The following is a 56,704-nucleotide window of genomic DNA, read 5'->3' on the forward strand; positions in this document are numbered from 1 at the left end:
CAGCGCTCACAAACGCCAGCCTCAGGACTTGGGGTTTTTTGGCTTCCAGCCCAGCTTCCCGCGAAGCGGACTAGAATTTATACCGCAGGGAGAACTGGACGTTCCGGGGTTCTCCAAAGTACACACCGTCGTAGAAGCCGACGTTGCGGTAGTAAGTCTTGTCGAAGAGGTTCTTCACGGTGACTGCGGCGGAGAGATTCTCCGTGAGGCGGTACTGCGCATTCACGTCGAACAGGAAATAACCGTTCTGCCGGATCTCCCCTGCGGTGCTGCCCCAGTACTCGTTGTTGGTGTCGCTCTGCCAGCTCATGCCCGCACCGACCGAAAGCTTGCTGAGCTTTCCGGGAAGACGGTAGTTCGTGGAGAGACGCACGAGGTCCTCAGGCAGGTTGGACTGCGCATTGAGACCGTCGTCGGTTTCCGTGTTCACGTGGGTGTAGCCTGCGTGGACCGACCAGTCCTGTGTGATGTAGCCATTCAGCTCCAGCTCAAACCCGCGGCTCGTGATGGGGCCGGTGGGGATGGAGGGGAAGGTTCCGTCCGGAAAGGGCGGCGAGCTCCAGTCTGTGAGATAGGAGTTGTCCTGCTCAGCCTGAAAGACGCTGAATGTGGCCAGGAGACGGTGGTTGAAGAACTCCCCTTTGATGCCCGCCTCAATGTTGGAGCCGCGGATGGGTTCGAGGATATTCCCCTCGACATCCCGGCCCATCTGGGGATCGAAGATGTCCGTATAGCTCGTGTAGAGGGAGAGGTTCTCCGTCACGTCAAACACCAGGCCGGCGTAGGGCGTGAACTCGCTGGTAACGCGGAAGCTGTTGTCGGAGCCCGTGTACCTGCCACTGGTGTCGTAGTTGTCGCGGTAGGTTTCCCAGTTGCTCAACCTGGCACCGACGATCAATGAGAGCGGATCGGCAAGCTTCAACCGCAGAGCGAGGTAGCCACCGTATTGCTCAGTGGTGGTGACGTCATAGGCACCGGTGACGCGAGACTGCGGGTAAGGCAGCGCAGGATTCCACGTGAAGATGTTCGGGATGACCGTGTCGAACGCGTAAGTGGTATCCAGGTAAGTGGTCTCCGACTCATAGATCGAGTAGTTGAAACCCATGACAATGTCGTGCTTCTGTCCAAAAAGCTCGAACTTGCCATTGCTATAGAGGTCGAAGCTGTCGCGGGTCTCGTCCACCAGACTGGTGGAGCGCCAGAGGTTCATGCCCGCGCCCGTCTTGGGATCAGGGAAGCCACTGCCAGCGTAGGCCACCGCCCAGTCCAGGTCGCTCTCTGTATGGGCATAGGTGCCCTTGATGGTCCAGTCGTCCCCGATCTTCTGCTCCAACGTGATGAAGGCGGTTCCCGCGGTGCGATCCCACTTGCTCCAGAGAGCTGACCAGTTGGTGGAGCGTGGCAGGTCAATGTGAGTGCCGTCTGCGGCGAAGTAGGGCACCGCACCCCAGGTGGCGGCGCGCGGCTTGCTCTCCTGCCACTGGTAACCCAGGCTCAGAAGCGTGCTGTCCGTGAGATCGGCTTCGATGATGCCGTAGAGCACGTTCTTGTCCTCGCTGTAGTTGTCCATGTAGGACTCGCGCTCCTGATACACCCCCACAAAGCGGGAGCGGACACGGCCATCCTTGGTAATCGGCACCGTCACATCGCCCTCGAAACGATAGTAGTCCCAGCGCCCGATTGAGCTCGAGATATAGCCACCGAACTCCTTGCCCGGGCGCTTGCGCTGCAGGTTCACCGTGGCCGAGGGATAGCCCGGACCACTTAGCAAACCATTGGCCCCGCGCAGGATCTCCACCTGCTCATAGAGGGCGGTGTCATAGATCGGAGTGGCACCGTAGGCGTCATTTGCACCGGTGGCATAGGGCACTCCATCAATCTGAAATTCGGAGACCTCAAAACCGCGGGCGTAGTAGAGCGTCCGCTCGCTGTCCAGCTCATACACGCTCACGCCGGGAGTATCTGCCAGCACCTCGGCCACGGTATTAAGGGAGCGCTCTTCCATCCGTTCCCGGTTCACAATGGTGACGGATTGGGGAGTCTCGCGCATCGTCAGCGGCAGTCGCGTGGGCGTGCTGGTCGGCACCTCCACCACATTGTTTTCCGCGGCCGCTTCCACGACCACAGTGTCCAGTTCCGTGGTGCCGCCTTCTGCTGGGGCGGGCTTGGCTGTCTGCGTCGGGGCAGGGCTTGGGATGGGAGCTGCCTCCTGGGCGTGCAGCCCGTTGGAGGTGGGGGCCAGCGCCAGGGAGAGGGCGCTGACGAGGGGTGCCGCCCAGGGGCAGCGTTGGGTTGATTGGCCTTTCTTCATTGGGATATCTTGTCCAGATGCACGGCGTGGGAGTTGGGCCGTTCTGGCGGCCTTCACCGGTGCCTCATCCCTGCCACAATCCACCCCTGCAAATCCACCTGCTGGCGGCCCATTATCACCTGCCTGCGGCCAGCTGAAAGGTCTTGGGGTTTACCCCAAACTGCCGACGGAAGGCCGTGGCAAAGTTGCTCGGGTTACAATAACCCACATAGGACGCCGCCTCCAGCACCGTGGTGCGGCCGGATTCGAGGAGACTACGCGCATGCTCCATGCGACAGCTCCGCAGGTAGCCAAAAGGGGTGTTCTGATACACCTGCTGAAAGCCCCGCTTCAGTGTGGTCTCGCTCAGGCCTACTTTCCGCGCCAGTTCCAGCAGTGAGGGCGGCATTTCCAGATGCTCGCGGAGAATGGTCGCAGCCTGCTCAATCTGCTCCGTCACCCCGGCGGCGAGCCCTCGCACTGGAGCAGACACTCCCGCGTACTGGGTCAATGCCACCATCATCTCCGCCATCAATTCACTGCAGCGGGCCTCCAGAATCATGGTGCGGGCCGCCCCCTGATAAGGGCAACATTGCAACGTCTGCGCCGCCATCCGCACGCTGGAAGTCATCGGCAAGGTGATGTCAGAGGCACCACTACCAGCAGCGACCTGGCGCAAACGCCGCGCTCCCGCAGAACCGTCTCCCTCCAGCAATGAGCCAAGCGCCTCTTCCGACACACAGATGGTGACGTGAAAGGACTTCTGACTGGGAAGGATGCTGCATGACTTGATGGAGGGACCATGAATCACCGCCATCTTTCCTGACTCGCGACGGAATGTCCCCTTCCCAGCTTGGTGCTCCTCCTCCCACCCGCCGTCCACAGCGAAAGTGAAGAGCAATGGAGAGCGAATCTCAGAGTGCCGGATGGTGGTGTGCCCGGTCACATACTCACTGCCCCAGTGCATCCAGACGCCTGGACGAATGCAGCGTTCCCGGACCTCCCCCGTGCACCAGGGAACCTCGGGACGGATCTCAAATTCAGGAATCCCATTTGGCGGTAGAGGTCCCACCGGGATGGGATGGGCCTGAAACACCTCGTCAGCATCCCCCGCCGCCAAGGTCACCTTGGAAAGGCGACTGAGACGGTCGAATCGAGTGACGGCGGCGGCCAGAGAGGGCATCGTTTACGGGGATGTTTCGCGGCGCAGCTCCTAATTCGCTGACAGTGAACAAAATATTGTATCAATTCCGGACATTTGCGACAAAGTCTCAGCAAATGGACAGGCGTCAAGGTCTTTGAGACGCAATTGCATCTAATGAAAATTGGTAGCGACCGCGTTGTGATCACCTCTTGTCCACCTTTGCAATGAGCGTGTACAATTCTGGCTCTTCTGCTCATTGATTTGCGGCCTCAAAAGCCGAGATGGAGGCTTGGGAATCCTACCACAAGGGGCAAGAATGCAGGCGTTTCAGCCAACGCCCGCCAAGGAACATTGGGGCCGCTAGCCAGACCGCCAAAGCTCCTTCGGAATAACTCTATACCCTCAACCACCCAGCGTAGACCCGCTGGAAGCGCGTCAACGTGGGGTACGGTCAAAGAGGCTCTCAACGCTGAAAGTGTGGTGTAGATGCTCCGTCTCTGAAGGTGGCTCCTTGGCAGGGCGCTGATTTCCCCGGAGGCGAAGTCATTGACGAGCTTCCTGCGAATCGACATCGGGTAATCGCGAGACGAAGCTTTACTCCGAAGCAGTTGCGGTCTGGTCCAGTCCTCCTTGAAATCCTCTGGCAGGTTTTGTCTTCCAATTCTCAAGACCACCCCTCGCTCCCTACCCGATCCCCGGGCATGGACAAAGACGGCCTCGCCCTCTACTTGAGGGATCATTGCTCAGCTTCGGTGGGAGCTTTGGAACTCATCGCCCACCTGCAAAAATCTGACCCTCCGCCTCCGGAAGCCCAGCTCCTGGACCGCCTTGAACACGAAATCACCAGTGAGCAATCCGTCCTCGCGGATCTCATCACCGCGCTCGACTCAAGTCGCAACCAGTGGACGGATGCCGGGGCCTGGCTGGCAGAGAAAGCTGGCTTCCTGAAACTGTGGATGGCCAAGTGCGAAACGCCGCCGGTCTTCTGGCTCCAGGCCTTTGAAACGCTGGCTCTGGGGATCCGCGGCAAGTCTGCCCTATGGACGCTGCTAAAAGAGGCTGGCAACCTTCCCACGGGATCAGAGAGCGGCCAGTATCAAGCCCTGCTCGAGCAGTCCCAGGTTCAGGAAAGTCTGGTGGAAGAAGCGAGGCTTCGCGCGGGCTTGCGATTACTGCATACCACAGCGTAGGGTGAGCAGGCGGTTGACTTGAGGAAACTTGCGAGCCAAAGATTTTTCTCCATGTTTGGCGCAGCATGGAAAGCTCCTCACCGCCCCAGCCTCCTGTCATTCAACCCTTTGGCAGTGGCGTTTTCTTTGCCGTCCCTGGCGCAGTCTTTCTACTCTACATCCTGATCGATGCCGGGTGGGCGGGGGCACGCATTCTACGGCAACTGGCTCAGCAAGGCACTGCGAATGCCCAGCTTATGGGACAGACCGTTGGCGAGCTCATTGTCACGCTGGCCGCGCGTGGTTTTGTCGCTCTGCCAGTGGTGGCGGTGCTGGTTCTGGCCTTGTTAGCCTGCCGCTACCGGGCAGTGTGGTTCTACCGCTATCTCCTGGTCGCCAGTCCACTGCTCATGCTGCTGGCCCCCTTTGGCACACTCTTCGGTGCCTGGTTTCTGATGTATCTCTGGAAACACCACCGCGAGTTTGTCGCCTGATTTGCGAGAAACCCTCTGCCCCGGCGCGTTTAGGAAGCGGTCCTTCCACCTCTGTTTCCCTGCTCCATGCACCGCACCGCGCACCAGGTTCTCACCCTCTTCACCGCCATCGCCAGCATGGTTCCCTCCCTGCTGATCCAGGCCGCGGAGACCAAGGACTTCCTCAAGAAACCTCCCGCATGGTTTGCCACGGATGAAGCCAAAACCGTAGCGGCCAACATCCTTTCGTATCAGTCCGACTTCGGCGGCTGGCCCAAGAACCTGGACCTCACTGCCAAGCCTTTCGCAGGGCGTCGCGATGAGCTGGTGGGTGAGTTGAAGCCCATCTTCGACAATAGCGCCACGACCGACGAGATCCGCTATCTGGCCCGCATGCACAAGGCCACAGGTGACATCCGCTACCTGCGTGCCGTGCAGGACGGGCTCGACTACATTCTCATCGCCCAGTATCCCACCGGCGGCTGGCCGCAGTCCTACCCATTGGACGCGGAGTATCACCGTCACATCACGTTCAACGACAATTCCATGGTGCGCATCCTGCAGCTCCTCCAGGAGATGGGCAGGCCGGGCGTGTTCGATGCACTGGACGCCGACCGACGTAGCGCCGCGCAGATTGCCTTTCACCGCGGGATCGAGTGCATCCTGAAATGCCAGATCAAGGTGGATGGCCGCCTCACTGCATGGTGCGCCCAGCACGACGAGCTCGACTACAGCCCGCGCCCCGCGCGGAAGTTTGAGCTGGTATCCCTCAGCGGTGCGGAATCCGTGGCCCTCGTCAAGCTCCTCATGAGCCTCCCCCGCCCCGCTCCGGAGATCGTCGCGTCCATCGAGGCCGCCGTGGCCTGGCTGCAGACTGCCCGCATTGATGGCTGGAGGATCGAGGAACTCACCACGGATGACATTCAGGGGCACAACTTCTCCGCCACCCCCGATCCTGCCGCGAAGCCCTTCTGGGCCAGGTTCTATGACATCACCACCAGCCAGCCCCTCTGGTCCAACCGGGATGGGGTGCGCAAGCTGGGCATGGCGGAGATCGGCTGGGCCCGTCACGGTTACGCCTGGACCGGCAACTGGGCACAATCTCTCTTGAACAAGGATTACCCAGCCTGGAAAAAGCGACTGGCCAAGGAAGGCCCAGGACCTGCCCTCACGCCCTGGCAACCAGCCGTGCGCATCGCCTTGGCGGGAGATTCCACCGTGACAGACACAGCGGGCTGGGGCTTTGGATTCAAGAAAGCGATCACCGGCAAGGTGCTTTGCCAGAACTTCGCCGGTGGCGGGCAGAGCTCGAAGAGTTTCAGCGACACCGGCGTCTGGCAGAAGGTGCTGGCCAGCAAGCCGGACTACGTGCTCATCCAGTTTGGCCACAATGACATGCCAGGCAAAGGCCCCAAACGCGAAACGGATCCCGAAACCACCTACGCCGAGAATCTGCGCCGCTATGTGCAGGAGGCCCGCGCCGCAGGGGCCAAACCGGTGCTGGTGACCTCCTTGGTACGCCGCATCTTCAATCGCGATGGCAGCGGGCAGTTGCGGGGTGAACTGGCACCGTATGCCACTGCCATGCGCCGGGTTGCGACTGAGGAGAAAGTCCCGCTGGTGGATCTTTACACCCGCAGCGTGGAACACGTGGTGAAACTCGGCCCCAAAGGCGTGGAGCCTTTCGAGCCGATCCTGCCGGTCAAACCTGCCACCATCCCAGCGCCTGCCCCCGCGGCGGCCGCTGATGCGACGACGACTCCATCCACCAGCACGACACCACCCCAGACCACCGCCGATGTCACGGCCCCTGCACCGTCTGACATTGACTTCCCCACTTCCACACCCGCCATCCGGCGCGATGGCACGCATCTCAACGTGCCGGGCAGCATTGAATTCGCGAACCTTGTGGTGGAAGAATTCAAGCAACAGGTGCCGGACTCCGCGACAGGTCAATGGTTCCGCCACTAGCGTCCATTCCTTGAACCCGCCCCTCCACCATCCCGACGTTGACCAGCTTCCACTGCTCTCCCGTTGGATGCGTTCGTTGGCTTGGGGAGTGCAGTCCCGACCTGTCGGGACTGCCGTTCCCCGCCGGCCCGCTGGGAACTCAGCATCGGAGCGATAGAGCGCCTCCTACAAAGCAAGCGCCCTTCACCAGAGCAGCAGGCGGGCCACCTGCGCTCCCCCAGCTGCCTTTCACAGCAGCCCTCCAGTCACCACTTGTACCCCAGCGACAGCCGCACCGTGCGACCAGCGCTCTGGTAGTAGCCGAAGCCATCGCTGCTGTACGTCGTTTCGTCAGCCACGTTGTCCACGTTCAGCGCCACCATCCACGGACCGCGCACATATCTGGCCACGAGATCCACGCAAACAAGGCTGTCGTTCTTGGCGGTGTTGCTGGTGTCCTGGTAGCTGGAGCCGGTGTAGCGAACACCGCTGCCGAGCGTGAGCCCCTCAAGGACACCGTCGGCAAAGGAGTAAGTCACCCAGCCGGAGGCGGTCTTCTCCGGGGTCTGGCCGGGGGTTTTGCCTTCGTCGCCATCAGCGCTCTTGGTGATCTCAATATCCATGAGCGTGACGCTGCCCAGCAAGGTGAGCTGATCGGTGAGGCCGATATTTCCCTCGAACTCGACGCCCTTGGAGGTCCACTCGCCATTGGCCTTCATGTAGGCCTGGTTCCGGAGATCCGTAGTGAGCACGTTGTCCTGGGTGAGATGGAATGCGGAGAGAGTGAGACCACCGCGGAAGTCCTTGGGTGAGTACTTGAGGCCCACTTCGTACTGATTGCCCTCTGTGGGGTCAAAGGTGCTGCCCTGCGCATCTACCCCTGAGTTGGGGAAGAAGGAGGTGGAGTAGCTGGCATATGGGGCCAGACCGTTGTCCGCCAGGTACATGAGACCCAGGCGGTAGCTGAACGACTTGTCATCCTGGTCGTCCGAATAGCCTCCGCTGGTACGCTCGGCGCTCTCGGTGGCGACCCAGTCATGACGCAGACTGGCCACGCCCACCCAGTGGTCGCCCACCTTCACCTGATCCTGCGCATACACGCCAAACTGGCGGACCTTCTGCTCGAACTGGGAGACGAGCTCCGATGGCCGGGAGAACGGGGCGTCATACTGGGGGTCCAGCAAGTCCAGCGTGGGAGCCGGGCCATCATGCTGCACGGACTTGGAGGTGGCGTAACCGTAGTCAAACCCGGCCAGCAGCGTTTGTTTGATCGAACCCTGCTCAATGCGCCACTCCAGCTGGTTGTCCAACGTCCAGGCGCGGTTCTGCACGCTGTAGCCAGAGGCCAGCAGGCTCAGTTCCGAGGGGGAAACGAGTTCATTGATCGAGAAGTACTTCGATGCCGAGTTGTAGTGGGAGTAGCGGGCGTTCTGGCGGAAGGTCAGGTTGTCTCCCAGCTTCTGCTCAAACTCGTAGCCGAGACGCCAGATTTCACTGAACTCCCGGTCCCAGCGGAGGTCATTGGTTCTCACCAGGCCCTGGGGTCCCATGAAATACTCCGGCACCTGGGCACTCTCCCAGCGCAGGTAGCTGCTGAGCAGAGTGAGGGTGGTGTCCTCAGTGGGTTTCCAGGTGAGGGAGGGCGCGATGAAGATGCGCTCGCTGTCAATCGTGTTGCCATTCGGGTCCTCTTCAGTGTTCCGGTAGAGGCTGAGTACGCGGTAAGAAAGCTCGTCATTCCCCAAGAGCACGTCTCCGAAATCGAGATTGCCCTCATAGGACTCGCCCGTACCGTACTCGAAGCCGACTTCGCCAGAGCGGGCGGCCTTGGGCTTCTTGCTCACGTTGTTGATGAGGCCGCCGGGGGTGGACTGGCCAAAGAGGACGGAGCTCGGCCCCTTGAGCAGCTCGATGCGCTCCAGACCAAAGGTCTCCACCATCTCGTAGTTGTAGAGGCGCATCCCATCCAGATACTGGCTGTTGAAGCTGTCGAAGCCCCGGATGTTGATCCACTCGTAGCCGCGCGGGTCGTAGCCGTAGGTATCGGTGGTGACGCCCGCGCTGTAGCGCAGCGCCTCGGAAGTCTGGCGGCTGCCGCGGAGCTGGATCATCTCCAGCGGCACCACAGAGATGGATTGCGGGGTCTCCAGCAGAGAGGTCCCCGTCTTTAGGGCGGCCGTGGGAAGCTCCGTCTTCAGGTCCACCACGGTGGATTCAGCCGCCGCGACTACCGTGACCTCATCCAGAACGGTGGTAGAGCCCGGGGCTGGACTAGTGCCGGCATCCTGCGCCTGCACACCTGAAGAAGCGAAAACTGAACCCACAATGACGGGGACGACGATGATCTGGCGGAGAGAAGTCATAGAGAATCTGGAGTGTCCGCCAACATTTGCTATTAAGACTGAGTTGCAAGAGCAATAATCAAGCCTCCACTGGGAAGCGCCCCGACGGCGCTGGCCAAACCCACCCACCTCTGAAAGCACCTGCTTGGGAACCCGGGAGAGGACAGACCAATTGGACGCGCAACAAAATCCCGTAAACCTTGGTGGAGATAAGGAGATTCGAACCCCTCACCTACTCATTGCGAATGAGATGCTCTACCAATTGAGTCGCATCACCACTTCATCAGATGTGGTCCCTGCCCAAAAGAGACAGTGCCCAATTTTCATCCACCGCCTCAACCGGCAAACAACTCCTACTTCCAATTCACATTCTCAAGCCACCCGTCAACCAAGGCAGAGCGCCTCTTTTGTGGCAGCTTACTTTTGAAGAGTTATTTCCCACACTCTCATCCTGCCACCACCCTCTCAATGAGCTCCCTCAGGATGGATCGGTGACAGAGCTCTTCATTGGCACAATAGCACCCAATCGCAACTGCAGTCTGCTCGGCAAGCTTTCCGAGCAAAAGCAACGTCTGCCGCTTCTCCGTGTCCCCCAACATCTCCCGTTCATAGTGCGCCTTGAACTCGGGCCAGAGATCTGCCCACTCCTCCCCTTCCTTCTGGCGCTTCTTCATATCACCCAGTAACTTCCGGCTGGGGGCAAGGAGAGGCATCCAGACGTCGAAGTAGTCCAGCTTTGCGTAGTCCGCCTTCACCACGCCCCGCGGCAGATACCTCACCACACCGATGCGGAGCCCCTCTCCCCGCTTACGTTCACTGCCTGCCTGGTAGGTCTTGAGGTGAGGAGACATGGCCGAGAGGGATGCTGGAAGATGTGTTCCACTGACGGATGCTCTTCTATCAAGTTGGGTGATCACACGCAAGCCAGCACTCCTCCCTGCAGGTGGATTTGACAAGGTCCGCGAGGCCCGCCTGCCCTTTTGACCCACCACCTGATCATACTAACGTATAATTGAGTCGCCGAACGAACGCGGGCAGGCTACGCTTCCCCGCAGTCAGCCGCCTCCAAGATCAATAGGCCGCCCGACGGTTGATCAAGGGAGCATCGTCAGGCATCCGTTTTCGACGCCAATGAACTCAACCTGCCCCCTTTGCCAATCCTCTTATTTCTCCGGCACGCGCCTGAAATCGGGGCACCTGATTTGGTCCAAATGTAGCGACACCTCGTCAAGAGAAGGCGAAAACTCGAACACCGTCGAAGGTTAAGATGAGCGCCTCTATCCAGCCCCCCGGCCTGCCTCCGCGCATCACGGACGCCCCTCCCTCTGAGCGCGAGTGCGCTGACCCACGTGCATTCCGCAACAGCGAGGCCTACCTCGCGGCTGCCCAAAAGCTCAGCCACACTGGCAGCTTCGGCTGGAAGATCCCCTCGGGTGACGTTTACTGGTCGGAGGAGACCTTTCGCATCTACGAATACGCCCCGACGACGCGCCCTTCTCTCGAACTGATTTTGCAGCGTGTTCACCCTGATGACTTCGAGGGGGTGAGAAAAACGATCGAGCGCATCGTGCAGGATCGAAAGGATTTTGATTTCGAGTTCCGGTTGCTCATGCCGAGTGGAGCGGTCAAGCATCTTCGCGCCGTAGCGCATCCCGAGCCAGATGCAGATGGCGGGGTCGAGTTTGTCGGCGCGGTCATGGACGTCACGAAAGGAAAGGAGGCGGAAGAAGGCATCCGCCTCATCATCAATACCGTCCCGGCACAGATCTGGACGGCGGACGCTGACGGTCAGATCGACTTCATCAGCCAGCGCCTTTTGGACTACTTTGGAACGAGCTTTGAACAGGCTGGCCAGCAGGAGCCAGGACTTTATGCCCACCCCGATGAAGCACCAGTTTTCCTAAACCTCTGGAGAACCAAGATTGCCGAAAAAAAACCGTTCGAATGGGAAATGCGGCTAAGAAGTTCCACCGGTGAGTACCGCTGGTTTTTGAGCCGGGCGTCGCCGCTCTTCGATCGGGGTGGAAACATCACCGGATGGTACGGGAACAATGTGGACATCCACGAACGGAAACTGGCGGATGAGAAGCTGCGCGAGAGCGAGGCCTATCTGACGGAAGCGCAGCGGCTGAGCGGGACTGGCAGCTTCGCCTGGAACCCTCACACTGCAGAGGTCCTCTACTGGTCACACGAATGCTACTTCATGCTGGGTTTCGATGAACGCGAAGGGATTCCGCCCTTTGAATCTTTCTTGGATCGCATTCATCCAGAGGATCGCCCTGGCATGGTGGGTCCTCTTGAAAAGGCTGTAGAGAACAGGACGGATTTCAACCACTCCTATCGCGTCATCCTCCCCAATGGCGAGATCAGGAATATCCAGGGCATAGGTCACCCGGTTCTCAACTCGTCGGGCGAACTCGTGAAGTTCGTGGGCAGCGTGATCGACAACACTGAGCGCAATCGATCCCAGGCCGCGCTCCGGTTGAGCGAGGAGAGATTTCGACTCATTGTCGAAAACATTCCGGGGCTGCTCTGCACCCATACTGCGGAGGGCGCACTCGAGTTCGCCAACCAACGACTCCTTGACTATACCGGAAGAACTCAGGCGGCCATCCAGCACTGGGACTGGGTTTCACTCATTCATCCCGACGATCTTCCGGAGACACTCCGGCTTTGGGCCCACTCGTGTGCAACGGGAGATCCTTACTCTGTTGAGCATCGCACCCGTGGTGCCGACGGCGTCTATCGTTGGTTTCACGTCTGCGGACTGCCGCTTCGTGCCGAGAGCGGTCGCATCGTTCGCTGGTACATCCTCCTGACTGCAATCGATGACCGGAAGAAATCGGAGGAGGCTCTCAACAAGGCACAGACGGAACTCGCGCACATCACCCGTCTCACCACCATGGGTGAATTGACAGCCTCAATCGCTCATGAGGTCAATCAACCTCTCGCCGCCGTGGTGAACAACGCCAACGCCTGCTTGAACCTCCTGCAGGGCAGCACTCCCGACCTCAGCGAGGCACGGGACGCGCTGACTGAAATCGTCGAGGATGCGGACCGTGCGGGCGCAGTCATCACACGGATCCGGCAGATGGCAAAAAGATCGCCGCTTGAGAAGAGCCCCCTGGACGTGAGGTCAGTCATTGCCGACGTCCTGCTGCTGGCCCGCGGCGAGTCCGTTGCCCGCTCAGTCGCGATCCGCACGGAATTACCCGACGAACCCCTCCCCGTACTGGGAGATCGGGTGCAACTCCAGCAGGTGATGCTCAATCTCGTGATCAACGCCATGGATGCGATGAAAGTCGTGGAGATTTCCAAACGATGCCTGCTGATTCGCGCTCAGCGTGAAAGTGGGCGGGGATACTACGAAGCGTGGATCAGCGTTCATGATTTTGGAACAGGTTTCGCGCCGGACGACATGGACAGTCTTTTCAGAGCTTTCTACACCACCAAGCCACAAGGAATGGGAATGGGCTTGTCAATCAGCCGCTCGATCGTGGAGGCTCACGGCGGGCGATTGTGGGCAGAACGCAATGAGGATGACGGTGCCACCTTCACCTTCAACCTGCCGGGTACGGTCCAATCTCAGCCATGACTCAAACCAGCGACTCAGAGCCAATCGTATTTGTGGTTGACGACGATGCTTCGGTTCGCCGTTCCACCGAGCGCCTCATTCGGTCCGCCGGATTGGAAGTCCAGACATTTGCCTCCGGCCGCGACTTCCTCAAGCATCCACGGCCGGAACGCCCCGCCTGCCTGGTTCTCGATGTCCGCATGCCGGGATTGAGCGGGATGGACCTTCAGCAGGAACTCGGGAATCTAGGGCTGGATATCCCCATCATCTTCGTCTCCGCGCATGGTGACATTCCGATGACTGTGCGCGCGATCAAGGCGGGCGCGGTGGAGTTCCTCCCTAAGCCTGTCCGCGGCAATGTACTGGTAGATGCGGTGCGTGAGGCCATTGAACGAGATCGCGCAGCGAGTGAGGAGAGATCCCTCACGGGTCAACTGCGCGCGCGATACGAGCAACTGACCCCACGCGAGCGGCAAGTGATGAGTCTGGTGGTTCAAGGCATGCTGAACAAACAAGTGGCCAACGAACTCGGCACGAGTGAGATCACGGTGAAAGTCCAGCGAGGGCGCGTGATGCAAAAAATGAAAGCGGAGTCTCTGGCCGACTTGGTGAGGATCTCCGAGCGGTTGCGTTCTCTCACCTAGAGCGAGGTTCATGTATTCATACGAAAGTATAATGGAGAGATTCACCGTTGAACGGATAGTTGTATTAAAATGAATTTGACCAATGAGGCGGACTGCCAATCGCCACTTATCTCCGTAGTCGATGATGATCCCTCGGTCAGAAACTCCGCCCGGCGGCTCCTCCGGAGCTCCGGCTTGCGGGCAGAGGCCTTCGCTTCGGGTGATGATTTTCTCCATTCTGAATTTGTCGGAAAAACCGACTGCCTGCTGCTTGATGTGTACATGCCCGGAATGAACGGCCTGGAGTTGCAGCGCCGCCTCACGGCGATGGGCTGGCAGATACCGATTGTATTCCTCAGCGCCAAAGCCAGCGAGGACGAGGAACGCCAGGCATTGCAAGGTGGTGCCGTGGCATTTCTACACAAGCCAGCTCGTCAGGAAGCGCTGCTGCAGGCCATCCGGGCTGCGATCACCCCTGGTGCAGCTTGAGCGGCGTGCCGCGCGCCTGGAGGCGATCATTTCCCGCCGCAAGTGCGCGGCTCAGGTTCGCGGAGTCACTGCTACTCTTAGACAACGCAGGACGTTCTCATACCTAGGTATCATTGTGAGGTCCGTCCAATGGGTGTTCCGTTTTCATCTATGAAAACGTCAGGACCCAACGAAGGCTCAGAGTCACTGATCTCAATCGTGGACGATGAGCTGTCTATCCGCAGATCACTGAGCCGGCTGATGAGGTCTGCTGGCTACCAGACAAGAGAGTATGACTCCGCAGAAGCTTTCCTGACCTGGGGTTGGTGGGACGAAGCGGCATGTCTAATCCTCGATGTTCGCTTGCCCGCCATGAGCGGGCTGGAACTCCAACGCTACCTGGCAGATCAACAACCCGGCCGACCGATAGTATTCATCTCCGGAAGGGCGAGCGAAAATGAGGACACCTGGGGAATGATGAAGGGCGCGATCGCTTTTCTAACCAAGCCGTTCAGCGAAGATTCGTTGCTGCAAGCCGTGCGCAAGGCAATTGCGCGTGGACAGACCGGCATCAACAAGACGCTGCCATTCAATACCCCCCCGCTCATAGAGCCTATTCAAAAAGGCGGGGCATTTCCAGGCTCTGGAAGAGGCAGGGGGAGCGAGTGAATCGAGATTCACAACCAGCACAAACCCCGTCCACCAACTAATACCAAAGTATAAGATACGGAGGTATAAGACACCTAGGTATAATTGATGAATGATCGCAAAACAATTAGTTTGCCTCCGTGAAAGAAAACCAACTTACACCTAAAAACATGAAAATAGTCGTCATCGGAGGCAGCGGGCTCATCGGCTCCAAAGTTGTGAAGACTCTTCTTCAGCAAGGTCACGAAGTCGTGGCCGCATCACCCTCGACAGGTGTCAACACCATCACCGGCGAGGGACTGGCCGAAGCGCTCGCGGGCGCGCAGGTCGTCGTGGATGTTGCCAACGCACCGTCATGGGAGGATCAGGCCGTCCTGGAGTTCTTCGAAACCTCGGGGCGCAACCTTCTCGCTGCAGAAGCGGCTGCGGGAGTCAAACATCACGTGGCGCTTTCGGTCGTCGGCACTGAGCGCCTGCTCGCCAGCGGTTATTTCCGCGCAAAGATGGCTCAGGAAAACCTCATCAAAGCCTCACCCGTCCCCTACACCATCGTTCGCGCCACCCAGTTCTTCGAGTTTGTGGGAGGCATTGCCAAAGCTGCTACGGTGGGACAGACCGTGCGCCTTCCAGCAGCGTTGATGCAACCCATCGTCTCTGACGATGTCGCCTGTGCCGTCGCGGATGTCGCCCTTGAAAATCCCCTGGATGGCATGGTTGAGGTGGCCGGTCCCGAGCCCATCCGTCAGGATGCTCTGGTCCGAGAATACCTCGATGCTACCGATGACCCACGAGTCGTCATCACTGATCCCACTGCGCTCTATTGGGGCATCCTGTTGAATGACCGCAGCCTGACTCCGGCAAGCGAAGCACGCCTCGGTCAGACACGTTTCTCGGACTGGCTGGATCAGTCCGGGACGCAAGCTGTCGCACACTGACATCCAGTCGCCCACCACACTTCCCCACCGTTCATGCGCCTGCGCGACGGATCCATCACCCTTTGCGGATGGTGGATGGGAAACACGTCATCAAAGAAAGAAGGAAATCATGAATACCAAATCATCTTCCCAAAATCCACCCACCGGCAGGAAGATCTTTCCGAGCCTCATCATCTCTCTTCTGCTGTCCGCGGTCATTGGCGCGTCAGCAGCAGAGCCTGTCCAGGTCACCGAATTGCTGACGAAGGCTCTCGCCAATGTCCCGGGCAAGGAGGTGACGATGATCACGGTGCACTATGCTCCGGGCGCCGCGGACCCTGTCCATCGCCACAACGCGAGCGCCTTTGTCTACGTGCTCGAAGGCACCATCGAGATGCAGATGAAAGGTGACGAGAAGGTGACGCTCAAGCCCGGGCAGGCCTTCTATGAAGCGCCCGATGGCGTCCATCTTGTCGGACGCAACGCGAGCAACACGGAACACGCAAAGTTCCTGGTCTTCCTCGTCAAAGAAGAGGGCGCACCTGTTCTCGTCCCAGCCTCGCATTGACCCGTCCCAGGCCTCTGCCGCGCGAAAGTTAACACCAAAACAAAACACTCAATGTTCCTATGAAACTACAACAAGATCGCAAATCCCACGAAACCAAATCAAAATCCCCGGTGTCGAAAAACACTACAGCCACGCCTTCCTCCCCCGGCAGACAGAAACCCGAGGAACTGGTACCGTCGCGTTACGCGGTGCGGGTCGGCGAGATCGAGGTTCTTGTAGTCAGCGATGGCGTCCTGCCGCTCCCCACGGCGATGCTGGCGCACAATGCCGTCCCGGCCGAACGGGCGGCCTGGCTGAGCGACATGTTCCTTCCTCCTGACGCGTTCGACTGGGCGTTGAACGTGGTTCTGGTGCGCAGCGGCGCGCAGACGATCCTCATCGATGCCGGGCTGGGTTCGGACCCGGACTTGCACCTCCCGCGGGCCGGGCAGACGGTCAAGCGACTGGAAGCTGCCGGCATCGATCTTTCCTCCGTGACCGATCTGGTGCTCACCCACATGCACATGGACCACATTGGCGGACTGCTCGTTGACGGGGTGAAGGAGCAGCTCCACCCCGATCTGCGAATTCACGTGTCGGCCGCTGAGGTCAAGTTCTGGGAGTCTCCCGATTTCTCGCACACCTCCATGCCGCCGGGGTTTCCGGATGCACTCCGAGCAACCGCAAAGCGGTTCATGAAAGAATATCACAGCCAGCTGCGGACGTTCGAGGAAGAGCATGAGGTCGCGAAGGGCGTGATCGTCCGTCGCACCGGTGGACACACCCCGGGTCACAGCGTGGTTCGCGTGGCCGACGGCGGAGAAGCACTCACGTTCGCTGGCGACGCAGTCTTTGCAGTCGGGTTCGACCAGCCCGACTGGTACAACGGTTTCGAACACGACCCCGAAGAAGCCGCCCACGTCCGCACCCGTCTCCTGCGTGAACTGGCTGCCTCTGGTGATCTGCTGGTGGCCACCCACCTGCCGTTCCCCTCCGTCGGCCGCGTTGCGATCGATGGCGATGCCTTCCGTTGGGTCCCGGTCTTCTGGGACTACTGAACGAATGTTGAGCCAGTACGGAACCAGCCGCCACATCAGACCGGGGTCGCCAAGCCGACCCCGGCAGTGCGCGACATCGAATCGCGCCGAAAATCATTCAAGCCCCAACTCCATCCCCACCACCTACGAAAATGAATGTTATCAATCCAGCCGAGAACCCTAAGGTCGAACACAGCATCCGTAATTTCCTCAAAGCACTCAACTCAGGAGGCGGACCACCCATTGAGACCTTGTCACCTGCCGCAGCACGAAAAGTTCTGGTGGACGCCCAAGCCTCGGTTTCGCTTGATCTGCCGCCTTGCGATATCGAGGAAAAGACCGTCAAGCAGGACGGTTTGACAGTGAACCTCACCATCGTCCGTCCTGCAGGGAGCACTGCCAGGCTTCCGGCTTTCATCTTCGTGCATGGTGGCGGATGGATCCTGGGTGACTTCCCCACCCACGAACGTTTCGTCCGCGATCTGGTGGCTGACAGCGGCTGCGTAGCGGTATTTGTGAACTACACCCCTTCACCCGAAGCGCAGTTCCCGACGGCCATCCATGAGATCCACGCCGCCGCCAAGTGGGTCGCCGCACACGGCGCGGAGATCAACGTGGATGGCAGCCGCCTGGCCATTGCGGGCAACAGCGTCGGGGGTAACATGACCGCGGCCGTCGCCCTCATGGCGCAGCACAAAGACGGCCCGGCATTCAAATGCCAGGTGATTTTGTGGCCCGTCACCGACTCCAATTTCGACACGGAGTCTTACCTCGAGTACGCGGAAGGTTACTTCCTCTCCCGCGCCATGATGAAGTGGTTCTGGGATGCCTACGCGCCCGACCAGGCAACCCGCCGCAACTATCTGTGTGCGCCACTCCAGGCGACGGAGGAGCAATTGAAGGGGCTCCCACCGACCTTGATCCAGGTGGCTGGAAACGATGTCCTGCGGGACGAAGGGCTGGCCTACGCCCGCAAACTCGATGCCGCGGGCGTAAATGTCACCAGCGTGCGGTATGAAAACCTCATTCATGACTACGGCCTGCTCAACGCGATCAGCCAGGTGCCGGCAGTACGGGTCGCCCTGCATCAAGCGGCGGAGATGCTGAAGAAGCACCTGAAGTAATCACCCCGACCTGGGCTCTAGCTCGTCCTTCCTTCCAAAAAACACTATCATGAAATTTCTGAACGGAAAAGTCGCCATCGTCACCGGCGCCTCAAAGGGCATCGGTGCAGGCATCGCAAAAGCATTCGGCACTGAAGGTGCTAGCGTGGTCGTAAACTATGCCTCCAGCAAGGCAGGTGCCGATCATGTGCTCGCTGAACTCGCGGACGCCGGATGCCATGCCATCGCCGTCAAAGCCGATGTCTCCAATCCGAAAGACGTCGAGCATCTGTTCGCAGAAACCAAAGCCACGTTTGGCCGGCTCGACATCCTCGTGAACAACGCTGGGGTCTTCCGCTTTGAACCTTTCGAGGACATCTCGGTGGACGAGTTCCACCGCGAATTCTCCACCAATGTGCTTGGGCCCATCCTGACCATTCAGGAGGCGATCAAACAATTCGGCTTCCATGGCGGACGGGTGATCAATCTGAGCTCACTTGCAGGCAGTCGTTCCCTGCCCAATGGCATCCTGTACTCTGCCACGAAGGCCGCCGTACAAAGCCTTACCCAAGGTCTTTCCTCTAAGCTTGGAGCCCGAGGCATCCGGATCAATGCCATCGCGCCAGGCTACACACGTAGCGAGGGCACAGCGTCCGAGGGACTCATGAGTGAGGAAAGCATCAAGCACTATGCTTCCATCACTCCGCTTGGCCGGTTGGGCGAGCCGGAAGACATCGCCGCGGCCGCCGTTTTCCTTGCCTCCGATGCCGCGGCGTGGATCACCGGCGAGACCATCCGCGTCGGCGGCGGGGCTCGCTAAATCGGAACCCTACGTTCCCATGAAACGCCCCCCGCTGCTTCACCCACCTACGGGGACGATCACCTTCCTGTTCAGCGACATTGAGGGCAGCTCCAAGCTATGGGAACGGCAGCCAACTGCCATGCGCTCAGATCTGGCGCAACATGATCGACTTCTTCGCAATGCGTTCGAGGAGAACGGTGGGTTCATTTTTAAGACCGTCGGCGATGCCTTTTGCGTCGCGTTCGACGCGGCGCAGCATGCGCTACGGGGTGCGAAGCAGGCGCAGCGGGCTCTGCATGCGACACGTTGGGAGTGCGCCAGTGGTATTAAAGTGCGAATGGCTTTGCATACAGGGACCGCGGAGTTGCGCGACGATGACTACTTTGGCCAGGCGCTCAATCGGGTATCGCGCATTCTCGCCTCGGCACATGGCGGACAGGTTCTGCTTTCATTGCCGACAGAGGAACTCGTCAGGGATCACCTGTCAGAAGGATTGCATCTGCGGGCGCTCGGCGAGCATCGACTCCGCGATCTTGCTCGTTCCGAGCATCTCTTTCAACTCACCGCCATCGATCTCCCATCGGATTTCCCACCCCTGCGGTCTCTGGAATGCGCGCCAAACAATTTGCCTTTGCAGCTCACGAGCTTTGTTGGGCGTGAGCACGAGCTTGCTGAAGTCAAACGCCTCCTTGGGTGCACACGCTTGCTCACCCTCACGGGCTCGGGAGGTATCGGCAAGACGCGACTCTCCTTGCAGGCGGCGGCCGAACTTCACGATCAGTTTCCAAATGGCATACGATTTGCGGAATTCGCCGCCATCACTGATTCTGGCATTGTCGTGGATAGCGTCGCCGCTGCACTCGATCTGCGTCGGGAGTCTGAGCAGGCACTTATTGCAACACTTTCCAGGTTCATCTGCAAAAAGTGCCTCCTGCTGATCTTCGATAACTGCGAACACGTCATCACCGCCAGCGCAGATCTGGCTGAGGCCCTTCTGCGCACCTGTCCTCAACTCCACATTTTGGCCACCAGTCGCGAGCCCTTGGGCATCGCGGGCGAAAGGGCATGGCCTCTCCCACCGCTTTCGTTGCCAGATCATCGACACCAAATCCCGTGCGAATCGGCGGTCGTCGAGCAACTGACACAGTTCGAATCGGTCCGGCTTTTCCTCGACCGGGCCACTGCCGTCAGTCCCAGCTTCCTGTTGAGCCCTGACAACCTCCACCTCGTCGCGCAGATCTGCTGTCGACTGGACGGCATCCCGCTGGCCATTGAACTGGCCGCCGCCCGCCTTCGCGTGCTCACAGCCCGGCAGATCGTGGAGAGACTGGACGAGCGTTTTCATTTGCTCACCACAGGCAGCCGCACTGCGGTGCCACGCCAACAGACGCTCCGCGCCCTGATCGACTGGAGCCATGACCTGCTCAGCGAGCCAGAGCGCACACTCTTCCGCCGCCTCGCTGCCTTCGCGCAAGGACGCACCCTCGAAGCGATCGAGGCGGTGTGCGCTGGGGACGATTTGCAGCGTTCACAGATCATGGATCTGCTTGCCCGTCTGGTGGACAAATCGCTCGTCCAGGTGGAGAAGCCATCCCAGCGCGATGCGCGGTATTTCATGCTCGAATCGATCTGGGGGTACGCCAGCGAAAAGCTGGCCGAAGCAGGCGAGCACGACCACTTTCGACGGCGGCACCTCGACTACTTTGCCGGAGTCTGTGACAACGCAGCCCCCCATCTCCTTGGACCGAAACAATGGGAATACCTGGAGCGCATGGCGTTCGAGGAGACAAACCTCCGTTACGCGGTGGAGACCAGCCTCAATCTGCCCGGTGAAGCAGCAAAAGGACTGCGCCTCTGGACCTCCATCGAGCGCTACATCGAAGTGCGAGGCCACTTCAGGGAAGGTCGTGCACAGTTGGACAAGCTACTGGCCCATCCTGAAAACGCTGCACGTGATAGTATCCGCGCCTACGGCCTCGCCGCGGCCGGGCGCCTCGCCTGGGTCGCTGACGACATGCCCGAGGCACACACTCGTCATAGTGAAGCACTCACTATTTTCCGCGAACTGGGCGACCTGCGAGGAGTTGCCCAGGCCTTGGCCGATCTCGCTTTCCTCGCCCTGGACACTCAGGATCTTCCTTGCGCGGCCATCCTGCTCGATGAGGCCGTCTCCCTGGCCGACCAGGTGGCGGACGCCCGTCTCACCGCCCACGTTCAGCATGTTCGCGCAGTCCTCTGTGCGGTCGAGGGGAACTTTGTGCAAGCCCTCGCGCTGGAAGTTGAGAGCCTCGCCATCTACCTCGATCTCGATGATGCCTGGCAGTGGACGATATTGGCATGGGGCGTTGGCGTGAATGCGATGGTCTTGGGCCAGCACGCCATGTCCCGCGAGCACCTGGCGCAAAGCCTGAGCGGTGGACTCGTGGTGGGAAATAGATGGGGAATGACCTACCAGCTGGATGCGTTCGCGACCCTTGCCATCGCAGAGCGTGACTTCGAGCGCGCAGCACGACTCTTCGGCGCAAGTGAAACTCAGCGCACTCGCCTCGGTCTTGTTCCCCACGCGCCAGAACACCCCGCCTTGAAAGCCGTGATGACCGCCGCCCCAGATTTAACCGGATCAAACATCGAAGCCGCCCGCTGCGAAGGTCTCGACCTCGGCTTCGATGCCGCAGTCGCTCTGGCGCTGCACAGTGACTCCTTCACCCCAACCAACCCAAAATGATTGCAACTCCCATCGCAGGAAGAGCCAGTCCACTGATGGCCAACCGACCACAAAGTGAAGAGGCCATCCTGAGGGCCACGGCCAATGCCAGCGTAAAGGCAGGCCCCATCGAATTGCTTCGCGAGCCCTATCCCGGCGACCCAACCCGTGAGATCGTCCTGTTGCTGGCGACCTTCTCCCCGGGTGATTCGACCCCTCCGCATCGTCATCCCGGTGTGTTGGTGGGATATGTGCTTGCGGGTGAGCTGGAGTTCCAGCTCGAAGGTCAACCGCTTCAGCATCTGGCCGCAGGAGATCGTTTCTTCGAACCGCCACACTCCACACATGTTGTTTCCATTAATCCCTGTCCCACCACTGCTCAAGTGCTCGCATTTATTGTCCGGAACGTGGGAGCACCCAACATGATCCCTTTGCCTGCCTCTACCCCAAGTGCGCAGAAAGCCGCAGCGCCAGAGCCACCAGAGTCCTCACCGGATTCGCCGCCGAACTAAAGGGCATGACAGACATGTCACACACATACATTCCCGATGTCCCGACCACTCGGAGGTCCTGGTCCACCACTGAGATCGGCTCAAAGGAACGATCATAGGTCCAGCGGAATGGCATCCGCAGCGTCCCCACAGCATGATGCACAGTCCCTCTGCCAAAGCCTTTGCCATTCTGACCGTACCACTGCTCATTCTCCGGTCTCGCGGCTTGGCCATGGATCTGAAACTGGGAGAAGATCTGATAGGTCACTTCATTGAGCACGGAGAAGATCTCCGTCGGACTCTTCTGCCAGCCCGCCAGGGCAGGAAAACGGGATCCAGCCAGATGGTCCGCCCAATTCAAATTGCGGAACGCAATTTCCGGCACGTATTGGAACGGCGGTGCCGGCTTGATCTCGTTGCCACCGTAGATGCAGTTACCGAAGCTGAACTTGATGTCCACTCGCGAGGCCCCACCTCCCCCCATTGGCTCCTCGGCACCAGGGTCATTCTCCCTCAGATGCCAGTACTCGTGATTCACGTTCATCTCCACGTTGAAGGGGTATCGTGTCTGATTGTTCCCGTCCCTGCGCCCGCGTGAGTAGAAGATGATCTTGGCATGGGAGTCCCGCGGAATGGGCACATTCCCGATGTTGGTCACGAAAGTGTTCACCTCAGCGGTGGTGGGGTGGTCCGTCAGGCCATTGCCCACCAGTGGTTTCACCGTGGCAGGGAGAGTCCCATACAGACTGGACCGCCGCAACAATTTGGGACTTTCGATGGAGCCCCCGGCAAGTATCACCACGGCGGCTTGAAAAATCCTTGCCTGGCCGCTCAACGTGTCACGCGCCACCACCTGATAAGCGTTCGCTCCAAGAGCCTGAACATCCTCGACATAGTGATTGAGCAGCAGATGAAGCCCGGGGCCGTTGGGGTTGTTCATGCCCGGCGTGAGTCCGAGCTGATTGATGACCAGTTCGGCCGTGTTGAACACGCCGGTGGGTTCTGTGAAAAACTGATCCTTCGGCACTCCGTCGCGCGAGAGATACGGTTGGTGTAGGGCACGGGGAGTTTCTTGTATCGAGAAATCCTGCGCCAACGGACTCTGGCGAAGTCTGGAAACGATCGCCTGTGCCGTGGCGCCGAGGGTGGCAGACTCGTTCATCTTCTCGCCCGCCTTGTTCAGCAAGCCACCGGTGAGATCTGAACGAACAGCGTCAGGGAAGAACTCCAGTTCCCAGCCCTGCACAGTGGGGATCAGTCCCGACCAAAAGATGGAACGTCCGCCGAAGTTGAGCTGCGGTTGCTCGTGAATGTAGTTTGGGCTATTCTCGTTTCCCTGCTGCCAAAAGGTCTTGCAGGCAAAGTGCCGGGCCACCGCCGAGTTGGGGAATCGGCAGACGTTGTAAACATGAGTCGGGTAGAGATAGGAGCCCGCTTCCAGCACCAGGATGCGCTTGGTCGTGCCCAGACGCTCGGCGAGGTCATCGGCCAGCACACCTCCCCCCATTCCCGATCCAATGATGATGATATCGAAATCCGTCCGGCTCCCCCAATACTGGGGAAACAATCGTGACTGTCCCACGCTGGGTGCGGCCACAAAGTTCTGATAGGTCTCAGGTGTGAAAGCCATACGTCGGTTCCCATCTGGAGCAAAAAGCGGGCAAACCGCGCCAGCATATTCAATAGCGATATGGAAATAAATCCTCTCCTCTGGCCACCATCCTCACTCGCTCCCAGGAAAGCAACACCGCCCCATCTCAGGAGGCGGCAAGGCCTCGCTGCGACTTCCCCCGCTTTTTCCGCTTGCAGCCAGAAACTCCCGTAGCAGAGTACGAGTCGTGCTGGGGGTAGGTGTCAGGCTGCCAAAGCCGAACTCACACCATTCAGTCTGCTTGGGGATATAGCTCAGTTGGTAGAGCGTCTCGTTCGCAATGAGAAGGTCAGGGGTTCGAATCCCCTTATCTCCACCAAGTTACGTAGATTTTGACCACTTGGCATGACCACTTCCGACGAAATGTCGGGAGACTTCGCCCGGCAAAAGCTTCGTCAGGACGCCAACGCAGAGTGGCAGGTCTGGTGGAAGCAACTCAGTTCGGCAGAGCGCAACAAGCTCATTGCGCAGGGTATTACCGGCCCTGCGTCCGACACCCACAAAGTTTCTGGCCACTCCCCCCATGAAGAGGGAGATGCGGCCGAGCACCCTCGTGCCGCAGAGTCATTCGACTTCACCAAGCTCGATGACCAGCAGGCCAATCTCACCGACGAGTTGGTGACTCGCTTTAACCTGCCTGCCACCTTGGCGGCCGAGCTTGCCCGATGGCATGCAGAAGGCCTCAAACAGGCCGCCACCGCCGCCAATGCAAACTACATTGCGCGGATAGCCGGGCCGTTGATCAACGAGCCCAACCCCAAGGTCAGCATCGCCGGCCTGGCCTTCGCCTGCAACATGGGCGCCCTCAATGGACTCGGAAGCCTACGGGAATTTGCCAAAGAGATCGGCGTCTCGCCAGAGGCCGTGAGCAAGAAGAAACGCTTTTGGGAGCGGGAGCTCCACCTGCCACGCGGCCCTCATTCAAAGAGTGCCGCCGCGTGCGCAGCCCTCTCCGTCGCCCAACGGACCAAACACTGGAGAAAGAAAAAGGCATCAGCACCATCATCATGAATAGCAACACCGACCCCAACCCTGCCGCCACCCCGTCCACAACGAACGAGGCCCCTCCCCGCAAACATCGCAAACAGCGGAGACTGGTCAAGACCGTCCTGGGAGGCACCCAGAACGCCGGCAAAGTCGGCCGCCTGGGATCCCAGCTTTACATCACAGGCCAAGACGGACGCCTTCAGCGGTGCACTATGAATGAGGGCGGAGGAGTCACCCTCCTTGCGCGCCCCCACCTCAACAAGAAGCAGAGAGTCAAGGCCGCTCGCGAGGCCCGCCAGGCTGCTACCGCCGCAATCCTCCGTGATGGAAAGGAGGGTGTTGCTCCGTGAACCCGAAGTTGCTCCCTCTGATTGATCGACTCCAGCAGAGGCCTCTCCCCGAAGTGGACTTTGCTCCCGAGCTCATTGCGGCTGGGCTGGATGCTGGCGTCATCAAGCGCATCCCCAACGGGAAATGCATCGGCCTCACTGGTACCGGTCTTGAGCAGGCCCTCGCCCTTCGCCAAAGCGGTGAGCTGCTCTTTGGCGTGGACATCACTCCTGCAGGGGTGCGCATCACGAAGGATCTCAGCCGGGACCAGTGCGCCTTCCTCCTGCAGCGCCTCCGCATGATCAATCAAATGTATCATGCCGCGTTGGCAGACGTGATTTCCTACACCGTCACTACCCATGGCGAAGCTTTCGCAAAGGAATGCCTCAGCCAGCTCGAGTTTGACTTCATGGAGGTATCGAAGGCTGAAGCGATTGCCAAGGTCCCGATCCTTCTGCGTGAGCACTACCGTCTCACTGCCGACCTTTCCTACATCTTGGGGCAGAAGTTCCCGGACAGCCATGCCGAGCAAGAGAAGTGGGCGAAACTCGCCCGCAAACACTCTCTATCGGCGTTGGCTCTGAAGCGCTCCATCGATGCGGGCCAGATCATGACCGAGGAGGGGATAAAAGAACAAAGCGGTCGCGGCAGCGGCATCGTTGTGATCAACGGCCTCATCACCACGACCTTCAAGCGCTGGCACACCCAGGTGGGCGGTACGGACAAGATTCTCCAGTGGGAGCCAGAAACGAGACAGGCGTTTCTCGAAGAAGTCGAGCCTCTGCTCGAGCTCGCAGCCCGCGTCAAAGCCAGCCTCGGTGCCGCATGACCACAGATCGCGAAAAAGGCCATTACGGCCGCGGTGGCCTTCCTGAGGCCACCGTGGACGCCATGTATGCAGACTACCTCCGCGTTCGCTCTCTGGCGAAGGTGGGGGCGATCTGGGGGCGCAGCCGTCAGTCAATGCACGAACTGCTCGCAAGTCGCAGACAAACGCTCAAGCGGAAGATGCACATCCCAGTAGTCTATGGGGGGCAGAGCTACACCCCAGGCAAGAACGGCTATCTCCGCCGCACCTGCAGGAAGGGGCATGGGGAACATCTTCTGCAGCGTGTGGTATGGATGGACCACCATGGCCCGATTCCCCATGGCTGGAATGTCGTATTCAAAGACGGAGACAAGCGGAACTGCAGCATAGACAACCTTGAATGCCTCCCTGTAGCCGTAGCGAGCGGCCGCAACAGCACAGGAGAAAACCAGCACACTCGCAATGCTCAATTGAAATTGATCACGCTGGTAGATCCATGGATCGTCAGGCAGGCAAACATCTACGCCCAGCGCTTTCACGCCGATCCCAAAGAGCTCATTCAGATAGGGACTTTGGAAGCAATGCGACTAACCAAGACATGGTCGCCTACCGGCGGGGCATCCTTCTTCACCTACAGCTGTCGCGCCATCACCCGCTCCATCCGCATCTATGCCACAAAGCAAGCGTCTCCAGTAACGTTTCCATCTCGGAAGTCACATCTGGCAAGGATCGTCTACTTGGACGCACCCGTCGGCGATGGTCCCGACGCTGAAACCCTGCTCGACGTTGCGTTCGGCACTAACGAGAACATCACTCACTCGATAGAGACCAAAGAGCTCTTCGAGGCTGTAGAGAAGCTGCTTCCCCAGCTCCCCGAACGCCAACGGCTGGTGCTTCAAAAACGCTTTTTCGACCAGGCCACTTATCGCGAGATCGGTATGCAGTTCAATCTGAGCCACGAGCGGGTTCGCCAGATCGAACAAGGGGCACTCTCCCATTTGCGCAGGCACCTTACTCAAATCGCGGCATGACTCCCAAAAAAATCCCTGGGTCTGGGCCATCACCACCTCCCCCGTCAACTACTAGAACCATGACCACCCCCACCATCTCTGATCTCGCAAACATTTCCCACAGGCTCCCACAAGCGGAGCCTGGTGGCAGGATGCTGATTTGGATCCCCCGGGAGACCGACCACCGCTTTTACTATTCCCCCACGCGCTCCTGGAGAGACACTCAAAACGATGAACCGACGCCGGTCCATGTCGAAGCAGCAAACTATGTGGAAGGCGACAAAGTGCGTGCCCGATGGATCTACCACGGACCTGTGGCCATGGAGCAAGACTACACAAGTTGCGTGACCCTCACAGTGCCCGCTCGATCGGCGCACCACTTGGCCAACCTCATCCAATTCAGTATCGATCAAGGCTACACTCCTGACCTCCTTGTAGCTGAGCTTGCCCATATTCAGAAGACGCTTCAGGGTCAACAAACCAGACAATCTTCATCCGAAAAGCCTTTCAAATACGGCCCCGACGCCACCCGCGCAGAGCATCTGGAATGGTGTAAACATCGGGCTCTGCAGTACTGCGACACTGGCGATTTGAATCAAGCGCTGGCGAGCTTGGCTTCAGACCTAAAGTCACACCCCATGACGGCCAACCATGCCGGAGCTCAGTTGGGCCTCATACTGCTCATGAAGGGCCAAATCTCCACACCAGAGGCCATGCAGGACTTCATCAACGACTGCAAATAGCCCTTCCTATGCTTTCTGAGCTTGAAATTCAGGAGATCAAAGCCCGGCACCCTCTGAAAGAGTTCCTCGAACTCCGGGGGCTGGAATTCAGCAAGCCCTCCCAGGGGGCCTTCGCGTGCACCTGTCCCTTCCATGAGGAAAAGACAGCGTCCTTCCGTGTCTATCCGGACCACCATTTCTACTGCTACGGATGCGGGAAGGTGGGTGATATCTTCACCATTCTCAAGGAACTCGATGGCCTGGAGTTCAAGGATGCAGTGGACCGGCTCAACAGCGCCTCTCCCCTTACGTCAGCTATCCGCAAGGCCACGGCACCCGCAAAGCCCGACGCGGTTTCTCTTCCCCTGCCAGAGTCCCGTCTCGCTCGATGGAATGCTTCTTGTGAGAGCCTCGCTGCAGACCGGCGCCAGATCGACCGCATCGCATCCTGGAGGGGCCTCAGTCCAGAGATTGTGCTCAACGCCGCAAAAGCCCATCTGATGGGTCTCTGGGAGTACTGGGGAGCGATCCGCGAGGCATTTCTTATCAATGCCCCAGGCCACTGTACGCGCCCTGCAGCAGAGGGAGTGCCACCGACCTACGAGCCGGTTCCCATCAGCATCCACGTGCGGCTTGCGCCTGGTTCCAACGGCAATCAAGACGGGACCAAAGCCACCTGGCACTATGACCCCAAGAGCACCCAGGACACCCCCGTGCGGTCATGGCCCTTTGTCTGGGGCAATCTCAACGGCGCCAGATGGCTCTTTGTGCTGGAAGGCCAGTGGGACGCGCTGGCACTCGCAGATGCCTGTGCCTGGAGCACTCCGGAGAGCATGCCTCCGGGCTGCGTCATTGTGGGACTGCGTGGCAGTACTGGCAGCAGCCGTTTCCTCAAAGACTACCCCCTCGACAGGCAGGCCTCTGCCATCTGCATCGGAGACAACGACCGCGCCGGCAACGCCTGGCACGATGAAGGCGGCTTCCTCGACCAGCTCCGTGAAAAAGTAGCCAGGGTCATCTGTTTCCAGCCTCAGTCGGGCCCCCACAAGGACCTCAACGATCTATACAAAGCAGGCCTGTTCAGTGGACCTGAGTTCCTGGAAATGATCCGGGAGAAGCTCAAGGCGGCACCGAAGCGCGCCAAACGCGAGACCTTCCTCAAATGGTGCCGCGCCAATAGCGATCGCGAAGATGCCTTGGGCCGCGCCGCCCGCTTTGTCCTGCGAGACAAGGGCAGGCCGAAAGGCCGCAAGAACGTCCGAAGGTGGCGCCAGCACTGGGAGAAACTCCAAGTCTCGGAGGATCTGTTCAAAGACCTCGAACAAGCCCTCAAAGCCTGGAACGACACCGTGCCCGCCCCGGAGACGATCGCTGAAGAATCCCCCACCGACTCAACCACTACTACCGCAACACCATGACTCCCAGTGAGAATTCCCAACCCATCGCGATGTGCCAGGCCTGCGGCTGCAGGGAGAACGACTGCAGCCAGCGCATCGAGCGCTCCGGCGAGCCCTGCCACTGGGCGGCTCCCGGCCTCTGCTCCGCCTGCCTGCAGCTGGCTCAGCAGGTGACCAAGGACATGCAGCATCACGTCCTCTACGACATGGGGGTCACCCGTGACGTTCCACCGCCTCTGGACGGGTACTCCATCGAGCTCATGATCGGCGCCCAGGGCATCCTCCAACTTCATGCTGAGTGTTCACCGGCTCTCAACGAACTTGGAGAGAACGCCGGCAGAGTCATTCCCATCACGGTCTGCCAGCGCCTGGCAACGGCGCTCTATACCATGACCCACTACGCAGACGTCTTCCCCGACGGGGAGGACCAGAGCCTCATCTGCCGCACCGAAAAGGTGGCACTGATCATCTGCAAGATTCCAGAGGAAAGGAGGATCATCACACTGTGAGCTCCCGCCATCCTGTTGTTGCCCACTACCGCGCATCTCAAGGCACCGATCTGACCTTCACCCTGCCAGCGGGACCAGCTCGTCCCTTTTGGCATCGCACCCTGAACCAGCTCCGCTCCTGGGGATTTGTCGTCACTGAAGATCCAGTGTCCGCCAGATACTATCCCAGCGGTCCAGGGCGTGGCCACTGCTACGGCCGCCGAAAGCACCTTGAGTTTCACGGGGAGTACATCGAACAGACTCCCTCGCAAAACAATGCGATCAATGAATGCCGGTTCACCTTTTTCCAGAATGTGAACTTCGAAAACACCAACGGCGGCCGATACGACTTCGACAAGCGCTCGATGATGCCCTACATGATCGGCCTGGAGTTCGAAAACACCCGTCGGAAGGTCTGTAGGTTTTGGGAAACCACCCTCGGTCTCGTGGACCAGAGCGAGCCTGACTATGCGAAGCTGTCCGGCATCGAAAAGGTGGTCCATTCAGTGAAGACCTCCGGCCACTATCGTGGAGGGGATCCTCTCACCGCCTTCCTTAGCCCACGCCATGCCAAGGATCGAGACGGATCACCCATTACTCCCGGTCAAATCAAGTGCCACTATCATTTTGGCCGCAACGTCATGCAAGGACAGGCCTACCCAGGTCTTAACAACCAAAATGGCATGTGGCTATTCGTGCCTACTGGCAGCAACCAAATGCTGCAGGTGTCGCGCAGCGAACTGTTTGACTGGGCACCCGGCATGCCGCGTCGCGGCACCCGGCGACGCCGGGAAAGACTCGAGCAAGAGCTACAATCGGCCATCAACGACCAGAATTTCGAGCGCGCCATCATCCTGCGAGACCTTCTCAAGGTTGCTTGAGCCCCCCATCTTCCTCACTCCCACATGAGCTCCCACACTCTCATTGAGTGGTGCGACAGCACCATCAATCCCACCAGCGGCTGCGACGGCTGCGAACTTTACCGTCCTGGCATGCAGCACCCTGCCTGCTACGCCCGCCAGATTCACGAGAACCGCCTCGCACACTCCTTTCCAGACAAGTACGCCACCTCATTCAACGAGGTGCGTATGATCCCCGGGCGCATGGCCCAGGCCGCTGCATGGCAGGATCTCCGCGGCAAGGCCCGTCCGGACAAGCCATGGTTCAACGGCTTCCCCCGCATCATTTTCGTGGGCGACCTCGGCGATTTCATAAGCCGTGCGGTCACCGACGACTTCCTGCTTGAGGAGGTTGTAGAGGTCATAAAAAACAAACAGGGCGACCGCCATTTTTGGATGCTGCTGACCAAGCGGCCCGACCGTCTGGCCAGGTTCACCCACAAACACGGCCCTCTGCCGTCAAACGTGATGGCCCTCTGCAGCGTGACCACCCAGGCCACCGCTGAGGCCCGGATCCCGGAGCTCCACAAGGTCCAGTGCTCCTGGAGGGGCATCTCAGCAGAGCCGCTTCGCGGGCCCCTTGACTTGATTTCGACCAGAGGGGGCACGCCCTGGATTGGCGAGAGCGTCGTCGGCAATCGGCTCGACTTGGTCATCACCGGCGGGGAGAGCGGCCGCCAGGCCCGTGCCATCCACCCTGCCCATTTTCGATCGCTGCGCGATCAATGCCAGATGACGGGCACTCCGTTCTTCTTCAAGCAATGGGGAGAATGGGTGGGAGGCAAGTTCGACCGGCGCAAGAGCAAGGCCGTCCTGGACGATGGCGGCATTTTCTGGATCAACCCCGGCCACCCCCCGCTCGAGCGCTGGGACGACACTACTACAGGGGCCTACTGGAAGCCCTGCTCAGCCCGCGTGGGCAAGAAGAGGCCGCCGGGGGAGGACCTCGCTGGCAAGCCCCGCTTTTACAACAACCGTCTCCTTGACGGCCGTGAGTGGAATGAGTTTCCGGACATTGCCGGCAACCCCATTCAAAAGTCTCCGCCCCACCCCCAAGCCGCGGAATCCACCCTTGCAGCAGGCCATGACACATAGCCAACATCGTGAGCGGACTCGTGGAAACAGTTGCTGGCCCCTCGGCCAGCCAGGGGAAGAAGAAGAAGCGGGGCGTCCTCGTCCGTGTCATGCTGCCTGGGGACAACGCCAAGATCCTGGACACAGCCCAGGAGACGGCCGCCGCCCTGCAGGGCAAGCATGTATTCTTCCGGCGCGGCGAGGCCGTCGTCTTCCCCTCGCCCACCGGCGAGCCGAAGATGCTGCCCATGACCGACATCGTATTCCGGTCAGAGATCGAAAAGTACGTGTCGTACTTCAAGCCAAGGCGCAACGACGACGACGAGTACTTCGAGGTGGACCGCAGCCTCAACAAGTCCGATGCCGAGACCATCTTGAGCGCACCGGAGTTCTGGAAGGACCTTCCGGAGATCAAGCGCGTCCATCCCTGCCCGCTGCCGGTGCTTCGTCCCGACGGCAACGTCGTCATCCTCCAACCGGGGTATGATGAACCAACTGGGATTTACACATTCACCGAGCATTGAGGAACTCTTCAATTCTCGCTGGCTTGCCAAGCGCTTCATTTACCAGACCGTGCATCTGCACGGTCCACCTCCAAAAGTGATCGCGTGATTCCAGACACGGCGGATGCTCCTGCAGGAGCATCCGCCATTTGACCTGGCATCCACACCCCTGGCTGGGCAGCCGCTGGCCAAAGCATTCCAACCAACGCACCGCCCGCGTTTTGTCCCACTCCGTTGGGGCCGTCGGGTATCTGCACGCGTATTCGTGGAGCTCCCTCCACATTACCCGGCCAATTCTGGCAAGCGATTCAGCACTCATTACTACAGGGGCTCACAGGTATAGGAAGTAACAGCCAACGACCAATAGACAGCTGCCATGTTATCTGCCGGTCCGGATGAGGGCGGCCACTCCAGCGAGATTTCGGGAGCAACAGGCAAGGCAATGAACTGGTCAATGTCCTCGCCGGCCGTCCAGGAGTACTCTTCATCCCCTTCAGACATGATCACCTCACTGTCGAACTCCTCAGTTGCCCGCGTGATTACCCAGTGCCACCGGACATACCCGCTATTGCCAATGACCCTCCACGCATACCCGGGGCTTACCACCGCTTCCGCCTTGGCCACATCGCTATCGTGGCCATAGAACACCTGAGCGCTGAAAACACCAGAGACGGTCCAGCCCTCCATGGCTGCAGCAGCAACCTCAGCGTTACTTTGGGCATTGTCCCTCACGGTACCGCCCGGTAATACGGCGGAGGGGTTGCTGTAGTTTACAACACCCGGTGCCAGTGGAGGATCGATCTCCTCGGTCGTTGGAGTCGCGCACGCGTTGTCAGTAGGATCAGTCCAGATCGTGCGGGTGTCCAACTCCTCACGTTGCAGGTAGTAGGCGTTGGTCTCCGGATCGTAAGCACCGCAGATTGCGCGCTCAAACTCGCCACCTCCCATCTTTCCTCCCACTGTCACAAAACACGTGAGCAGCGCCGGAGGGCAGCAGTGCCGGCATCCGAGTGTCATTGGCAGAGACTCAAAATCTTTGACAATCATCTTATGCAGGGCCGATTTTCACCTCGGCCGTACCCGTCCCGCTGCCGTCGTCACAGATCTTCCACTCAAGGCTGGTCCTGCGCACACTGCCGGATGAGACCCCGTTGATGATGGTTGCAAGGCGGACGTAGGCCTCACCTGCCCCTGGTGATGGCTCTCCGTCAGCGTAGGAGTCAATGGCGGCGCTGACCAGAGCGCCACCGGTCACGACCGTTTCATCATCGTTCTTCACCAGGGTAAACGTTGCCTTGAGGTGGATATGATACGTGCCTGTCGCCGACACCGTCAGCGATGGCCCAGCAGAGATGGGCACGCCGCCGATCGTCGGGACCAGCGCGCCGAAGTTGGCATCTTGAACCGTGACAGCCATGGTGCCGCTGGCAGGCTCGACCGTCACTTTGTACGGGTGTTCCGCTGCTGCAGCTCCAGCTACACGTCGGGCGCTTCTCACACGGATCCGGACGCTATTGCCGCTGCGCCCGATGAACACTCCCGGGCCGCCTCTCACACTGTCCGATGTGATCGAGCTCCTCGCTGCCGACTCGATGGCCGACATCCTGTCTTCGGAGAAGAAGTCCTCGACGGGATCGCCCGCAGTAAGAGGCTCCAGGTTGGGGTACAAGCGGCTCATGACTATCCGTAGATGGTTGGGTTCCAGCCGCCGCGGCCACTCAGCCGCCATTCTCTTACAATGTCATAGACCACCCGTTGGGTGGTCTGGGGCACCCCTGCCACGAATCGACTACCTCGCTGGTCCATCTGATATCCCACGTAGAGCCAGTTCCTGTTCCCGAAGCCTGGCGCAGGGCCCGGCAACGCGGTGAAGATCTTCCCGACCTGGTTGACGTCGTTCGAAGGAAGGTTCCTGCTGACAAATCGCTCGCGATAGCTGATCGCGGTGACGTCCAGGAAGGCCTCGATGCCAGCAAAGGGGTTGGCGGCAAAGGAACTGGGGCCGGTGGCCACCATGGTCCCGAATCCTGCAAAGGTGCCTACCAAGTCATTGGTGGTGAGATTGCCAGAGGCATCCACGAACATTGCACCATGCAGCGGTGAACTCGGTCTGCCTCCGATCTGGGACACGAAATCCGGATGCACCTCGATGGGCTGCTCCTCGACCCCCATCACCAGGCTGTACACCGGCTGGTCCAGATCTTCGTCGGAAGCTCCGCAATATCTGCATTCCGCTCGAATCCCGTTGGGGATGTAGACCAGCTCCCGGGTCTCCATCTTGACGAAGGAACTGAACGGGTGATTGGCTCCAATGCGCGGCAACTGTGCGATCAGGCTTGAGGCGTTGGCCAAGGGCCCCTGGATCTCAAAGTGAGCCTCCCCATCGGTCAGGCCCTGCCGCTTCTGCCGGAGACGACACGTCTCCGGCAGAATTCTCACCTGTGCGCTTCCATAGCCCCTGATCATGCCCCTCTGGCAGCGTCAACCTCACATTTTGACGGCGGCCCGCTTGCCGGCACTCCGGACGTTCATTTCATGCTGGGCCTGCATGTACTTGATCATCTTGTCCAGTCGGCCAAACAAGTCTCTCGGCGCATGGGATCCCGCCCCATACACAGCACCGCCACCGCCGATCCGCTGCAGCGTGCTGACTCTCTGGCGGAGATCGGGCTTGTTTTCATAGTCGGCATCGCCCGCCTGCTCTTGACGGCGCTTTCTGCGAGCATCCCGCTCCTCACGCTTGGCTTGTTTGGCAGCCTCCTTCTCATCCACGCCCATTTCCTTCAGTTCCTGCTCACGCTCTTTGCGGATCTGCTTGTCACGCACCCTGGCGGCAGATTCCTCATTGCCTCCCATCTCACGGCGTCGAGCCTTATTCTCACTCTTGAGCCCCTCTTTGACGAGGTCACGGCGCTTTTTGGCCTGGTCCATTTCGATCTGCCGCTGTTGTTGCTCCTGGGCATCGCTCTGCTTTACCTTCGCCACCGCCTGATCCCGGGTGATCCCTTCACGCTCCATCCGCTCCACGACCCGGGCTTCGAAGGTGGCGGCTTTCTCCGTCTGGATCGCCGCCTCACGCAGCGCTGCCGCATGGTCAGCATAGCCGCGGATCTCCGCCTGCATGGCTCGAGTGCGCAGGTCCTCTGCCCGCTGCCGGCCACTGGATTCATTCTGGGCAAAGCCCTCCTCACGGCCTTCGTCGGCCTGACCGCGCTGCCTCCCACGTGCGCGGGACTGCAGTTCTTTATCGGCCTCGGCCTGGGCCTGGGCAGGGCTCATGCCCTGGTCACGGTACCGGCGCTCCATCAGCGGCCGCTCTACCTCGTCTTCCTTGCGGGCCGCTGCCTCATCGATAGCCCGGGCACCGGCATGGTTACCCAGGCGGCGTTGATCCGCGGCATCTTCCCGCATCCGGGCGGCTTCTACGGCGGCCTCGCTTTGCGCCCGCTGGCGGGCCTGGTCGCGTTTGAACGCCTCCTCCGCGGCATCCACCCCTTTACGCTGCCTCTCCTCCTCAGCACGCGCCTGGCTGCGCGTCGCATCAGCGGCCGCCCTGGCGTTCTTTTCGGCCCAATCGGCCTCCCCACCGCGGCCGGCCTTGCGCAGCGCTGCAGCACGGCTCCGCCCTTCAGCTTCGATGATCTCGGCCTTTTTGTCAGCCTCCTGCACCTCGAGAGCCAGGCGTTCGCGGGAGAGATCCAGTCGCTTCAGTTCGGCCTCATAGGCATTGTCGGTCGCGGCCGCGATCTGCTCGGCCACCTGCAGCTCCATGGCCCTTCGCGAGCGCCAGACCTCCAGCGCCTGCTGTGCGATTGCCCGGTCCTGGGCAGCCAGCCGCGCGATCTTCTCCTGTTCAGACGCCAGGGATTTTATTTCCGCGAGCCTCTGCTTCAGAGTGGCAGACTGGCCAGCACCTTCAGGTCCTACCACCACACCAGACTGGTCAGCAATTCGTTTAAGCGAAGCCTGATCATTTTCGGACTTCTTGAGAGTGTCCTCAGCTGAACTTAGCTCTTCCGGATTGGCATCGCCATTGCTCACCAACTCGTTGAGACGCTGTCTGGCGGCAGCAGCATTCTGCACCGCCGATTGATACGCATCATAGAGCGCCAGCTTCTGCTGCAGAATGGCCAATTCGTTGTCGCTATCCAGGGCAATCCGCAGACTTTGCCCCACTTCTTGAGCTGCCTCCTCTGCTTTCTCGATCCCCAACCTCAACGCCTCGATGGCAGTCTGCGCTTCTTCGAACTTCTGAGCATCCCCGACCTGGACGGAGCTCTGAATCCCACCAAGACCGTGAGCTCCGATATTCACCATCTGCGGCCGGAGCTGCTCAGCTCGTGCCTGCAGGCTGGCCATTTCGCCCCGCATTTCCGCAAGCTTTTCCGCCGCTCTCACTGCCGCATCGCCGCCAGCAGCCTGGGCATCCTGCACCTGCGTGAGCCCGTCAAAGAGTCGCTTCGCTACCGCAGCCTGGGCGGCCATCTCTTCGCGTTGCGCTTGCAAATCGCGCAGTTTCGACTCATTCCCCATCAATTCCTGCTGGGTATTGCGCCGGCTTTCGGCTGTCTCACGTGCATCCGTGCGTTGGCCGGTCTGGCGTTCGTAGTACTCCTCGGGCCTCCGTAGGTTGGCGCGATGGAGCTTTTCCAGTTCCATCTGCTGGACCTTCAAGCCTGCGATGCGCCCTCTAGCCACGCTCTCCATGTCCTTGTCGCCAGCCACCGCAGCACGCGCAGCCTCTTCATGTGCTTTGCCCAGCTCTCGCAACGTATCCGCATACGCTTTGCTGAGGTCCTGCACGGTCTGGATGGCATCGGCCTGCCCCTTGAGACGGGCAAGAATCTCCCCGGTAGCACTGCCGTAGGCATCCACCGCCTTTCGAGCTTGGGACCAAGCGTCATAGACCATCCATCCGACGGTGGCCACCGCTGCGAGCGCCAGCGTCACGGGGTTGGCCAACAGCATGCGGCCCATCCACGCTATCTGTGCACCCACAAATTTAAAGGCATTGCCAAGAATCATCAGCGAGGCCGTCAGACCGCCGGCACGGAAGGCACTGGCCACCTTCCCCACGGAGCTGACCAGCGCAGAGAAAGCCTGCTGCATGCTCAGGGCCATGGCAAACCGGAAGGCATCTCCTGCAGCGGTCCCCGCGCCGGCCAGGTCGTTCTTGACCTTGTCCTTCACCGAGGCACCTGCTCCAACAGCATAGCCACCTGCACCCTTCGTCACAGTGTTTGCTCCCAAGGAGGCTCCTTTCAGAGCTCCAAGGCCCCGAAACACCCCTTTGTAGAGGGCGCTACCCAGGATTGCGGCACTCACGGCCAATACGGTGGTGCCGATTCCTTTCAGAGCCGTCTCCATGCCGGGCACCTTGGTGGCAGTTTCCATGAACTTGGCCTGCATCTTGTCCTGCACCCCCATGACCTTGCCCAGCAGGCGGCCGTAGTAGTCCGTCACCGGCGTCAGTCGCTCCACCGCCTTGGTCATGCTGTCGATCGCCTGCTTTTCGCCCTGCAGGAAACCTTCACCGAACCCAGCAGACATGGTATCGGTCGCATCTTCATATGTGCTCTGCAGACCTTCGAGAGTCTTGCTAATGTTGTCCATTGCCCCTCGGGAGCGTTTCAGATCAGACTCAAACAGCCTCCACATGTCTGTGAAACTGGCGCCGCTGGCCTGCATGGCTTCCAATGCGTTCCGAGTCTGGCCGGAAACCACCCCCAGTTCCTGGAGCTGCTGGAGCACTTCACCAATCGGCCGCCCGCTCGAAAGGCCATCATAAACCCGTCCCACCAAGCCCGCCATCTGGGCAAACTGCGTGCCGGCTACGGCCGCGGCATCACCCGCCAAGGTCAGACCGTCTTTGGTGCTCAACGCCCCCTTGGTAAGTGTCTGCAGAGCTTTGTCTCCGCCACTCACATCTTTGAACCCAAACGGAGTGAAGTCGGCGAATGACCGTAGCTCCCGCGCTCTCTCGCGCGCCGACTGCATGCCTTTTAACAAGGTGCGAAACTGGTTCACCACCGTCTCCATCCCCCCCGCTCCCTGGGTACCCATCTTGGCCAGTCCAACGGTGAGTTCCTTAACAGACTTGAGCGCGGCATATGCTGCTCCAGCAAAGAGACCGAGCGGGCCCAGCAGCTTGATGGTGATGGCGGTGCCGATGCCGCTCATCACGGCCTCCATCTTGGATCCACCGCTGGCGACGGTCGCAAGGGCGTCGATCATGCCAAACTGCCAGGCGCTGACACTGGCCCGGACTTTGTTGACCGCCGTGTTCGCCGACGCGAGCTGCCGCTGGGCGGCGATGGCCTGCGTTGCAGCTGCAAGCCGTGGGTCATTGCTGGTGATGTTGATGGCCATCTTGGTCCACCCCGCGTGTCACCAGCCCGCGTCGGCTATTCCCTGCCCAATGCTTCACGCAGGAGCCTCACAGCACGCGGCCGGCCTTCCTCACGCTCACGCTGCCGTTTCTCCTTCTCGCGCTGCTCCTGCATCGCCCGCATCGCCCGCAGACCTTCCTGGAACTCACGGTCTTCGTCGGTGAGAAACTTCACATCTGCAGTAGCACTGAGGCTGGTGAGGTACATCCAGTCCACCAGGCCCGCAGGCCATTCACTGCCGACGACCTTGGAATCAAATCCCTGGCTGGAGAGGTAAGACAGCACGGTCAAAAGCCCGGGAGTCACCCGCTCCTTGCCAGCCTCCCCACCAGTGGCCATGACGTCAGGCATCGTGCAACAGGCATTCAGATAGGCCTGGAACGCGGCCTCTTCTGCCGGGAGCTTCCTGCTCCACCAGACCGCTCTCAGTGCAAAACTCCACCGGCGCCACCAAGTGGCTTTCTGACGAAGGACCTTGCCCGCTTGGGATCCCGGCACACTACAGAGCCGCACCGCCAGTTCCAGCTGCGCAAAGTCCATGGGCTCCTCAGCCAGCAGCGGATGCCCTGCAAGGCGCAGCAGTTCCCGGTGCCAAAGGGAAAAGGGCACCAAACGGCGCCCTAGACACTTGAACTCGGCAGCCCCCAGCCAGACGGCGAGAGCCTCATCCAGGCCAGACCAGGATTCCACAGCGAATCATCAGTTGAGCGCCGTACCCGTCTGGTCGGTGATCTTCGGGAAGCTCACGCCAGTGGTTTCACCCATCTGGAACTCGTTGTTTTTCACGGTCTGCTTCCCGCCCTTCACGATGTACACCTTACCGCGAAAGACGAACGTGGCAGAGGCATTGCCATCCAACACGTTTTCGAAGAGGATCGCATCCATGATGTACCCTTCCATGGTAAAAGTACGCTTGGCGGAACCACGGGCATAGGCTTCGGTCTCCGCGTAGAGGTTCTTACCTTCAGCCTCGAACTCGGGCTCAGCGTCAATCGTCAGCGACTGGGGCTGGATGCCGATGCTGCTGGCAATGGCCAGCGCTGCAGGATCGTTGAACCCGAACTTGTACGACTGGGAACCATATTGACGGACGGCCATGCAAGCCTCCATCTGTCAACGGTCAGAGTCACCCCACTGGGTGCTGCACGTCGGGTTCGCCCCGTTTCTCCAGCAACTGGCAGCCTACTTTGAGGAACACGATGTCCGCATAGTCCTGGCCGTCGCTCGCTTCGGCTATGTCTTCAATGACCCACCCGTTGAGCACGATGCCGGTTTCATCATCAACCCCAGGTCGGGGAATCTGGTTGAGCGCCTTCTCAACATCGGCCGCCAATTTGCTTTGCAGGCCCTCGTTGGTCGTGCCGGCAGGTGGCTTCTCATCCATGTTGCGCAGGAGGATGATCGCCACCTCCCCATTGTACACGCCGGTGTCGGGGGCTATCTCATCCACTCGGTCCACCTTCACCACACCCACGACGCCGGTGTCTGCAGTACTGCGCCGGCCCGCGACGAACGTGGTACCTGGCACGCGTACAGTGAGCTCGCTCACGAACACTTTTGCCAGCCGCTCTTTGATCTGAAACAGGTCACTCATGGTATTGGGCGTTCCCGTCACACGTCACGGGTTTGTACCGGACCGCACGTCAACATCACTCCCGCCCCACCCAGATCCTGGACCAGCATCACCCTTCCCACGATGCCTTTCTTCTGACGCAGCACCTTGTGCCCCTTCTCAGGGTTGCACTGCCGCACGGCCGAAAGGGAGAGGTACACATCGAAGTCAGGCAGCTCAGTCTTGCCGCCGATCGTCTGGCTCAGCGCAGTGGAGAAACCACGATCAGAGACAGTGCCCAGGACATCTGGCACACCATTGATCGTCAGCTTCTCCCCCATTTCCTCATTCCCATCTTCGGCCGCCTGGTCAAAAGCATCGTCAAAGTCACTCATGATATCCCTCCTGCAAAAAGGGCTGCCCCATGCACTGGAGCAGCCCGAGAAATTGAAAAACACCTGTCCTCCGCAACCTTACGCCGGAACGGCCACCCCACCTCCGACGGGGCGCAACGCCATGGTCGTGGCGGTTTTGATCACACCCAACACCGTAGTGTAGTTTCCTGCTGCCAGGTCTTCTGCCGGGCACATTTTCCCGGGCGTGGCGCTCTGAACAATCACTGTGCCCACCGGGACGCCATGCGCCCCCAGGACGAGGTCCACATCTTCAAGGACGTAGAAAAGAGGCTGACCTGCCCCAGCGGTGTTCAGGGCTACCCCCGCGACATCCTTTTTCGTCGCATCGTTGCCGTCTGCCTTGTAGAGCTTCTGATCGGTCGTGTTCTTGCAGAGAGTGTCCCCGGCCGCGATGGCCTCCCCTGCGGTACCCTGGGTCTGGTTTCCAGCGGAGCTTTTGAGAACATTGGCGGCGGTGAGTGCGATATCGGCCATGCTCGCCGCCGCATGTCAACCTTACCAGATGGAGCCCAGGGCAGCTTCAATGGAACCATCATCCCAGCGACCATCCATCACCCCAGCAAAGGCCCACTTCCCGTTCAGAGCTGCCGATGTCCCTCGACCGAACAAGACACCGTTGACCGTGATGGTACCGGTGCCAAGCGCGAATGTCGTGGGCGTCCCATTGTTGATGGAGAGGTGGCTGTTCGCTCCGTCAAACACGACCCGGAGGATTTGATTGGCTCCCGTAGTAACGGTCACTCCAGTATCGACCGCGGTGCTGTTGAGCCGCACCGCCCATTTCGATGAGGACATCACTACCCCCGAACTCCCAGCGCTGAAGGCAATGGGACCACCTCCATTGGTACCAGAGGTCACATTGAGGACCGCAAAGAGGGTGATGGGCTGTGGGATCAGAATGAGCGGGGACAGCGTCGCCACAAGCCAGTCTCCGGACGATGTGACGCCGTAGCCATTGCCAAAGGCCTGGAGGGTGCCAGATCGTCCTATTTCAGGCTGGTTTGCTGCAGTGGCCTGTTCAGGAAACAGGCCTCCGGCTTGGTCCAGACCGTTCACGACGGTGCCCACCCCGCCATTGAGGAAGGCAAGAACGTCACTGCCCCACCTGCCGGTAACAGCATCGGTGGTGAAATCTTCCACCGCACTGTCACTGCTCCTGCGGATGCGCCATGAAGGGGTCACAGAACTGAACAGCCGATGCCCGAAGGCAAAGGCGTACCGGAAGTCATCCTGCCACTGGTCCAGCGGCCCCACGAAGGGCGCTGGCGGATCAGCGGTAGTTAGAGGAAACTTTACGGTGGCAAGATCCAGACCAAATCCAAGACGCATACGCAACAAGAGTGAAAGTTTGAGCAGAACAGACCATCAACGCCGGTAGGCACGGTACATGCCCGATTCGCCGGATCTCTTGAGCTTGGTAATGCCCCTGCCGTTGATGATGATGGTGCCAGGAGCGTGGGCCACACCAGTCAGGGCACCGCTGGCGTTGACTTCCTCGAACTGCTCAAAGGTCACAGGCACACTGCCCACGACCTGAACGGCGAAGAAGTCCCCCTCCACGAGGGCGTTGTCACTTACGTTCTGGACGCCATTCGCCCCCTGCAACAGATCATTGATGTCTCCCATGGATTTCGGTGTGTTGGTTTCTATTTGCGTTGACTAAACTTTATCAGGCATTGCCGGTGATCGCGGCATTGCCCGTGGCCAGAACCCCCACGATGGAGGCCATGGCGTGCACATTGCCATCAGCGGTGGTGTCCAGCACCAGAACCGCTTTGCCGGTCGCATCCGTGGCCACCGTGGCCAGGGCATCATCGGTATCCTCCTTCAGCAGGATCCCCGTGGTGGCCGTGAGCGTGCCCAGGTCAGTGGGGGCGCCGTAGGCGGTGGCAGAGAGCCAGACTCGCAACAGGCAACGCCTGGTCAGGTTGTTGCCCAGCGCGTCCAGCGCCTGGATGGTGATGGTGGCATTGCCGTCGGGCGTCCCGGTGTTGGCGACGACCACCGACGGTGCTGGCAAGCCCTGGTTGGGCGTCTCGGCCAACGTCACCGTCGCCCAGCCACCGGGGAAGGCTTCGTAGACCACACCATTCTCGTCCTGGTAGAGGTAGCCCAGGCAGGTGGCGGCCGCCGGACGGGCGGAGAGATTGCCGCTGGAGAAACCGTTTGCCTCTACCCGGCTGCAGACGCCTGTCTGGATCCAGGTCGTGCCAGTGCTGAAGAAGACGTCCAGCGTGTCGGTTTCAAAGAACCGGGCACCCACAGCGAGGTTTGCAGCCGGCCTGGCCGCATGGGTTCCGGAAAAGCGGGCGATCGGCAACGGCGTAAGCATAGCCACGCCCGGGTTGTCAACGATCCCGGGGGGTTCACTACGTAAAAGAAAAACGGCACAGGTCTCGCGACCCATGCCGTTTATTCAAAACCCCCGTTTTGAACCGCGCCAACTCCTGTGCAAGTTTCAGGGTCTATGGCACGAAACCTGTCGTGATCATCTCGATCGCACCGCTGTCCACGATCTTCTCAGCGGTGTGGGTCCGGGTGCGGATCATGTCGCCGCGGCGGCGCTCATCGCGGTAGGTCTCGGTGGTGAAGAGACCCCCGGGGCAGTCGGCACCCCAGGTGATGGTGCGTCCCGCGCCACCGGCTTCAAAGCTGCCACCCTGGATGTCCGCCAGCCAGATGTAGGCATTGCTCCAGAAGTAGGTGCCGTTGAAGGTACCGTCCACATCCTTGGTGGCAGAGTCGTAGGCTCCGCCAGCCACAATGATGTTCTTGATGCCAAAGGGTTTCACAAGGTCCTCGGCATTGATGATCTTGTACACGCCCTGGCCCAGCTGGCTGAAGAGGAAGCCCTGCAGCTTGGAGGAGCGGCGCAGAAGGTTGAAGATTTCCCGGTTCATCCACATCGTGTTGGCGATGATGCCCTTCTTCTCCAGGCGTTGTTGGGCGGCCTGCACATCCTTGGGGAAGTCGATGTTGGCCAGGTTCGCCTCCGTGTAGGCCACCGTGGCGGGCACGGCGGTCACGCCTACGGTACCGGGGTTGCCAAAGAGATCGGCCACGCGCTTCTCGTAATCGAAAAGGAGCGTGCGCTTGTTTAGCTTGGCCGTGAGCACTTCCATGTCGAAGAAGCGCTCCAGCTCCACCTTGCGGGAGTCATCGATGCGTTCTTCCCAGCCATACTCCGCGCAGTCGTACGTGTCCCATTCGATCGCGCGCTGGCCTTCGTTGTAGGAACCGTCCTGGGCACGCTTGGTGGAGTTGATCTTCATCAGCTCACCCTTCCCACGGCGGATGCGTGGGTAGCTGCCGTTGCGCGTTGGCTGGTCCACCACAGGCATGACCTGCTGGGCAATCAGCCCCTGTTCGGACGCGCTCGACTCCTCCAGGAAGGCGGAGATTTCGGGACGGGGAGAGGCTGCAGTGGAGGAGTACATATGGGGCTGGAAAAGGAAACTGGCTTCAGGAGTGGGAAATAACTACTGGGGAGATGGGTTAGAAGTACATGACCTGGATGATCTGGCCGGCACCGCTCGCTGGCTGGAGGGCTACCCCCTCGGCCGTACCAGCGCCGCCATGAGCCTGCACTCTGCCGTTGTCGGCCCCCTTGATCTTTGGACTGGCGAGGGTGATTTCCCCGGCCGCGACAGCGTAGTGAATGCCGACGTTCTTCTTCTGCATGGCCACAATGTTGCGACCTCGCTGATCAGAATCCACTGGACCCCCGATATTGTGGCCGAGCACCTCGGCAGCATCGGCTGCGTCGGCGACCACAAGGCCGCCAGCCACGCCCGCCTTGACGCGCAGATAGTTTTCGATGTCTTCTTCGGCAGGAAGAGAAAGGATGGCGTTGGTATTCATCGTGGCGGGAAAACTTGGCTGAAAATGCGGTGAGGTTTCTTGAAACTACCTAAGAAAACGAAAGACTAGCTCTGATTGGCACCGAGCTGTTTGAGGTGCTTTTCGTACACTCCAGGATGGGAGGACATCACCTTCTTGATTGCGGTGGTCCGGCGGGTGGCCTCCAGCATTTCCGGGCTCTTGGTACTCAGCTCGGTCATCTCAGTGCGCACCATCTGCTGGAATTCTGTGAGGTTCTCGGCAGGGGCGGTTGCAGCCGAGAACATCGTAGTGTCGCCACCACCGGCATTCACCGGCTTCATGGGAGCGGCCGCACGGTATTCCTTCACCAGTTCGTTCAGGGCGGTGATCTCAGCCTGCTTCTCCTCCAGGGAGGTGACGAGCTGCTCCTGCTTCGCACGGAGCACAGAGAAGGCGTGCTGCACCTGTTGCGCCTGTTGGGCTTCCTCCATTTCCGTCACCTTGCCGGAGAAATAGGCCTCCAACTGGGTGATGATGTCGCCAGCCCCGACACCCATTTCTTCGGGTTCGTCGTCGTCTTCGCCGCCGGGAGCGGGAGCTCCACTCACTTCACTGAGGTGCTCGTCCACTTGCTGACAGAAGCTTTCGATGGCGGTCATGCGCTCTTCCATCCCTTCCAGCTTGGCAAGGATGACTTGGAGCGGATCGGCAGGAGCACCGGGCTTCGCGGTTGCGGCGGCGGCAGGAGGGGCGGTGTCGGGCATACTTCCCCTGCCCCGGCTGTCAACGCCCTCGGAGAACATGCCGTCCGGATTGGCGGCGGGATGGGGCACCAGATCAGTGGACACCAGCTCCGTGCACCTCGCGTGCTTTTTGGTCCCCTTCAGCTCGGGAGCTCCTCGGAACGTGACACTCAGACCCACGGTCTTTGGCTGCCTTGTCGCGAGCTCCAAAAGCTGCGGGGTCTTGTCATGAGTCTTGAGCAAGTTCCAGTCTGCCCGAACTTTGTCGCCATCACGGCGGAAGTTGTTAAGGTACCCGTTGACGGCCTCAATACCGCTGCCGTGATTGAGCTTCACCGGCACCTGGCCACTCGCCTTCGCGCAGTCGTAGATCTGCTTCAGCGTGGTGTTGTCCACCTCCAGATCGTGTCCCTTGGCCACTAGATTGCCGGTGATCATCGAGACATTGCGGATGATGCAGTTGATTTCATCAACGCCGAGCCCGACGCCGGCATCAAGCACCTCAAACGTAAACTCCTGGCCTTCTTGCGGGTCGTTCATACGTCCCCGCTGGCCTTGTCAATCGCCCACATCTGCTGCTCATTTCGGAGAGGAAAGTGTGGCCCATGTGGACGACCTCACCTTCCTTGGCTTGAGCCAGGCCCTTCGCCCCTCCTTGTTGACGTATTTGCCGCCTTGTGGGACCATGACGCATGAGCTCCCGACAATTCTTATCGCCTGTCGAAGATGCTTTCCGCAATGCAGTCAAACTGCTTGAAGAAGCAGGACTGCTGGCAAGTAGCGTAAAGTCGCTCCAGACTCACGAAGATGGATCGTGCCACCTGGAATTGAGTATCAGCACCCTTAGTGCCAAACCGGCCCTTTTCGATGAAGAGGTGAATAGGATCCACGGGCGAAGCTAGGCGCCAAACAAAACCCTACCCACGCCGCTTCGGCCTCACACCACCTGCCGCTCGGCCCACGCCTTACGCAGGCTCGACTTGGCGTGTGAACCCGCCGCCTTGAGCGAGTCCATCATGGGCACACCTGGGCCACCCCAGTTGCGCCGAATCTTGCGCACTCCGGCAATAGCGCCACCGGCCAAGGCCGCCGCGGCAAGCCCCGGCCCCAGGAGACCGCTCTTCTTTTTGGGCTCTCCATAGGCTTGTTTCATGGTCTGGGGATCCGCGCCGCCCGTTTCATTGCCCACAAACCTCCCCGCCCCGTCCCGGCCACGCTCACCTAAGGGCGCGGCCAGCTGCGTCAACTGATCCATGGCCTGCAGCATTTCCGCTTTCACTGCGGCCGCTTTGTCCGCAGGTTTGGCTTCTTCTGTCGGCTCAAAGGACCTGATCTCCAGCGTGAGGTTGTGCCTCTTCTCCCCTTCTTCATCCTCGCGCACGGTCCTCTCCCGCACCCGATACTCTACGGTGGCCTTGCCCTTGCGTGGGATCTTCGTGAAGTCTTTGCCGTCCCCCTTGCTGCTGATGTACACGCTCGGGTAGTATTTGTCCTGGGGCTTGGGTGGCGTGTAGCAGCCCACCTCTCCATATTTCTCCCCCAGATCGAGTTTCTCAAACGAGGTAAGTAGGCCGGTGATCTCGGCGAGGGCGGTGGCGGCAAGGGTGCTCATAGTGAAAAAAGAACTGACCGGCAGTTTCAGGAAACTCCTGTCATGGTTTGGGTTCAAGGCGCAGCTGGAAGTGCTGGATCGATGTCACCTTGCCAGCGGCGTCTCGCGTGATCAGAGGATGCGTGCAGACGATCAAACACCCATTCGGGTACCGCTTACTCTGCAACTCATTGAGAGCTCGCAGGGCGGCGATGAGCTCGCCAGGGTCAGGCGCGTTCATTAGCCCTTGGCGCTGAATTTCGTCAACGCCTGGTCAAGCTCAGCCTCCAGGCTGGTCACCTCCGCCGCCAGATCGAACTGGGTGGCATTGGCAACACTTGGATCGTGGTGGTAGAACATCTTCACGATCTTCTTGAGCCCTGTGCGAACGGCCGCACCGGCCGCCTTGGCCTTCTGCATGGAAGTGGGATCCTTGATCACCCGGCTCTTGGTGGCCGCCGCCAGGGCATCTTTGGTGGGCGGGCCAAACTTCATGGCCTTTTTCCGGGACTGGGGGGGCATCCACTTTTCCCGGGGGTTCTGCCAGGAGTGTTTCACGTTGCTGCCCAGATCTGCCACCGCCCCACCTGCCTGTTTGTACGCCTGACGCACCCCAGAGAGCCCGGGGGGCAGCGGTCCGGCACTTTGCCCGGCTTTCATGACCCCGCGGTGGACCCCATAGGCCGCCCCACCGACGGCAGCCGCGCCGGCAACTTTGCCGGGGGTGACAGCACCTTGATCGTCCTCCTCTTCACGGGCGAACTTCGTGAGGGCCTTGTCGAGCTCGGCATCGAGCTCGGAGAACTGGGTCAGCAGGGCGGTGGCGTTCATGGCGTTGAGCCACACGCCGTGTCAATCACAGCAGCTTCAGAAACCGTGAATGCCTGAGCTTATGGCCCGCTGTCCACTCCACGAAGGCAATCTCCACCTTCGTCCTCGGCTTCACCCACCTGCATTCCAGCATTTTCTCCTCGTCGAGACTGCGACCCCATCGGGACGGTCCAGTCTCAGGCAAATCACTGAAGGGGCAGGCGGGCATTACCAGGTGGCGTATCGAATCCATCACCCTCGCCTTCTGCACAGGCGTGAAGCCGGCCCGCACACTGCTCACATATTTCAGCTTTCGGCCGGAACGCTGGCCAATAATGAGCTCATCAAAACTCCGACCATTCGGGACGTAGCCGCCCACAATGAACTCGTCCTTCCGTTCAGCTTTCCACTTTAGCCACATGCCAGACCGCTCGCCCGCTTCATAGTGACTGTCTCTGGCCTTTGCGACGATGCCTTCCAGACCGAGTTCCCGGGCTTGCTGCATCAGAGAAGCCACGGAACCGTGCAATTCCCTGCTGAAACCAATCACGTCAGAAGACTTGGGCAGGATTTTTTGCAGAGCTTGGCGGCGGGCCTCCAGAGGGAACTCTGTCAGGTCTTGGCCGTTGAGAATCAAAAGATCGAAGAGCATGAAGCGCAACTCTGGGGTCTTTGAACGATGAGACTGTAGCAGTTGAAAATCTGGGCGGCCCTCTTCGTTGAGAGCCACCACCTCACCATCCACCGTGGCAGAAATGCACTTCAGTTCAGCCAGACCCTCGGCAACTCCTGGAAATGACCGAGTCAAGATCTTGTCGTTGCGAGAGGTCAGGCGAGCTCCCCGGGGCGATTTTTCGCCAATCATCCTGTAGCCGTCCCACTTTATTTCATATTCCCATTCAGGCCCCTCTGGAAGCTCAGGGACCAGCTTACATAGCATCGGCTCAGTTGCAGCAGTAGAATGGCGCGAGGACATGGCATACCTAAATCGACAGGTCCAATCTGCCGCTCGTTTACCATCAGCTTGGCGGGATAGTCGAATCGTTCAACCGAGTTCCTGCCTCGCTGGAATGGGAATCACCGCCGCTGGGTCTTGGAATTCCGGGGACTCCACCCTGGAGGTAACTCTCCACTGCTGGAGGTCACGATTGGGCCGATGAACACCGCTGTGCATCCGTGCTGCTAGTTCACTGAAAGGGCAGTCCGGATCCAGCCAGGACCTCCAAGCGCAAGGCGGCAGCAATACGGGAAACTGATAGCCCACCCAAATAGCTCGGTTGGGCGGTGGACCGGTGAGAATCGCGAAAGTATCCCCGATTTCTGAATGCGGTTCCCAAAGGCCGGCCAGCATCATCAGTGATTCACCAGGGTAGCTCAAAAGCCAAGGAACCCTGCAGGTTGGCGTGGCTTGCTGCCAGATGAAGAACCCATTCGTCGGTATCAGACAGCGGCGATAAAGGTAGGCTGTCCGGTGCCCGATGCGTGTGGCTGCCTCGTGATGCTTCAGACTGACCGTGGGACCAGCCGTGGGGTCCACAACAGTTTTCTCCGGGATTCCCCAGGCCAGGTTGTCCAAGGTGAGTGACCCGACACCTGCACGGCGGATGATGGGCGCAGAATGACCGGGGGCAACATTGTACCGGACGCCGTAGTCCACACGGAAATCCAGATCGGGAAGGACCTTCGTCACTTCCGACTTGTCTCCCCGGACCCAGTATCGATTGCACATGGCAGTTCGGGTAACACGGGGCACCCGAACTGCCAACCACTATTCACATGAACAGTGCTAAACAGTTTTGCGAAATGCCCCTCTCACCACATTTCCTACTTGCCGCGGTCGTCGCACCACTGGCATGGCGGGAGCTTTTCTAAGACCGAGCCAGCCCGGTTTCTTCTTGGCCACCAGAGTGGCCAAGCCCGCACCCAGCACCCCTGCGGTAGCCACACCAGCCCCCCAGAGCTTGCGCTCGTTGCCCACTTCTTCATACCACTCTTTCTCCCTGCGTTGCCTGGAGCGAGATCCTGGGGCAAACACCCGGGCAGATTTCCCCCGGGGATCCCGCACATCCCACCCCGCTTCGGCCGCCACCTCGTCAAACTGATACACGGGGGACCCGCCTCCCACCATCAGGGCCGTCACTCGTTCGAACAGGCCATCCAGCCTTGAGAGGCCCACCTGGTTCTGCCAATGCCTTGCCCTGTTCTTCACGTTCTCAGTCACCGCATTGACGTGCTTTCGCACCACCGGGTTGCGCTTGTACAACACGCCACTGCCCACGAGGGCGGCAGTCGTGGCCAGCTCCTTGGCATGGCGGGCAAACCAGGGCTTCTCCCATTCCCGTTTCACCGGCCGACCAGAGGCATCGCGCCCCCTGGGCTTGCCTCTGATGACGTCACCGGCATCCTTGACCATTCCCGTGGCCCGCCCGCCCCAGCGGGTCACCGCCTTGGCCTGGCCGTGCACGGCGCTGGCCGCATCCAGGAGGGACGCATCCTTGGGCACACTGATATCCACGCTGCGCTTCCCGCGGCCGTCCATCTTGGTGCCATAGGCCTGCTTGTTGCCGGTCATCACATCCCACGCAGAGACGTGCCGTCCCTGGGCATCGAGGTACTCACCCCGGGCGAATTGGACAGGCTCGCCGGTGACCTCCTTCTTTCGCTTTTGCCTCCAGGAGCTCAACCCAGATGCCGCGCCCTGCAGCAGCCCAAGAGTGGCCGCCCCCGTCAATACGGTCTTGGGGTGCTTCTTGATTTCTCTCCCAGCGATCCTCGCCACCTTTTTGATGGCGGTCCACCGTTCATGACGGGTCGCCCCACCCATGCGATCTCCCGCCACCCTCAGCAGTTTCCCGGCTTTGGCCTGGCCCTCCTCTGGCAGCTTGCGCAGCGCATTGGCAGCACCTACGGCCGCACCACCTGCAGCTCCTGCAGCGGCCCCCTGCAGAGCGCTCCTGCCCACCGTGGGTTCATCCGTGCGGACAGCAAACCTCGTGGTCCTGCTCCGGTCTCCCATCTCGGCAGTTGTTTCCTTGCTCTTCTTGCGGTCACGAGCCATCTGCAGGCCTTTTGCCGCCACCCCGGTCAGCACCGCTCCTGCCAGGGCGCCCGCGCCTACTTGGCGCAATTGGCGGCTCACGACGGGTCGGGTACCTGTGCGGGCATGCTCGGTCCAATGCTGGCAATTGTTGGTGAGCAGGCAATAGTTCCAGGGCTTGCCAGTGCCCTTCATCGCGCGGGTTGCCGCTCGCTTGGAGGGCTTGCCATCCAACACTTTCCAAGTCTGCCCCTTGGGCCATTGGTTCTGGGGAATCACATGGGTGCGGGACGGCGTATTGCGGGAGAGCCCGCGGTGAAACACCTCCGCCACCTTCTTATCACCTACACCGATCCCCTCGTGCTGGATGAAAGGCCACTTCGTGCGCCGCACGACTCGTTTCCCGGTCAGATCCTCTCCAGCCGCAACAGCACGTCCGGGCAGATAGAGGCCTCCAGCAGCGGCTCCCGCCAGAGCTCCGCCCCCGGCAGCAGCAGCGGCACCAGTCTTCTTTTCATCGAACCCGGTCGTGGCACCTGCCGCCTGCAGCATCATGGATTTGCCGATCCAGCGCCCGGGTGCCGTGGCAACGCGGGCCAGCCTCGACTTCCATCCCGTGCCCATCACTGCCGGCAGTTTCTTGCCCAGGAAACGAGTCCCGGGTTTGCTGCCCAGCCTTGAGGGTTGTGCGGCACGCTCCCGCCACCGCTTCATGGTACCCTCACGGCGGGCGGCCTTCTCCAGCTTGCGTCCCACAGGCTTGGCCACGCTGTTGATGTTGCGGGTCGTCTCCCCCACGTCGGCCGCCAGCTTCTTGGCTGTCTGGCTGACCTGGTCGGCGGTGCCTTGGATCTTGGCTCCCACGGGCTTCACATCCCGTTCCCAGGTGCGCTGCAACCAGGGTTTCACCTCCCCCAGAGTCTCATTGGCTTTCTTCGCCACCCGCCGCACTGCCAGGATGCCCCCCACCCCGGCACCGATGCTCACCGCATCCTTGGCGATGGCCACGCGGTCTCTGATTTTCGCTTCCCCTCCCTCCGGAGGCAGCACTTCAAAGTGCCAGTCCCCACCGCTGGCCACCGTTGCACCGGTGGTCGTACGCTTCTTGGGATCCATGAGCGCCCCCGCTGCAGCACCGATGGCCGTACCCACCCGTGCCCCTCGGAAGCCACTCTTGCCCGCATACAGCATGCCCCCAAGAAATCCACCGCCGGTACCGGTAACAAGCGCGTTCTTGAGGCGGGACTTGCCGCGGTTCCAGTTCCGGTCGGACTTCCTGTCGGTCATGGCCTTCCCAGCGACGATTCCAGCCGCGCCAGCGGCCGCCCCTACCAGGGCAGCCTTGCCATGCTTTCGCCAGGCCTTACGGCCCGCAGTGACGAGAGTATTGACGAGCGGGGGTTGGGGAGAGGGAGTGGTAACCATTCCCCTCCCGCTTTGTCACCCCACCTCAGCGCCGATGATGCGGGACATCGTCTCATCGAGATAGCTGTCTGAGAACCATTCCGAATGTCCAAACGGGCGGTGGATCACGTTCACCACCCGGTTGTGTCCCACCGGTCCCTGTCGGCCCAGAGTACCGTACCCCAGCAGTTTGCCGACCCAGGATCCCGCCAGCCACAACGCCCAATCCGCATCCGCGACATAGACGTGAATCGACCCGATCCGGTCCCCGGCTGCGTTGAGCCCATTCTTTGCGAAGTCGGACTCGCAAGCCGCCGACACCAGGTGCAGATCCCGCACCCGGGGCCAGCCCATGGCGGCCAGGGTATCCAGGATGACGTCGCATCCGTTCGAGTGGCCCACCAAGGTGACCTCCCAGTCCTGCTTGTAGTAAAACTCCAGCATGCGCTGCAGCTTCTGCGCCCGGTCCTTCTGTCCGAGCGCCCGGCTCAACAGAGGGCCGGAGAAGTACTCCAGGCGTTCTGCCACCAGCTGGCAGCCATGTTGCGAGACTGCCGGTGACCACAGGTGTGTCCAGGTGACTCCTCGACCCGTCCAGTTGCGGCTGTTTCCCGGTACCGTCATGATGCCGTTCACCATCACCACCACCCGCCGCTTCATGCGTCCTCCTTCCGGTACAGATCCGCGAGCCGCTGCAGATCCTGCCGGGAGGGGGCATTGATCAGCCCGGAATCTTCCGGGTGGGTGAGCATGGCAGACTTGAAATCCTGCTCCTGGCTCACATGCGGCAAGCCCAGCACATGCCCTACTTCGTGGATGGCAATGGTCAGGAGATCGAACCGCTGGCCCGGGAAGAAGGACCGTCGAATCCCGTCCCACCACCCCACTTTGCGAGACGAGGGATTCCAGGCCACCTGGTCACTCATCACGATGCGCCACCGCTGCTGGCCGTGGGACTTGAGCTGCTCTGCAAACCCCAAAACGGTCTCAGTTTGCCCACGAGCCACCCGGTGGCTCACGTCATCGAGCACTACATCGATGAAGTGACTCGCACGGCTCTGCGGTCGCGTCTCCAGCCCCCAGCTTTCAACGGCACGAAGAAAGGTGTTGCGCCATGGAGTTTCGAGGTCGCGGGCCAGATGGCTGGTACGCAGGCAAAGAGTGGGAAGTCCGGGATGGGTCATAGCCTCTCGGCGGATGTCACCCTGCAAGAAGAGCTTGACCTAAGTGCAACCCCTCCCAAGCATGCTGATATGCGAGCGCCCGCCACCACCCAACCAAAGGTCTTCAGCTTTGTCCTGATGCCGTTCGATAAATCTTTCAACGACATCTACCGCCTTGGCATCAAGGAGGCCTGCAAGGCAACCAGAGTGTATTGTGAGCGAGTGGATGAACAAGATTACCACGAACGCATTTTGGATCGGATCTACAACCAGATCTCAAAGGCCGATTTTGTTATTGCGGACATGACGGGAAAAAACCCCAACGTCTTCTATGAAGTTGGCTATGCGCACGCACTCGGCAAACGGGTAATCCTCCTCACTCAAAGAGCTGAGGACATTCCTTTCGATTTAAAACACTTCCCGCACATCATCTATGGAGACAATGGAGACAGCATAAGTGAACTAAAGACGCAACTGGGCAAAAAAATTAAGTCACTCTTGCTCAACAAGTCGGCACCATCCATCTCAGCTAGCGACGGATTGGATATCTGGATCAACGGAATGCGAAACAAACCTGTCATCGACTACCCGTTGCCTCCGCACAATAGGACAATAATTGTCTCACTGCAAAACAACTCCGGCAGGATTCACGAGCACGGCGAAAGCAAGGCAGGGTTTCTTGTGAAGAGAAACTCAGTGAGTCTAGTTTGCATCCTAACTACAATTTGGGCAGAGGACAAAGAAATCAACAATTACTTGACCCTGCCAAACGGGGACCTGCTATTCCGCCATAAGGAAGTCCCAAGGCTTTTCCCCGAAGAGACATACAACTTTGAACTAGATCTTCACCACCATTCGGGCTGGCCAAAAGAGGATAAGTTGGTCGATTTTAGACTATATACATCCACGGGAGTTCGTGATCAAACACTCCGATTTTATGCAGTAAATGTACCAGACCCGTTGGATTTCTTGAAAGCTTAAGTTTCCCAGCAATGCCTGCTGAGAATCAACCTTCCCCCTTCCCGAAGCGTGCCCGCTCTGCGACATCGTTGATGGCGTTCTCCGCAATGGCCGGAGCCTTTTTGAAGAACTTGTCCACCACCGCGGCCGCCAGGGCATACCCGGCGAGACCAAAGGCGAACCCCGCCCCGCACACGACAATGGGATCAAGAGACAACTCCTTGATCCAGGGGTGGGCGTAAGTGCCAATCCTGGGGCCCACCACTCCCATGACGATCGCCCCGATCGCCCTGCCAAACACCAGCTTGAGCTGCTCACTGCGCCGGTTGAGTGCAAAGGCCATCGCACTGGCCAGCAGTGCGCCCGCCAGAGGCATGGTGCTCCACATCATGACGTTCTCTTTGGCGCTCACGATCTCTCGGGCGATTTCCTTGGCCATTTCCGACTGTCCCAACGTAGGCGACAGATAGCCAGCCAGGGGGCCAGTGGAGTACACTGCCATCGCAGCGGCAACGGTGATGAAGAAGGCAGTAGTGGTCATGGCAGCGTGGGAGTGTCGGGATTCAGGTGGGCAAGGGCAATGAGGAGCCCGGCGACCTGGGAGGACGGGCAACGAGCGGTGTGTGATGGAAGCAGACATGTCATCATGGGGTTGGGATTACTCTTCTGGCGTCGTGGTGGAGGCCGTCTGGCTCGCCGGCACCATGGACGCAGCCTCTTCGTAGGAAATGCCATACCAGGCCATCAGTGTGCCGAGGGTCTGGTCGTAGGTCACCTGGCCCAGGTTGTATTGCTTGAGCAGGTCCAGCATGGGCCGGATGGCTTTGGGGTCATAGGAGGCCATCAGCCCTGCAGGCGGTGGGGGCGCACCTGGGGCCGGGTCATTGGGGTCAGGGGGCATCGCATCTGGGCTACCCCGCTCATTCATCGCCGCCAACAGAGCGGTGGGCTGCTGCTTGCTCTGGTCCAGGAGCTCTATCGGCACCTCGGTCTCCTTGGAGACCGCCTGCTTGATCTTGACCTCTTGCGCCTGGGTCCGTGTAAGCTGCTCGAAGTCGCCGCCGTTGCGCTCGATCTCATCCGTGGCTGTGGTCAGACCATTCTGGATGGCGATGACGCGGGCCTGGGTATCATTGAGTATATCAGAACTGATGCGGGGGCCCCAGTTCCACTTGCCCCGTTTGTAGTGTTTGTGCGGCGGGATCTCGCCATTGGCAATACCACGACGCAGCACACCGTCTTTCCACCGGTCCAGCATCTGGGTCTCAATAAACTTCCTGTCGTAGTCAAAGCGGTGGTCCGCATACCTCGTTTCCAGCCGGGCGGTCACCCCGCCAAACGCCGCCAGATCCCACAGAAAGGAATAGGGCAGGTCCAGCCCCAGGGCGATCTCGCGGATCTTCACTTGCACAAAGTTCAGGAAAGCACCGCTCGGCCGCTGCGTGGTGGGGGCGGCTTGGAACTCCGTCCCATCCGGAAGCTTCACGATCTGCGCGTCCCGCGCTTTCATGAAGTGCAGCCCCGTGGTAGCATCCTTCCCGTCCCAGGCGTCTGCCCCGTGCTGGTTGTATGGGTTCGAGGTCTTGATGAACCCTGCAAAGCTTGCCGCGTACTTGATGCCCAGCATGTCGTACTGGAACACCTCGTACAGATCACGGATGGACGGCATCACCGTCGCCAGCGGCGAGTGGCCCCGATACTGCCCCAGACGAAAGGCGTCCCACAAGTGGATGAACCGAGAGGCTGCTACATCCTCCTTGTGGTTGTATTGGTTTGTCCTCGTTCTCTCATACAACCGGTAGTGCACCGGCTGCTTGAGATCATTGATCACCACCCCACCGATCTCATTCTCACTGCTGCTCTGGGCGCGCAGCACGTCCCCAATTTGGTCGGCCTCAAAGCTCTGCAGACGCAAGTCTCCAGCATCCTCTGAGAGCACGAAGCCCGAGTCCCCATCCCGCCACTTCCCGCGATATCCCAGCTCTGCCAGCTTATCGAGGCCATGGCGGTTGGTCATGTCGGCCTTTTTCGCCTTTTCCTCAATAAAGTCCTCGTAGACCTGATTGATCACCTTGTCCCCGGTCAGTCCCTGGTACCGCAATCGCGGCACGGCAAAGTGGGCGACACGGTTCAACACACCCCGGGTGAAGGGAATGTTGAGCTCCTGGTCCCGCGCTTCCCAGACCAGCTTGATGCGCTCCTGCTCCATGCGCATCGTGTTGGGCGATGCGTTGTGGAAAAGCCCCCCGCTGCCGCCGCGGGAGTGTTTCGCACTGACGGCATGATACCCGAACTCCGTCAGGTGTTGCCGGGAGATCAGGTTCGTAAGCGCCTGCTTGGGCGCAAAGTATCCCAGAACCCGGTCAAAGAGGTTCAAGGAGGAAGAGCGGTCGGAGGACATTCCCCCTCCGCCCTCTGTCACCTACCTAACCAGAGAGGTCGCGAATGTCCCGCTCTGCGCTCGCTGCCATCTGTCTCAGCAGCGGACAGGATTCCTCTGCCAGACTGTCACAAAATGCTGTAAGTGCCGCACACGTGGCATCCCGAGTCCGGTCATCCCACACCACCTTCCTGCCATTCACCTGAGGCTTTTTGCCCCGGTTGCCAACGCGCCTCACACGATAGATGCTCATGGTCCGCCTTCCTTTTTTGCAACAAATTCTGGACCA

The 56,704-nt window shown here is 60.0% G+C and carries 54 protein-coding genes, 1 tRNA gene and 1 pseudogene; 27 read left to right on the plus strand and 29 right to left on the minus strand.

The annotated features are described in order from the left end of the window. Positions 1-70: 70 nt before the first annotated feature. Both BV034_RS20660 and BV034_RS20665 read right to left on the minus strand, forming a co-directional pair. Entirely contained in the window at positions 71-2,311 is a 2,241-nt protein-coding gene (locus BV034_RS20660; RefSeq protein WP_050028873.1) for a TonB-dependent siderophore receptor, read from the minus strand. A gap of 115 nt (positions 2,312-2,426) precedes the next feature. Further along, a complete protein-coding gene (locus BV034_RS20665) occupies positions 2,427-3,473 on the minus strand; it encodes an AraC family transcriptional regulator (protein ID WP_050028874.1) in 1,047 nt (348 codons plus the stop codon). 662 nt (positions 3,474-4,135) lie between these two features. On the opposite strand from BV034_RS20665, the gene BV034_RS20670 reads away from it, so the two are divergent. From BV034_RS20670 to pelA, 3 genes are all read left to right on the plus strand, one after another. After that, positions 4,136-4,624 (plus strand): hypothetical protein, encoded by a 489-nt coding sequence (locus BV034_RS20670; protein WP_050028875.1) that lies wholly within the window; start codon positions 4,136-4,138, stop codon positions 4,622-4,624. Between the two features lie 65 nt (positions 4,625-4,689). Next, positions 4,690-5,097, plus strand: a complete 408-nt coding sequence (locus tag BV034_RS20675; protein WP_050028876.1) for a hypothetical protein — start codon at positions 4,690-4,692, stop codon at positions 5,095-5,097. Between the two features lie 66 nt (positions 5,098-5,163). Beyond that, positions 5,164-7,047: a pectate lyase gene (pelA, locus tag BV034_RS20680; protein WP_050028877.1), complete on the plus strand. Its 1,884-nt coding sequence runs from the start codon at positions 5,164-5,166 to the stop codon at positions 7,045-7,047. Between the two features lie 245 nt (positions 7,048-7,292). On the opposite strand, the gene BV034_RS20685 is transcribed toward pelA, so the two are convergent. Together BV034_RS20685 and BV034_RS20690 are read right to left on the minus strand one after the other, a co-directional pair. Continuing rightward, positions 7,293-9,389, minus strand: a complete 2,097-nt coding sequence (locus tag BV034_RS20685) for a TonB-dependent siderophore receptor (protein ID WP_050028878.1) — start codon at positions 9,387-9,389, stop codon at positions 7,293-7,295. A gap of 425 nt (positions 9,390-9,814) precedes the next feature. Beyond that, positions 9,815-10,219, minus strand: coding sequence for a DUF488 family protein (locus tag BV034_RS20690; RefSeq protein ID WP_050028879.1), 405 nt, complete (start codon positions 10,217-10,219; stop codon positions 9,815-9,817). Between the two features lie 416 nt (positions 10,220-10,635). On the opposite strand from BV034_RS20690, the gene BV034_RS20695 reads away from it, so the two are divergent. The 12 genes and pseudogenes from BV034_RS20695 to BV034_RS20745 all read left to right on the plus strand — a co-directional run bounded on the left by BV034_RS20695 (position 10,636) and on the right by BV034_RS20745 (position 22,300). Continuing rightward, positions 10,636-12,963: a PAS domain-containing protein gene (locus BV034_RS20695; RefSeq protein WP_050028880.1), complete on the plus strand. Its 2,328-nt coding sequence runs from the start codon at positions 10,636-10,638 to the stop codon at positions 12,961-12,963. Then, positions 12,960-13,586, plus strand: a complete 627-nt coding sequence (locus tag BV034_RS20700; RefSeq protein WP_050028881.1) for a response regulator transcription factor — start codon at positions 12,960-12,962, stop codon at positions 13,584-13,586. The genes BV034_RS20695 and BV034_RS20700 overlap by 4 nt, the downstream gene beginning before the upstream one ends. A 69-nt stretch (positions 13,587-13,655) precedes the next feature. Continuing rightward, complete coding sequence (locus BV034_RS20705) at positions 13,656-14,054, plus strand: response regulator (RefSeq protein WP_050028882.1); 399 nt, start codon at positions 13,656-13,658, stop codon at positions 14,052-14,054. A gap of 150 nt (positions 14,055-14,204) precedes the next feature. Further along, positions 14,205-14,702 carry a response regulator gene (locus tag BV034_RS20710; protein WP_050028883.1) on the plus strand — a complete coding sequence of 166 codons (498 nt, stop codon included), beginning with the start codon at positions 14,205-14,207 and terminating at the stop codon, positions 14,700-14,702. A gap of 149 nt (positions 14,703-14,851) precedes the next feature. Beyond that, positions 14,852-15,616: an SDR family oxidoreductase gene (locus BV034_RS20715; RefSeq protein ID WP_050028884.1), complete on the plus strand. Its 765-nt coding sequence runs from the start codon at positions 14,852-14,854 to the stop codon at positions 15,614-15,616. A 109-nt stretch (positions 15,617-15,725) separates the two neighbouring features. Beyond that, complete coding sequence (locus BV034_RS20720) at positions 15,726-16,163, plus strand: cupin domain-containing protein (protein WP_050028885.1); 438 nt, start codon at positions 15,726-15,728, stop codon at positions 16,161-16,163. 59 nt (positions 16,164-16,222) lie between these two features. Next, positions 16,223-17,200, plus strand: coding sequence for an MBL fold metallo-hydrolase (locus BV034_RS20725; RefSeq protein WP_081887987.1), 978 nt, complete (start codon positions 16,223-16,225; stop codon positions 17,198-17,200). A gap of 131 nt (positions 17,201-17,331) precedes the next feature. After that, entirely contained in the window at positions 17,332-18,303 is a 972-nt protein-coding gene (locus BV034_RS20730) for an alpha/beta hydrolase (protein ID WP_050028886.1), read from the plus strand. Between the two features lie 49 nt (positions 18,304-18,352). Further along, positions 18,353-19,102, plus strand: coding sequence for a glucose 1-dehydrogenase (locus tag BV034_RS20735; RefSeq protein WP_050028887.1), 750 nt, complete (start codon positions 18,353-18,355; stop codon positions 19,100-19,102). 19 nt (positions 19,103-19,121) lie between these two features. Further along, positions 19,122-20,042 (plus strand): annotated as a pseudogene (locus BV034_RS36865) (adenylate/guanylate cyclase domain-containing protein); the annotation flags it as partial. 360 nt (positions 20,043-20,402) lie between these two features. Further along, the gene (locus tag BV034_RS36295; protein WP_265593271.1) at positions 20,403-21,809 is read left to right on the plus strand and encodes a hypothetical protein; all 1,407 of its coding nucleotides are present in this window, start codon (positions 20,403-20,405) and stop codon (positions 21,807-21,809) included. Between the two features lie 35 nt (positions 21,810-21,844). Beyond that, a complete protein-coding gene (locus BV034_RS20745) occupies positions 21,845-22,300 on the plus strand; it encodes a cupin domain-containing protein (protein WP_050028889.1) in 456 nt (151 codons plus the stop codon). Here the strand turns inward: BV034_RS20745 and BV034_RS20750 are convergent. Continuing rightward, positions 22,230-23,909 (minus strand): GMC oxidoreductase, encoded by a 1,680-nt coding sequence (locus BV034_RS20750; RefSeq protein ID WP_050028890.1) that lies wholly within the window; start codon positions 23,907-23,909, stop codon positions 22,230-22,232. The genes BV034_RS20745 and BV034_RS20750 overlap by 71 nt on opposite strands. 264 nt (positions 23,910-24,173) lie before the next feature. Between BV034_RS20750 and BV034_RS20755 the strand changes: the two genes are divergently transcribed. From BV034_RS20755 to BV034_RS20805, 11 genes are all read left to right on the plus strand, one after another. Beyond that, positions 24,174-24,249, plus strand: a tRNA-Ala gene (locus tag BV034_RS20755). Between the two features lie 26 nt (positions 24,250-24,275). After that, on the plus strand, positions 24,276-24,941 hold the full coding sequence (locus tag BV034_RS20760) for a hypothetical protein (RefSeq protein WP_050028891.1): 666 nt from the start codon (positions 24,276-24,278) through the stop codon (positions 24,939-24,941). After that, positions 24,938-25,267: a hypothetical protein gene (locus tag BV034_RS20765; RefSeq protein ID WP_050028892.1), complete on the plus strand. Its 330-nt coding sequence runs from the start codon at positions 24,938-24,940 to the stop codon at positions 25,265-25,267. Before BV034_RS20760 ends, BV034_RS20765 begins: the two co-directional genes overlap by 4 nt. Beyond that, positions 25,264-26,076 (plus strand): hypothetical protein, encoded by an 813-nt coding sequence (locus tag BV034_RS20770; RefSeq protein ID WP_050028893.1) that lies wholly within the window; start codon positions 25,264-25,266, stop codon positions 26,074-26,076. The genes BV034_RS20765 and BV034_RS20770 overlap by 4 nt, the downstream gene beginning before the upstream one ends. Positions 26,077-26,138: 62 nt before the next feature. After that, positions 26,139-27,086: a sigma-70 family RNA polymerase sigma factor gene (locus tag BV034_RS20775; protein WP_050028894.1), complete on the plus strand. Its 948-nt coding sequence runs from the start codon at positions 26,139-26,141 to the stop codon at positions 27,084-27,086. A 59-nt stretch (positions 27,087-27,145) separates the two neighbouring features. Next, complete coding sequence (locus BV034_RS20780) at positions 27,146-27,808, plus strand: hypothetical protein (protein ID WP_265593258.1); 663 nt, start codon at positions 27,146-27,148, stop codon at positions 27,806-27,808. 8 nt (positions 27,809-27,816) lie between these two features. Next, positions 27,817-29,205, plus strand: coding sequence for a CHC2 zinc finger domain-containing protein (locus BV034_RS20785; protein WP_050028896.1), 1,389 nt, complete (start codon positions 27,817-27,819; stop codon positions 29,203-29,205). After that, on the plus strand, positions 29,202-29,693 hold the full coding sequence (locus tag BV034_RS20790; RefSeq protein ID WP_265593259.1) for a hypothetical protein: 492 nt from the start codon (positions 29,202-29,204) through the stop codon (positions 29,691-29,693). The genes BV034_RS20785 and BV034_RS20790 overlap by 4 nt, the downstream gene beginning before the upstream one ends. Then, complete coding sequence (locus tag BV034_RS20795; protein ID WP_050028898.1) at positions 29,690-30,553, plus strand: UvrB/UvrC motif-containing protein; 864 nt, start codon at positions 29,690-29,692, stop codon at positions 30,551-30,553. Before BV034_RS20790 ends, BV034_RS20795 begins: the two co-directional genes overlap by 4 nt. 24 nt (positions 30,554-30,577) lie before the next feature. Next, positions 30,578-31,666, plus strand: coding sequence for a DUF5131 family protein (locus BV034_RS20800; RefSeq protein WP_050028899.1), 1,089 nt, complete (start codon positions 30,578-30,580; stop codon positions 31,664-31,666). Between the two features lie 20 nt (positions 31,667-31,686). Further along, the gene (locus BV034_RS20805; protein WP_265593260.1) at positions 31,687-32,169 is read left to right on the plus strand and encodes a hypothetical protein; all 483 of its coding nucleotides are present in this window, start codon (positions 31,687-31,689) and stop codon (positions 32,167-32,169) included. Positions 32,170-32,469: 300 nt separating this feature from the next. Here the strand turns inward: BV034_RS20805 and BV034_RS20815 are convergent, their stop codons facing one another. The 21 genes from BV034_RS20815 to BV034_RS20930 all read right to left on the minus strand — a co-directional run bounded on the left by BV034_RS20815 (position 32,470) and on the right by BV034_RS20930 (position 53,096). Then, the gene (locus BV034_RS20815; RefSeq protein ID WP_050028902.1) at positions 32,470-33,195 is read right to left on the minus strand and encodes a hypothetical protein; all 726 of its coding nucleotides are present in this window, start codon (positions 33,193-33,195) and stop codon (positions 32,470-32,472) included. Between the two features lies 1 nt (position 33,196). Next, positions 33,197-33,826, minus strand: a complete 630-nt coding sequence (locus tag BV034_RS20820) for a hypothetical protein (RefSeq protein WP_050028903.1) — start codon at positions 33,824-33,826, stop codon at positions 33,197-33,199. Between the two features lie 2 nt (positions 33,827-33,828). Then, positions 33,829-34,587 carry a hypothetical protein gene (locus tag BV034_RS20825; protein WP_265593261.1) on the minus strand — a complete coding sequence of 253 codons (759 nt, stop codon included), beginning with the start codon at positions 34,585-34,587 and terminating at the stop codon, positions 33,829-33,831. Between the two features lie 48 nt (positions 34,588-34,635). Beyond that, the gene (locus BV034_RS20830) at positions 34,636-38,517 is read right to left on the minus strand and encodes a hypothetical protein (protein ID WP_050028905.1); all 3,882 of its coding nucleotides are present in this window, start codon (positions 38,515-38,517) and stop codon (positions 34,636-34,638) included. Positions 38,518-38,552: 35 nt separating this feature from the next. Continuing rightward, positions 38,553-39,227 carry a hypothetical protein gene (locus tag BV034_RS20835; protein WP_050028906.1) on the minus strand — a complete coding sequence of 225 codons (675 nt, stop codon included), beginning with the start codon at positions 39,225-39,227 and terminating at the stop codon, positions 38,553-38,555. 9 nt (positions 39,228-39,236) lie between these two features. After that, positions 39,237-39,635, minus strand: a complete 399-nt coding sequence (locus tag BV034_RS20840) for a hypothetical protein (protein ID WP_265593262.1) — start codon at positions 39,633-39,635, stop codon at positions 39,237-39,239. A 28-nt stretch (positions 39,636-39,663) separates the two neighbouring features. Next, positions 39,664-40,131 (minus strand): hypothetical protein, encoded by a 468-nt coding sequence (locus BV034_RS20845; RefSeq protein ID WP_265593263.1) that lies wholly within the window; start codon positions 40,129-40,131, stop codon positions 39,664-39,666. 17 nt (positions 40,132-40,148) lie between these two features. Further along, positions 40,149-40,484 (minus strand): hypothetical protein, encoded by a 336-nt coding sequence (locus tag BV034_RS20850; protein WP_050028909.1) that lies wholly within the window; start codon positions 40,482-40,484, stop codon positions 40,149-40,151. Positions 40,485-40,562: 78 nt separating this feature from the next. Continuing rightward, entirely contained in the window at positions 40,563-40,979 is a 417-nt protein-coding gene (locus tag BV034_RS20855; protein WP_050028910.1) for a hypothetical protein, read from the minus strand. Between the two features lie 21 nt (positions 40,980-41,000). Then, complete coding sequence (locus BV034_RS20860) at positions 41,001-41,834, minus strand: hypothetical protein (protein ID WP_050028911.1); 834 nt, start codon at positions 41,832-41,834, stop codon at positions 41,001-41,003. Between the two features lie 36 nt (positions 41,835-41,870). Then, positions 41,871-42,131, minus strand: coding sequence for a hypothetical protein (locus tag BV034_RS20865; protein ID WP_050028912.1), 261 nt, complete (start codon positions 42,129-42,131; stop codon positions 41,871-41,873). 43 nt (positions 42,132-42,174) lie between these two features. Next, the gene (locus tag BV034_RS20870; RefSeq protein WP_050028913.1) at positions 42,175-42,837 is read right to left on the minus strand and encodes a hypothetical protein; all 663 of its coding nucleotides are present in this window, start codon (positions 42,835-42,837) and stop codon (positions 42,175-42,177) included. Positions 42,838-42,970: 133 nt separating this feature from the next. Then, entirely contained in the window at positions 42,971-43,942 is a 972-nt protein-coding gene (locus tag BV034_RS20875) for a hypothetical protein (protein ID WP_050028914.1), read from the minus strand. Positions 43,943-44,000: 58 nt separating this feature from the next. Beyond that, the gene (locus BV034_RS20880; protein WP_050028915.1) at positions 44,001-44,366 is read right to left on the minus strand and encodes a hypothetical protein; all 366 of its coding nucleotides are present in this window, start codon (positions 44,364-44,366) and stop codon (positions 44,001-44,003) included. Between the two features lie 65 nt (positions 44,367-44,431). After that, on the minus strand, positions 44,432-45,610 hold the full coding sequence (locus tag BV034_RS20885; RefSeq protein ID WP_050028916.1) for a hypothetical protein: 1,179 nt from the start codon (positions 45,608-45,610) through the stop codon (positions 44,432-44,434). 397 nt (positions 45,611-46,007) lie between these two features. Further along, positions 46,008-46,682 carry a hypothetical protein gene (locus tag BV034_RS20895; RefSeq protein ID WP_050028918.1) on the minus strand — a complete coding sequence of 225 codons (675 nt, stop codon included), beginning with the start codon at positions 46,680-46,682 and terminating at the stop codon, positions 46,008-46,010. A gap of 219 nt (positions 46,683-46,901) precedes the next feature. Beyond that, the gene (locus tag BV034_RS20905; protein ID WP_265593264.1) at positions 46,902-47,492 is read right to left on the minus strand and encodes a hypothetical protein; all 591 of its coding nucleotides are present in this window, start codon (positions 47,490-47,492) and stop codon (positions 46,902-46,904) included. A gap of 25 nt (positions 47,493-47,517) precedes the next feature. Further along, a complete protein-coding gene (gene ligD / locus BV034_RS20910) occupies positions 47,518-48,447 on the minus strand; it encodes a non-homologous end-joining DNA ligase (RefSeq protein ID WP_081887990.1) in 930 nt (309 codons plus the stop codon). An 810-nt stretch (positions 48,448-49,257) separates the two neighbouring features. After that, positions 49,258-51,933 carry a hypothetical protein gene (locus BV034_RS20920; protein ID WP_050028923.1) on the minus strand — a complete coding sequence of 892 codons (2,676 nt, stop codon included), beginning with the start codon at positions 51,931-51,933 and terminating at the stop codon, positions 49,258-49,260. Positions 51,934-51,948: 15 nt separating this feature from the next. Then, a complete protein-coding gene (locus BV034_RS20925) occupies positions 51,949-52,572 on the minus strand; it encodes an alpha/beta hydrolase (protein ID WP_050028924.1) in 624 nt (207 codons plus the stop codon). Continuing rightward, positions 52,569-53,096: a matrixin family metalloprotease gene (locus tag BV034_RS20930; RefSeq protein ID WP_050028925.1), complete on the minus strand. Its 528-nt coding sequence runs from the start codon at positions 53,094-53,096 to the stop codon at positions 52,569-52,571. Before BV034_RS20930 ends, BV034_RS20925 begins: the two co-directional genes overlap by 4 nt. Between BV034_RS20930 and BV034_RS20935 the strand changes: the two genes are divergently transcribed. After that, the gene (locus tag BV034_RS20935; protein ID WP_265593266.1) at positions 53,088-54,056 is read left to right on the plus strand and encodes a nucleoside 2-deoxyribosyltransferase; all 969 of its coding nucleotides are present in this window, start codon (positions 53,088-53,090) and stop codon (positions 54,054-54,056) included. The genes BV034_RS20930 and BV034_RS20935 overlap by 9 nt on opposite strands. Positions 54,057-54,081: 25 nt before the next feature. Here BV034_RS20935 and BV034_RS20940 read toward each other — a convergent pair whose 3' ends face one another. The 3 genes from BV034_RS20940 to BV034_RS20950 all read right to left on the minus strand — a co-directional run bounded on the left by BV034_RS20940 (position 54,082) and on the right by BV034_RS20950 (position 56,668). Then, the gene (locus BV034_RS20940) at positions 54,082-54,576 is read right to left on the minus strand and encodes a hypothetical protein (protein ID WP_050028927.1); all 495 of its coding nucleotides are present in this window, start codon (positions 54,574-54,576) and stop codon (positions 54,082-54,084) included. Positions 54,577-54,693: 117 nt separating this feature from the next. Further along, positions 54,694-56,436, minus strand: coding sequence for a phage portal protein (locus tag BV034_RS20945; RefSeq protein WP_050028928.1), 1,743 nt, complete (start codon positions 56,434-56,436; stop codon positions 54,694-54,696). Positions 56,437-56,461: 25 nt separating this feature from the next. After that, positions 56,462-56,668 (minus strand): hypothetical protein, encoded by a 207-nt coding sequence (locus BV034_RS20950; RefSeq protein WP_050028929.1) that lies wholly within the window; start codon positions 56,666-56,668, stop codon positions 56,462-56,464. Positions 56,669-56,704 lie beyond the last annotated feature (36 nt).

This window comes from Verrucomicrobium sp. BvORR034 (assembly GCF_000739635.1).
Classification (GTDB): domain Bacteria; phylum Verrucomicrobiota; class Verrucomicrobiia; order Verrucomicrobiales; family Verrucomicrobiaceae; genus Verrucomicrobium.

What these genes read in the sequence shown, in the direction of transcription:
- BV034_RS20660 (WP_050028873.1), bottom strand. Translation starts at nt 2,311, where the DNA reads ATGAAGAAAGGCCAATCAACCCAACGCTGCCCCTGGGCGGCACCCCTC.
- BV034_RS20665 (WP_050028874.1), bottom strand. Translation starts at nt 3,473, where the DNA reads ATGCCCTCTCTGGCCGCCGCCGTCACTCGATTCGACCGTCTCAGTCGC.
- BV034_RS20670 (WP_050028875.1), top strand. Translation starts at nt 4,136, where the DNA reads ATGGACAAAGACGGCCTCGCCCTCTACTTGAGGGATCATTGCTCAGCT.
- BV034_RS20675 (WP_050028876.1), top strand. Translation starts at nt 4,690, where the DNA reads ATGGAAAGCTCCTCACCGCCCCAGCCTCCTGTCATTCAACCCTTTGGC.
- pelA (WP_050028877.1), top strand. Translation starts at nt 5,164, where the DNA reads ATGCACCGCACCGCGCACCAGGTTCTCACCCTCTTCACCGCCATCGCC.
- BV034_RS20685 (WP_050028878.1), bottom strand. Translation starts at nt 9,389, where the DNA reads ATGACTTCTCTCCGCCAGATCATCGTCGTCCCCGTCATTGTGGGTTCA.
- BV034_RS20690 (WP_050028879.1), bottom strand. Translation starts at nt 10,219, where the DNA reads ATGTCTCCTCACCTCAAGACCTACCAGGCAGGCAGTGAACGTAAGCGG.
- BV034_RS20695 (WP_050028880.1), top strand. Translation starts at nt 10,636, where the DNA reads ATGAGCGCCTCTATCCAGCCCCCCGGCCTGCCTCCGCGCATCACGGAC.
- BV034_RS20700 (WP_050028881.1), top strand. Translation starts at nt 12,960, where the DNA reads ATGACTCAAACCAGCGACTCAGAGCCAATCGTATTTGTGGTTGACGAC.
- BV034_RS20705 (WP_050028882.1), top strand. Translation starts at nt 13,656, where the DNA reads ATGAATTTGACCAATGAGGCGGACTGCCAATCGCCACTTATCTCCGTA.
- BV034_RS20710 (WP_050028883.1), top strand. Translation starts at nt 14,205, where the DNA reads ATGAAAACGTCAGGACCCAACGAAGGCTCAGAGTCACTGATCTCAATC.
- BV034_RS20715 (WP_050028884.1), top strand. Translation starts at nt 14,852, where the DNA reads ATGAAAATAGTCGTCATCGGAGGCAGCGGGCTCATCGGCTCCAAAGTT.
- BV034_RS20720 (WP_050028885.1), top strand. Translation starts at nt 15,726, where the DNA reads ATGAATACCAAATCATCTTCCCAAAATCCACCCACCGGCAGGAAGATC.
- BV034_RS20725 (WP_081887987.1), top strand. Translation starts at nt 16,223, where the DNA reads ATGAAACTACAACAAGATCGCAAATCCCACGAAACCAAATCAAAATCC.
- BV034_RS20730 (WP_050028886.1), top strand. Translation starts at nt 17,332, where the DNA reads ATGAATGTTATCAATCCAGCCGAGAACCCTAAGGTCGAACACAGCATC.
- BV034_RS20735 (WP_050028887.1), top strand. Translation starts at nt 18,353, where the DNA reads ATGAAATTTCTGAACGGAAAAGTCGCCATCGTCACCGGCGCCTCAAAG.
- BV034_RS20745 (WP_050028889.1), top strand. Translation starts at nt 21,845, where the DNA reads ATGGCCAACCGACCACAAAGTGAAGAGGCCATCCTGAGGGCCACGGCC.
- BV034_RS20750 (WP_050028890.1), bottom strand. Translation starts at nt 23,909, where the DNA reads ATGGCTTTCACACCTGAGACCTATCAGAACTTTGTGGCCGCACCCAGC.
- BV034_RS20760 (WP_050028891.1), top strand. Translation starts at nt 24,276, where the DNA reads ATGACCACTTCCGACGAAATGTCGGGAGACTTCGCCCGGCAAAAGCTT.
- BV034_RS20765 (WP_050028892.1), top strand. Translation starts at nt 24,938, where the DNA reads ATGAATAGCAACACCGACCCCAACCCTGCCGCCACCCCGTCCACAACG.
- BV034_RS20775 (WP_050028894.1), top strand. Translation starts at nt 26,139, where the DNA reads ATGTATGCAGACTACCTCCGCGTTCGCTCTCTGGCGAAGGTGGGGGCG.
- BV034_RS20780 (WP_265593258.1), top strand. Translation starts at nt 27,146, where the DNA reads ATGACCACCCCCACCATCTCTGATCTCGCAAACATTTCCCACAGGCTC.
- BV034_RS20785 (WP_050028896.1), top strand. Translation starts at nt 27,817, where the DNA reads ATGCTTTCTGAGCTTGAAATTCAGGAGATCAAAGCCCGGCACCCTCTG.
- BV034_RS20790 (WP_265593259.1), top strand. Translation starts at nt 29,202, where the DNA reads ATGACTCCCAGTGAGAATTCCCAACCCATCGCGATGTGCCAGGCCTGC.
- BV034_RS20800 (WP_050028899.1), top strand. Translation starts at nt 30,578, where the DNA reads ATGAGCTCCCACACTCTCATTGAGTGGTGCGACAGCACCATCAATCCC.
- BV034_RS20815 (WP_050028902.1), bottom strand. Translation starts at nt 33,195, where the DNA reads ATGATTGTCAAAGATTTTGAGTCTCTGCCAATGACACTCGGATGCCGG.
- BV034_RS20820 (WP_050028903.1), bottom strand. Translation starts at nt 33,826, where the DNA reads ATGAGCCGCTTGTACCCCAACCTGGAGCCTCTTACTGCGGGCGATCCC.
- BV034_RS20830 (WP_050028905.1), bottom strand. Translation starts at nt 38,517, where the DNA reads ATGGCCATCAACATCACCAGCAATGACCCACGGCTTGCAGCTGCAACG.
- BV034_RS20840 (WP_265593262.1), bottom strand. Translation starts at nt 39,635, where the DNA reads ATGGCCGTCCGTCAATATGGTTCCCAGTCGTACAAGTTCGGGTTCAAC.
- BV034_RS20845 (WP_265593263.1), bottom strand. Translation starts at nt 40,131, where the DNA reads ATGAGTGACCTGTTTCAGATCAAAGAGCGGCTGGCAAAAGTGTTCGTG.
- BV034_RS20850 (WP_050028909.1), bottom strand. Translation starts at nt 40,484, where the DNA reads ATGAGTGACTTTGACGATGCTTTTGACCAGGCGGCCGAAGATGGGAAT.
- BV034_RS20855 (WP_050028910.1), bottom strand. Translation starts at nt 40,979, where the DNA reads ATGGCCGATATCGCACTCACCGCCGCCAATGTTCTCAAAAGCTCCGCT.
- BV034_RS20860 (WP_050028911.1), bottom strand. Translation starts at nt 41,834, where the DNA reads ATGCGTCTTGGATTTGGTCTGGATCTTGCCACCGTAAAGTTTCCTCTA.
- BV034_RS20865 (WP_050028912.1), bottom strand. Translation starts at nt 42,131, where the DNA reads ATGGGAGACATCAATGATCTGTTGCAGGGGGCGAATGGCGTCCAGAAC.
- BV034_RS20870 (WP_050028913.1), bottom strand. Translation starts at nt 42,837, where the DNA reads ATGCTTACGCCGTTGCCGATCGCCCGCTTTTCCGGAACCCATGCGGCC.
- BV034_RS20875 (WP_050028914.1), bottom strand. Translation starts at nt 43,942, where the DNA reads ATGTACTCCTCCACTGCAGCCTCTCCCCGTCCCGAAATCTCCGCCTTC.
- BV034_RS20880 (WP_050028915.1), bottom strand. Translation starts at nt 44,366, where the DNA reads ATGAATACCAACGCCATCCTTTCTCTTCCTGCCGAAGAAGACATCGAA.
- BV034_RS20885 (WP_050028916.1), bottom strand. Translation starts at nt 45,610, where the DNA reads ATGAACGACCCGCAAGAAGGCCAGGAGTTTACGTTTGAGGTGCTTGAT.
- BV034_RS20895 (WP_050028918.1), bottom strand. Translation starts at nt 46,682, where the DNA reads ATGAGCACCCTTGCCGCCACCGCCCTCGCCGAGATCACCGGCCTACTT.
- BV034_RS20905 (WP_265593264.1), bottom strand. Translation starts at nt 47,492, where the DNA reads ATGAACGCCACCGCCCTGCTGACCCAGTTCTCCGAGCTCGATGCCGAG.
- ligD (WP_081887990.1), bottom strand. Translation starts at nt 48,447, where the DNA reads ATGTCCTCGCGCCATTCTACTGCTGCAACTGAGCCGATGCTATGTAAG.
- BV034_RS20920 (WP_050028923.1), bottom strand. Translation starts at nt 51,933, where the DNA reads ATGGTTACCACTCCCTCTCCCCAACCCCCGCTCGTCAATACTCTCGTC.
- BV034_RS20925 (WP_050028924.1), bottom strand. Translation starts at nt 52,572, where the DNA reads ATGAAGCGGCGGGTGGTGGTGATGGTGAACGGCATCATGACGGTACCG.
- BV034_RS20935 (WP_265593266.1), top strand. Translation starts at nt 53,088, where the DNA reads ATGGGTCATAGCCTCTCGGCGGATGTCACCCTGCAAGAAGAGCTTGAC.
- BV034_RS20930 (WP_050028925.1), bottom strand. Translation starts at nt 53,096, where the DNA reads ATGACCCATCCCGGACTTCCCACTCTTTGCCTGCGTACCAGCCATCTG.
- BV034_RS20940 (WP_050028927.1), bottom strand. Translation starts at nt 54,576, where the DNA reads ATGACCACTACTGCCTTCTTCATCACCGTTGCCGCTGCGATGGCAGTG.
- BV034_RS20945 (WP_050028928.1), bottom strand. Translation starts at nt 56,436, where the DNA reads ATGTCCTCCGACCGCTCTTCCTCCTTGAACCTCTTTGACCGGGTTCTG.
- BV034_RS20950 (WP_050028929.1), bottom strand. Translation starts at nt 56,668, where the DNA reads ATGAGCATCTATCGTGTGAGGCGCGTTGGCAACCGGGGCAAAAAGCCT.